Origin of the sequence: Pokkaliibacter sp. CJK22405 (genome assembly GCF_046614695.1) — a bacterium.
GTDB lineage: Bacteria > Pseudomonadota > Gammaproteobacteria > Pseudomonadales > Balneatricaceae > Pokkaliibacter.
Genome location: NZ_JBKKHQ010000011.1, coordinates 1 through 45,900 on the forward strand (window position 1 = coordinate 1; position 45,900 = coordinate 45,900).

Annotated in this window: 47 protein-coding genes and 3 tRNA genes; 30 read left to right on the plus strand and 20 right to left on the minus strand. The window is 51.5% G+C overall.

The window, feature by feature from the left end; translation table 11 throughout:
- Window positions 1–17 precede the first annotated feature (17 nt).
- The 4 genes from ACKC9G_RS06980 to flgA all read right to left on the minus strand — a co-directional run bounded on the left by ACKC9G_RS06980 (window position 18) and on the right by flgA (window position 1,922).
- Window positions 18–92, minus strand: a tRNA-Arg gene (locus tag ACKC9G_RS06980).
- A 92-nt stretch (window positions 93–184) separates the two neighbouring features.
- Window positions 185–652: a flagellar export chaperone FlgN gene (gene flgN / locus ACKC9G_RS06985; protein ID WP_411404221.1), complete on the minus strand. Its 468-nt coding sequence runs from the start codon at window positions 650–652 to the stop codon at window positions 185–187.
- Window positions 653–656: 4 nt separating this feature from the next.
- Window positions 657–959 carry a flagellar biosynthesis anti-sigma factor FlgM gene (gene flgM / locus ACKC9G_RS06990; RefSeq protein ID WP_411404222.1) on the minus strand — a complete coding sequence of 101 codons (303 nt, stop codon included), beginning with the start codon at window positions 957–959 and terminating at the stop codon, window positions 657–659.
- A gap of 255 nt (window positions 960–1,214) precedes the next feature.
- Window positions 1,215–1,922, minus strand: coding sequence for a flagellar basal body P-ring formation chaperone FlgA (gene flgA, locus ACKC9G_RS06995; RefSeq protein ID WP_411404223.1), 708 nt, complete (start codon window positions 1,920–1,922; stop codon window positions 1,215–1,217).
- Between the two features lie 96 nt (window positions 1,923–2,018).
- Between flgA and ACKC9G_RS07000 the strand changes: the two genes are divergently transcribed.
- From ACKC9G_RS07000 to ACKC9G_RS07045, 10 genes are all read left to right on the plus strand, one after another.
- Window positions 2,019–2,870: a CheR family methyltransferase gene (locus tag ACKC9G_RS07000; protein WP_411404224.1), complete on the plus strand. Its 852-nt coding sequence runs from the start codon at window positions 2,019–2,021 to the stop codon at window positions 2,868–2,870.
- A 229-nt stretch (window positions 2,871–3,099) separates the two neighbouring features.
- Window positions 3,100–3,504, plus strand: coding sequence for a flagellar basal body rod protein FlgB (flgB, locus tag ACKC9G_RS07005; RefSeq protein ID WP_411404225.1), 405 nt, complete (start codon window positions 3,100–3,102; stop codon window positions 3,502–3,504).
- Window position 3,505: 1 nt separating this feature from the next.
- Window positions 3,506–3,952, plus strand: coding sequence for a flagellar basal body rod protein FlgC (gene flgC, locus ACKC9G_RS07010; RefSeq protein ID WP_411404226.1), 447 nt, complete (start codon window positions 3,506–3,508; stop codon window positions 3,950–3,952).
- 13 nt (window positions 3,953–3,965) lie between these two features.
- Complete coding sequence (locus tag ACKC9G_RS07015) at window positions 3,966–4,622, plus strand: flagellar hook assembly protein FlgD (RefSeq protein WP_411404227.1); 657 nt, start codon at window positions 3,966–3,968, stop codon at window positions 4,620–4,622.
- Between the two features lie 10 nt (window positions 4,623–4,632).
- Window positions 4,633–6,108 carry a flagellar hook protein FlgE gene (locus ACKC9G_RS07020; protein ID WP_411404228.1) on the plus strand — a complete coding sequence of 492 codons (1,476 nt, stop codon included), beginning with the start codon at window positions 4,633–4,635 and terminating at the stop codon, window positions 6,106–6,108.
- A gap of 209 nt (window positions 6,109–6,317) precedes the next feature.
- On the plus strand, window positions 6,318–7,205 hold the full coding sequence (locus tag ACKC9G_RS07025; protein WP_411404229.1) for a helix-turn-helix domain-containing protein: 888 nt from the start codon (window positions 6,318–6,320) through the stop codon (window positions 7,203–7,205).
- 320 nt (window positions 7,206–7,525) lie between these two features.
- Complete coding sequence (locus ACKC9G_RS07030; RefSeq protein WP_411404230.1) at window positions 7,526–8,638, plus strand: extracellular solute-binding protein; 1,113 nt, start codon at window positions 7,526–7,528, stop codon at window positions 8,636–8,638.
- Between the two features lie 106 nt (window positions 8,639–8,744).
- On the plus strand, window positions 8,745–9,833 hold the full coding sequence (locus ACKC9G_RS07035) for an ABC transporter ATP-binding protein (protein ID WP_411404231.1): 1,089 nt from the start codon (window positions 8,745–8,747) through the stop codon (window positions 9,831–9,833).
- Complete coding sequence (locus ACKC9G_RS07040; protein ID WP_411404232.1) at window positions 9,826–10,713, plus strand: ABC transporter permease; 888 nt, start codon at window positions 9,826–9,828, stop codon at window positions 10,711–10,713. Before ACKC9G_RS07035 ends, ACKC9G_RS07040 begins: the two co-directional genes overlap by 8 nt.
- Window positions 10,710–11,528, plus strand: coding sequence for an ABC transporter permease (locus tag ACKC9G_RS07045; protein ID WP_411404233.1), 819 nt, complete (start codon window positions 10,710–10,712; stop codon window positions 11,526–11,528). The genes ACKC9G_RS07040 and ACKC9G_RS07045 overlap by 4 nt, the downstream gene beginning before the upstream one ends.
- A gap of 14 nt (window positions 11,529–11,542) precedes the next feature.
- Here the strand turns inward: ACKC9G_RS07045 and ACKC9G_RS07050 are convergent, their stop codons facing one another.
- Window positions 11,543–12,055, minus strand: a complete 513-nt coding sequence (locus tag ACKC9G_RS07050; protein WP_411404234.1) for a MarR family winged helix-turn-helix transcriptional regulator — start codon at window positions 12,053–12,055, stop codon at window positions 11,543–11,545.
- A gap of 132 nt (window positions 12,056–12,187) precedes the next feature.
- Between ACKC9G_RS07050 and ACKC9G_RS07055 the strand changes: the two genes are divergently transcribed.
- Both ACKC9G_RS07055 and ACKC9G_RS07060 read left to right on the plus strand, forming a co-directional pair.
- Window positions 12,188–12,508: a DMT family transporter gene (locus ACKC9G_RS07055; protein WP_411404235.1), complete on the plus strand. Its 321-nt coding sequence runs from the start codon at window positions 12,188–12,190 to the stop codon at window positions 12,506–12,508.
- A 183-nt stretch (window positions 12,509–12,691) separates the two neighbouring features.
- Window positions 12,692–13,306, plus strand: a complete 615-nt coding sequence (locus ACKC9G_RS07060) for a superoxide dismutase (RefSeq protein ID WP_411404236.1) — start codon at window positions 12,692–12,694, stop codon at window positions 13,304–13,306.
- A gap of 69 nt (window positions 13,307–13,375) precedes the next feature.
- Here the strand turns inward: ACKC9G_RS07060 and dcd are convergent, their stop codons facing one another.
- The 4 genes from dcd to ACKC9G_RS07080 all read right to left on the minus strand — a co-directional run bounded on the left by dcd (window position 13,376) and on the right by ACKC9G_RS07080 (window position 17,603).
- Complete coding sequence (gene dcd, locus ACKC9G_RS07065; RefSeq protein WP_411404237.1) at window positions 13,376–13,942, minus strand: dCTP deaminase; 567 nt, start codon at window positions 13,940–13,942, stop codon at window positions 13,376–13,378.
- A gap of 69 nt (window positions 13,943–14,011) precedes the next feature.
- Window positions 14,012–15,100, minus strand: coding sequence for an iron-sulfur cluster carrier protein ApbC (gene apbC, locus ACKC9G_RS07070; RefSeq protein WP_411404238.1), 1,089 nt, complete (start codon window positions 15,098–15,100; stop codon window positions 14,012–14,014).
- A 65-nt stretch (window positions 15,101–15,165) separates the two neighbouring features.
- A complete protein-coding gene (gene trmA / locus ACKC9G_RS07075; protein WP_411404239.1) occupies window positions 15,166–16,260 on the minus strand; it encodes a tRNA (uridine(54)-C5)-methyltransferase TrmA in 1,095 nt (364 codons plus the stop codon).
- A 122-nt stretch (window positions 16,261–16,382) separates the two neighbouring features.
- Entirely contained in the window at window positions 16,383–17,603 is a 1,221-nt protein-coding gene (locus tag ACKC9G_RS07080; protein WP_411404240.1) for an HDOD domain-containing protein, read from the minus strand.
- Window positions 17,604–17,779: 176 nt separating this feature from the next.
- On the opposite strand from ACKC9G_RS07080, the gene metG reads away from it, so the two are divergent.
- The 12 genes from metG to ACKC9G_RS07140 all read left to right on the plus strand — a co-directional run bounded on the left by metG (window position 17,780) and on the right by ACKC9G_RS07140 (window position 31,360).
- The gene (gene metG / locus ACKC9G_RS07085) at window positions 17,780–19,807 is read left to right on the plus strand and encodes a methionine--tRNA ligase (protein WP_411404241.1); all 2,028 of its coding nucleotides are present in this window, start codon (window positions 17,780–17,782) and stop codon (window positions 19,805–19,807) included.
- A gap of 361 nt (window positions 19,808–20,168) precedes the next feature.
- Window positions 20,169–20,750 carry an electron transport complex subunit RsxA gene (gene rsxA / locus ACKC9G_RS07090; protein WP_411404242.1) on the plus strand — a complete coding sequence of 194 codons (582 nt, stop codon included), beginning with the start codon at window positions 20,169–20,171 and terminating at the stop codon, window positions 20,748–20,750.
- 10 nt (window positions 20,751–20,760) lie between these two features.
- Window positions 20,761–21,345 carry an electron transport complex subunit RsxB gene (gene rsxB, locus ACKC9G_RS07095; protein ID WP_411404243.1) on the plus strand — a complete coding sequence of 195 codons (585 nt, stop codon included), beginning with the start codon at window positions 20,761–20,763 and terminating at the stop codon, window positions 21,343–21,345.
- The gene (rsxC, locus tag ACKC9G_RS07100) at window positions 21,342–23,942 is read left to right on the plus strand and encodes an electron transport complex subunit RsxC (RefSeq protein ID WP_411404244.1); all 2,601 of its coding nucleotides are present in this window, start codon (window positions 21,342–21,344) and stop codon (window positions 23,940–23,942) included. Before rsxB ends, rsxC begins: the two co-directional genes overlap by 4 nt.
- Before the next feature lie 6 nt (window positions 23,943–23,948).
- Window positions 23,949–24,983, plus strand: a complete 1,035-nt coding sequence (rsxD, locus tag ACKC9G_RS07105; RefSeq protein ID WP_411404245.1) for an electron transport complex subunit RsxD — start codon at window positions 23,949–23,951, stop codon at window positions 24,981–24,983.
- A gap of 5 nt (window positions 24,984–24,988) precedes the next feature.
- Window positions 24,989–25,630 (plus strand): electron transport complex subunit RsxG, encoded by a 642-nt coding sequence (gene rsxG, locus ACKC9G_RS07110; protein ID WP_411404246.1) that lies wholly within the window; start codon window positions 24,989–24,991, stop codon window positions 25,628–25,630.
- Entirely contained in the window at window positions 25,627–26,331 is a 705-nt protein-coding gene (locus tag ACKC9G_RS07115) for an electron transport complex subunit E (protein ID WP_411404247.1), read from the plus strand. The genes rsxG and ACKC9G_RS07115 overlap by 4 nt, the downstream gene beginning before the upstream one ends.
- A gap of 36 nt (window positions 26,332–26,367) precedes the next feature.
- Window positions 26,368–27,003, plus strand: coding sequence for an endonuclease III (nth, locus tag ACKC9G_RS07120; RefSeq protein WP_411404248.1), 636 nt, complete (start codon window positions 26,368–26,370; stop codon window positions 27,001–27,003).
- Between the two features lie 79 nt (window positions 27,004–27,082).
- Window positions 27,083–29,524 carry a YdbH domain-containing protein gene (locus tag ACKC9G_RS07125; RefSeq protein ID WP_411404249.1) on the plus strand — a complete coding sequence of 814 codons (2,442 nt, stop codon included), beginning with the start codon at window positions 27,083–27,085 and terminating at the stop codon, window positions 29,522–29,524.
- A gap of 50 nt (window positions 29,525–29,574) precedes the next feature.
- A complete protein-coding gene (locus ACKC9G_RS07130; RefSeq protein ID WP_411404250.1) occupies window positions 29,575–29,763 on the plus strand; it encodes a YnbE family lipoprotein in 189 nt (62 codons plus the stop codon).
- 15 nt (window positions 29,764–29,778) lie between these two features.
- On the plus strand, window positions 29,779–30,108 hold the full coding sequence (locus ACKC9G_RS07135) for a YdbL family protein (protein WP_411404251.1): 330 nt from the start codon (window positions 29,779–29,781) through the stop codon (window positions 30,106–30,108).
- Between the two features lie 40 nt (window positions 30,109–30,148).
- The gene (locus tag ACKC9G_RS07140) at window positions 30,149–31,360 is read left to right on the plus strand and encodes an MFS transporter (protein WP_411404252.1); all 1,212 of its coding nucleotides are present in this window, start codon (window positions 30,149–30,151) and stop codon (window positions 31,358–31,360) included.
- Between the two features lie 88 nt (window positions 31,361–31,448).
- Here ACKC9G_RS07140 and gloA read toward each other — a convergent pair whose 3' ends face one another.
- Window positions 31,449–31,856 carry a lactoylglutathione lyase gene (gene gloA, locus ACKC9G_RS07145; protein ID WP_411404253.1) on the minus strand — a complete coding sequence of 136 codons (408 nt, stop codon included), beginning with the start codon at window positions 31,854–31,856 and terminating at the stop codon, window positions 31,449–31,451.
- 76 nt (window positions 31,857–31,932) lie between these two features.
- The gene (locus tag ACKC9G_RS07150; RefSeq protein ID WP_411404254.1) at window positions 31,933–32,871 is read right to left on the minus strand and encodes a flagellar protein MotY; all 939 of its coding nucleotides are present in this window, start codon (window positions 32,869–32,871) and stop codon (window positions 31,933–31,935) included.
- A 190-nt stretch (window positions 32,872–33,061) separates the two neighbouring features.
- Here ACKC9G_RS07150 and rnt point away from each other — a divergent pair, with 190 nt between their 5' ends.
- Window positions 33,062–33,670, plus strand: a complete 609-nt coding sequence (gene rnt / locus ACKC9G_RS07155) for a ribonuclease T (RefSeq protein WP_411404265.1) — start codon at window positions 33,062–33,064, stop codon at window positions 33,668–33,670.
- A gap of 94 nt (window positions 33,671–33,764) precedes the next feature.
- On the opposite strand, the gene ACKC9G_RS07160 is transcribed toward rnt, so the two are convergent.
- Together ACKC9G_RS07160 and grxD are read right to left on the minus strand one after the other, a co-directional pair.
- Window positions 33,765–34,367: a peroxiredoxin gene (locus ACKC9G_RS07160; protein WP_411404255.1), complete on the minus strand. Its 603-nt coding sequence runs from the start codon at window positions 34,365–34,367 to the stop codon at window positions 33,765–33,767.
- A gap of 86 nt (window positions 34,368–34,453) precedes the next feature.
- The gene (gene grxD / locus ACKC9G_RS07165) at window positions 34,454–34,780 is read right to left on the minus strand and encodes a Grx4 family monothiol glutaredoxin (protein WP_411404256.1); all 327 of its coding nucleotides are present in this window, start codon (window positions 34,778–34,780) and stop codon (window positions 34,454–34,456) included.
- A 376-nt stretch (window positions 34,781–35,156) separates the two neighbouring features.
- Between grxD and argF the strand changes: the two genes are divergently transcribed.
- Both argF and ACKC9G_RS07175 read left to right on the plus strand, forming a co-directional pair.
- On the plus strand, window positions 35,157–36,059 hold the full coding sequence (gene argF, locus ACKC9G_RS07170) for an ornithine carbamoyltransferase (RefSeq protein ID WP_411404257.1): 903 nt from the start codon (window positions 35,157–35,159) through the stop codon (window positions 36,057–36,059).
- A 136-nt stretch (window positions 36,060–36,195) separates the two neighbouring features.
- Window positions 36,196–37,122 carry a LysR family transcriptional regulator gene (locus ACKC9G_RS07175; protein ID WP_411404258.1) on the plus strand — a complete coding sequence of 309 codons (927 nt, stop codon included), beginning with the start codon at window positions 36,196–36,198 and terminating at the stop codon, window positions 37,120–37,122.
- Window positions 37,123–37,162: 40 nt separating this feature from the next.
- Here the strand turns inward: ACKC9G_RS07175 and ACKC9G_RS07180 are convergent, their stop codons facing one another.
- Together ACKC9G_RS07180 and ACKC9G_RS07185 are read right to left on the minus strand one after the other, a co-directional pair.
- Complete coding sequence (locus tag ACKC9G_RS07180) at window positions 37,163–37,765, minus strand: hypothetical protein (RefSeq protein WP_411404267.1); 603 nt, start codon at window positions 37,763–37,765, stop codon at window positions 37,163–37,165.
- Window positions 37,695–38,426 carry a response regulator gene (locus tag ACKC9G_RS07185; protein ID WP_411404259.1) on the minus strand — a complete coding sequence of 244 codons (732 nt, stop codon included), beginning with the start codon at window positions 38,424–38,426 and terminating at the stop codon, window positions 37,695–37,697. Before ACKC9G_RS07185 ends, ACKC9G_RS07180 begins: the two co-directional genes overlap by 71 nt.
- 370 nt (window positions 38,427–38,796) lie before the next feature.
- Here ACKC9G_RS07185 and ACKC9G_RS07190 point away from each other — a divergent pair, with 370 nt between their 5' ends.
- Window positions 38,797–40,146 (plus strand): class II 3-deoxy-7-phosphoheptulonate synthase, encoded by a 1,350-nt coding sequence (locus ACKC9G_RS07190; RefSeq protein WP_411404260.1) that lies wholly within the window; start codon window positions 38,797–38,799, stop codon window positions 40,144–40,146.
- A gap of 77 nt (window positions 40,147–40,223) precedes the next feature.
- Here the strand turns inward: ACKC9G_RS07190 and ACKC9G_RS07195 are convergent, their stop codons facing one another.
- The 4 genes from ACKC9G_RS07195 to nrdA all read right to left on the minus strand — a co-directional run bounded on the left by ACKC9G_RS07195 (window position 40,224) and on the right by nrdA (window position 44,431).
- Window positions 40,224–40,625, minus strand: a complete 402-nt coding sequence (locus tag ACKC9G_RS07195) for a hypothetical protein (protein WP_411404261.1) — start codon at window positions 40,623–40,625, stop codon at window positions 40,224–40,226.
- A gap of 21 nt (window positions 40,626–40,646) precedes the next feature.
- Window positions 40,647–40,937 carry a class I ribonucleotide reductase maintenance protein YfaE gene (gene yfaE / locus ACKC9G_RS07200; protein ID WP_411404262.1) on the minus strand — a complete coding sequence of 97 codons (291 nt, stop codon included), beginning with the start codon at window positions 40,935–40,937 and terminating at the stop codon, window positions 40,647–40,649.
- Between the two features lie 3 nt (window positions 40,938–40,940).
- On the minus strand, window positions 40,941–42,071 hold the full coding sequence (gene nrdB, locus ACKC9G_RS07205) for a class Ia ribonucleoside-diphosphate reductase subunit beta (protein ID WP_411404263.1): 1,131 nt from the start codon (window positions 42,069–42,071) through the stop codon (window positions 40,941–40,943).
- A 95-nt stretch (window positions 42,072–42,166) separates the two neighbouring features.
- Entirely contained in the window at window positions 42,167–44,431 is a 2,265-nt protein-coding gene (gene nrdA, locus ACKC9G_RS07210) for a class 1a ribonucleoside-diphosphate reductase subunit alpha (RefSeq protein ID WP_411404266.1), read from the minus strand.
- 413 nt (window positions 44,432–44,844) lie between these two features.
- On the opposite strand from nrdA, the gene ACKC9G_RS07215 reads away from it, so the two are divergent.
- Both ACKC9G_RS07215 and ACKC9G_RS07220 read left to right on the plus strand, forming a co-directional pair.
- Window positions 44,845–44,928: transfer RNA gene (locus ACKC9G_RS07215), tRNA-Tyr, on the plus strand.
- 37 nt (window positions 44,929–44,965) lie between these two features.
- Window positions 44,966–45,049, plus strand: a tRNA-Tyr gene (locus tag ACKC9G_RS07220).
- Between the two features lie 101 nt (window positions 45,050–45,150).
- Here the strand turns inward: ACKC9G_RS07220 and ACKC9G_RS07225 are convergent.
- Window positions 45,151–45,693: a GNAT family N-acetyltransferase gene (locus ACKC9G_RS07225; RefSeq protein ID WP_411404264.1), complete on the minus strand. Its 543-nt coding sequence runs from the start codon at window positions 45,691–45,693 to the stop codon at window positions 45,151–45,153.
- Window positions 45,694–45,900: the final 207 nt, after the last annotated feature.

Sequence of the window (45,900 nt, forward strand, 5' to 3'; positions counted from 1 at the left end):
GAAGAATAAAAAAGCGATGGTCTCCCCACCAGGACTCGAACCTGGATCTGCCCCTTAGGAGGGGGCCGTTCTATCCCTTGAACTATGAGGAGATCAACGGAGCAACGTTATACCAAGGGAACGCTTGTCCCGCAACTCGCAGAGCCAATTCAGAAGAAATAATAAGTTGAGCCAAATCAGCGAGTTAAGCTTTGCCAATAACCTGATTGGCCGCGTGATGCGCTGCCTTGCCGGAATTATTATAAAGCTGCTGATTTTTTTGCTGCCCTTTCGCCAGATCCAGCGTCTGACGGGCAATCGTTAGGGAGCGACCAACAATCATTGAGTTGATGTCATTCGCCTGTTTGAAGTCTTTGAGGAGGGTGTCCATTTCAACCAGTGCGGCCGTCATGGCTTCAATCTGATCTTCCGGCGTTGCTGACAAATGGCCCTTACGATCCATTCCCAACCCGGACTGCTGCAGTTTCTCGGCCCGAAGCGTGACGTTGGCCTGTAGTTGCTGCAGCAGTTCATTCTTCTGATCTACACAGTCAGTAAAACCTTCAAGACTGCGCTTTTTAAGCAGCTCGCGTTCCTCAAGAGTTCGTTCAATCACCTGCACAAGAAGCTGGTTGGCGTTCTGTACGAGAGTTAAAAGATTCTCTTGAGACATAAGATCAACTCATCAGTGCGTCAAAATCCAGCATCTTACGAGCGGTGCTATTAGCGTCGACAGAGTAAGAGCCATCTGCAATGGCGGCTTTCACGCGATCAACCTTATCCTGATCGAAGTCTGACAACTGATGAACCTGATCTTCCAGACTCTGCAGTGACATAGCTTCGGAGCTCAGTTGCACCTTATCGCCACTGGCTGCTGTAGTACCAGTGTCGGAGGTCTTCTGCTGTTCAGTCGTCTGGGTTTTTACCCGGGAACTGCTTGCCGGCTGATTGATTCCCAGACCATTAATGTCGATGGGCATAATACTTTCCTTCAAAAATCACGCTTGGTGATTAAAGGTATCGGCGGGATTAAGGATTACTTTAGAACTTTTTTTGCTAATTTTAGCCTCGTTCTTCAAGTGGCAATTTCTGGCCACTGGCAACCTTCCCGCACATCAAAACAGCTTCATAATAACTGACTCAGCTTCTGTGATCAGCATTTAATCAGGTGAACTTGCCGATCACTCATTGTAATCAAGCAATTTACATGCCCAGCATGCGCAGAAAGTAAGTTATCAGTTGATCTCCACTTCCTGTGGCCCGATGACTCTTCCCTGAAGCTTACGCTTGGAAGAAGCATTCTCAACCGTAATACTCTCACCCACTTTACCGTCCTCTAACGCCACGCCACGAGTGCTTATTCTGGCGCTTCCGGACACGGCCGTAATAGTGATCAGGTCGCCTCGCTGAATGACAACCGGGGGCTCCAGCATACTGGGCGCCAGCACCGTATTCACGGAAAGATGACGAATTGCCGAGAGCCCAAGGACATCTTTGGTATCCAGAAAATACTGTCGCTGAAGACCCGAAACATCACGTTCCTCAAAGCGTAAATCCCCTTTGGTCACGGCCTGACCACGCTGCAACCGCCGGTTAAGAACAATCACTTGCTGGTACAGGTGGATCGTGACCGGGACATAAATAGACCAGGGTTTAGGGTTGAGGCAGCTGACTTTAATATGCACACGCCCCAGCCAGTCGTCGCTCTTGCCTTCGACCGTCAGCGGCTGTGCGCAGTCAGTAAACATCAGGCGCGGATCAATGGGATCGACATCCACATCAATACGTCCCTGAATAAAGCTGCCTTGCTGGGTCAGCTTTTGACCGATAAAGTTCATTACAGCCTGAGTGATCTGAGCGCTACGGACAGCGCCGTAGGAGGGCTGGATCAAAAAGCACAGTAAAAGCAGGCAGCAATACTTTTTCCATCGAGAACATTGCATGTAACTGTCGCTTATGTGTTTATAATTACTCAAATTCTCGCAGAACAGGGATAACACAGCAAACCTGTGCTGAAATCCCCTAAAAGAGGTCTCGGAATGAACCAGAGCTCCTATCAGGCGCCCGATATTTCTCTTCAGGATTTTTCCGCTTTCAAGGAATATCTTGAGAAGGCATGCGGCATTCTGCTCGGAGATAACAAGCAGTATCTGGTGAAAAGTCGACTCGGCCGCTTAATGGCCGAGCATAAATTTGAGACCTTGGGAGATCTGCTCAAACGTCTGCAGAGCAATGCCTTTTCTGGCCTGCGGCAGGAAGTCATCAATGCGATGACTACCAACGAAACCCTCTGGTTCCGGGATATTCACCCCTATACCATCATTCAGGATCGCATCTTCCCTGAGCTTGATGAGAGAAACCGGGGCGGCCAACTCAAGATTTGGTCAGCGGCCTGCTCTTCCGGACAGGAACCCTACTCTCTTAGCATGCTCGCGGAAGAAACGCGGCAGAAGCGTTTGGGCGCTTTGCGCGGCGACATCCGCATTACTGCAACCGATATTTCCACATCGATTCTGGATCAGGCCAAAGCCGGGCGCTATGAATCACTGGCTCTTGGACGAGGATTGTCGCCGGAGCGTCTTAAACGCTTCTTTAATCAATGCGGCGATGGCTCATGGGAAGTTAAACGCGAAATCAAACAGCGGATCGACTTTCGCACACTGAATCTTAAGGATAGCTATGCCAGCCTTGGCACCTTTGATCTGGTGCTTTGCCGTAATGTGCTCATCTACTTCTCTCCAGAGCTTAAAGCAGACATTCTTCGCCGAATTCACAAAACATTGAAACCAGGCGGATTCCTGATGGTCGGGGCCTCTGAAGCCGTGACCGGCCTGAATGATATCTATGAAATGATTCAATGCAGCCCCGGTATTATCTACCGCGCACGGTAAGCCATTGCCGTTCGCCCTTCTCTGATCTACACCTCATTGCCGCTTTCTTTGCCACTGCCCTCCAATGACTGGCTCACTCCTTTGGCTAATGCCGCGACTGAGCCCCTCAGATCCTGATAAATCAAGTAGTTAACCTACCTCCCTAATCGGGCCTTAAATAAGGTCTAAAAATGGCACACCCCTTGCTCTATACCTGTTAAGCAACGCAATGAAGCAACAGGTGAGTTCGATGGCAATCAGTTTTGATACTGCACTAGGGATACACGATGACGCACTGCTGTACCGCGCCAAACGTGCCGAAGTGCTGTCCAATAACCTTGCCAATGCCGACACTCCCAACTTCAAAGCGCGGGATCTCGACTTCTCAGCCTATCTGGCACAGGCAACTGAAGCGGCAAATCCTGTCGGTCTGCGGCAAACCAATGCCCATCACTTTGCCGCTGACGGCAATGATATGACAGATGAAAGCCTGCTTTACCGTGTACCAGTGCAGCCAGCGGTTGATGGAAATACTGTCGACCCCGAGATTGAGAAAGCCGCTTTCATGGAAAACGCCATGGATTATCAAGCCAGCTTTCTCTTTCTGAACCGCAAGTTTACCGGCCTGAGCAAGGCCCTGACCGGAGGACAGTAAGATGTCCCTGAATGATGTGTTCAAGATCGCCGGTTCTGGCATGAGTGCTCAGTCAGTTCGACTGAACACCACCGCCAGCAACATTGCTAACGCCGATAGCGTCAGCAGCAGCGTTGATCAGACTTACCGTGCGCGCCAGCCGGTGTTTGCGACCGCATTTAGTCAGGCCATGGAAGATCAGGGTTTCAACTACGACAACCCGCCAAGTGACGATGCAGGTCTTGGCGTTAAGGTGTTAGGCGTAGTCGAAAGTGAATCGCCATTACGGCAGGAATATGAACCAGGGAACCCCATGGCCAATGAAGACGGCTATGTGTTTTATCCCAATGTGAATGTTGTGGAAGAGATGGCCAACATGATGTCCGCGTCCCGGTCTTTCCAGACCAATGTGGAAGTCATGAACACCGCCAAATCAATGATGCAACGCGCACTGACACTCGGTCAGTGATGAGGATTAGAGCATGAGCACGAGCGGCATTGATGGTCTTGGGACCAGTTCATCAGTAACAAGCAGCACCAGCAGTACGACATCCGCGGCGTCACTTGATTCCGATATGTTCCTGCAGCTGATGATTGCACAGCTTAAAAACCAGGACCCCACCGACCCTGCAGATACTGCAGAGTACATGGGCCAGCTGGCGAACCTGTCCACCGTTGAACAGTTGACCAACCTTAATTCGGCAGTTTCCGATCTGGCGACTTCCCTGCAATCCAACCTGGCTCTGCAGGCCTCTTCCATGGTCGGCCGTACTGCCTACGTCGATAGTGACTCAGCTGAATTAGATTCAAGTGGCAGCATTAATGGCCTGCTTGATCTCGATAACTCGGCGGCAGATGTAACGGTAGGGGTCTATGATTCCACAGGAACACAGGTCGACTCCATCAGTCTGGGCAGCCTGAGCTCTGGCGAGCATTCCTTTACCTGGGAGCCAGCAGATGGCACCAGCACGGGCACGTATTACTTTGCGGCACAGGGGACCGTTGGCTCATCCAATACCTCCCTGACCACTTACATGGGGCAAAACGTAGATTCTGTCAGTATTGGCAGTAGCTCGGTCACCCTTAACCTTGCAAACGGCTCAACCGCGTCAATGTCAGACGTGAAGCAAATTTCGTGAGGACCTAACTATGTCATTTTCAACGGCAATCACAGGACTTAAAGCTGCTTCCACGGATCTGGATGTACGCGGTAACAACATCGCTAACGCCAGCACAACGGGTTTTAAATCCTCGCGTGCCGAGTTTGGTGATATTTATTCATCTTCGGTAGCTGGTGGCGGCTCAAGTCGCACCACCGGTAATGGTGTGTCTGTTCAGGATATCCAGCAGAACTTTGCTTCGGGTACGCTTGAAAATACCGACAACAACCTTGACCTGGCGATCGACGGCGATGGTTTCTTCTCTTTGAAGGACACCGACGGCACTGTTACCTACACCCGTAGCGGCGCGTTTGAGCTGATTCCTGAGTCTGGCACCAGCAATACTGCCAGTGTCACCAGCGTTCTTCGTTCAAACAGCGGTTCTGCGGTTCAGGGTCGTCTTTATAATGACGATGGTCAGCTGGTTGGTGGCACCACCGATATCACTATTGATGCAACCGACAAAGTGAGTGCACCTGAAGCCACCAGCGCTGTCACTGTCAGCGTCCAGATTGACTCGACTCTTGACCCTGATGATCTGCGCACTCCGTATGATCCCACGGACTCTTCCACTTACACCTATGGCACAACCCAAACGGTCTATGACAGTTTGGGTAACGAGCAAACCCTGGCCTATCAGTACGTGGAAGTCGCGGACCCCAACGATCCAAGCGCCACCAACGACACAACCTACTATGTTGTTCACGTACTGCGCGTTGAAGATGACGGTACCTACACCGAGCTGCCCGTTGGTTTACGCGATGGCACAACCACTGACTCCACCGTCTATGATCCAAGTACCTCGAATCTGATTTACGCCTTTAACCGTTCGTCCGGTACGCTTACAGGCATTGGTATCGGTTCGGTAACAGCGGGAACTACCGGTACCGCGCCAGTATTCACGGATGCCACCGGCCAGGGCCTGCAAAGCGCGACCTCGGCCTCTGCACCAACGGTCTATGTAGATAATGCTGACCCCACTATCCCTGCGGTAACAACCTATCCAGCTACTGACGATATCAACAACCTGTTGGCATTTAATGCCGCAGGTACGACTCAGTATTCGCAGGACTCCCAGGTGAACAACACCTTCAAGGACGGTCATGCGGCAGGTACGCTGACAGACGTGTCCTTTGATGAAAACGGCAATCTGGTGGCCAGCTATTCCAATGGCGAGAGCAAGAAAATTGCTCAGATTCAGCTGTATACCTTCGATAACCCCACGGGCCTTAAGCCTGTAGGTGATACCGAGTGGGCAGCTACCGCATCTTCAGGTACCCCAGTGGGTAATCCTCCCGGTGTGGGCTTGAACGGTAGTCTGGTATCGGGATCTCTTGAGTCGTCCAACGTGGACCTTTCGGAAGAACTGGTCGGGCTAATCATTGCCCAGCGTAACTACCAGGCCAACTCGAAAACACTGGATACCGAGAACAACGTCACCCAGACCATCCTGAACATCGGTTAATCAGGCACTATAGTGCCGTCTTAAACGAGTTCATTGACATACAAACGCCACCTTTGGGTGGCGTTTTCATTTTTCTGATACATATTTGCAGCCTTTGCCCCGCATAAGGTCTTTTTCTCATCAAAAAATTATAGTAAAAAGCTTATTGACCACTGGTTATATCATAATCAACTCATCTACACTCCAGTCCAACAATAACAAGGAGGTGAATGATGCCCATTACGCAAACACCCGAGTTCGAACTTAAAGACCCCAGTCTTGATACCATTCGCTGTGTCGAACACGGTCATCCCAGCCCGCTGATTCGCTGGCACGCCCATGATGATTTTGAGCTTCATTTTATTGCCGCGACTACCGGCAAGGTCTTTGTCGGGGATTATGTAGGCACTTTTACTCCTGGCCAGCTGATCCTGACCGGCCCACGTTTGCCCCATAACTGGATTTGTAGCAATGACACCCCTACGGTAGACATCCGTGACCGCGCTATTCAGTTTCCTGAGGACAGCATTCTTAAAGCCGGTGAACTATTACCAGAGTTCACTCAACTCACTCCCCTCCTTGAGCGCGCCCGTTCAGGCATTGAATTCATCCGCTATCCGGTCGAACTGGCACAACAGCGCTTTGAGGAAATCAGTCAGGCAAGTGGACTTAAGCGCTTACTGGGCTTTCTGAGCTGGCTGCAGGAACTGGCAGACTGGAATGACTATCGCCTGCTCTCTACCGTGCAAATGAATAACACTGCCAATGAAGGCATGCAGCAGAAGATCAATACGGTGGTGGATTACATTAATGAAAACTGTGAACAGCAAATCACGCTACACGAGGTTGCCTCATTGGTAGGCATGAGTGAAAGCAGCTTTTCACGTTTCTTTCGCAAGGCCACTGGCAATCGATTTGTCGAGTTTTTAAACCGGGTACGCATTAGTCGCGCCTGCATTATGCTGACCGAGTCTGATGAGCAAATTACCAAAATTTGCTACCAGGCAGGATTCAATAATATCGCCAACTTTAACCGTCGCTTTCAGGAGCTTAAAGGCGTCACACCCCGTGAATATCGCCGCCAGGCCCAACTTCGCACGGCAGCACGCGTAGCCTGATCTATACTTCTTCGAAGATGTAATAAACATCCGCTTTCCACCTTATTTACAGTGTCAGCAATACTTGCTGGCACTGACATTCCCATGCGCGGATGAAATACGCGCCCTCTAAAGTCTCTTTTCATTCGAAACAAAAAAAGCCGACAGCGCCCAGTAAAACCACAAAAAGCGACCAAAAATTTTCAAAAAACGACATCAAAAGCGCGAACGCTTCAACTTTGTGGGGAATTTTTTCACTTTGTCATACATTCTTAATGGTATTGCTTTGGAATCAGACTTCTATGCGATTTACCTGAAAATAACCCTAACAGGAGTAAGGTATGACAATCTCTCGTCGTCGCTTGATGAAAGGCGCGATTGCCACAGCTGCAGCTGCCAGCGTTCCCTTCTATATCAACCGCTCTTACGCTGCCTCCAAGGAACTGCGTATTTATGCCTGGGCGGGCTATATCACTGATGAAATGCTGGCCAACTTCAAGGAGAAGACCGGCATCAACGCCACCTTTACTCCTTACGGCACCAATGATGAGCTGATGAACTCCCTTCGAGCCACTGACGGCTCGGGCTTCGACATCATTATGCCGACGGTGGACCGCGTCCCGGGCTATGTAGATTTTGGTCTGGTACAGCCACTGGACACCAGCAAGATCAAATGGGATGGCTGTCTGGATAGCGCCATCAGCGGATCTGAAACCGGCGGCGTGGTAAAAGGACAGCGCTACTTTGCTCCTTCTGACTGGGGCACCGAGGCCATCACCTATAACACTGAAGAAACCAAGCTGGATCGCAGCAATATTAGTTACGGCGATCTGTGGAATCCTGATAATGGGCAAGGCGTGACCGTACGTGGTCACTCTGCACTGGTCGGTATTGGCCTGTGGCTTGAGAAAGCAGGCAAATTGCCTTTCCCCATGCTGGACTCCTACAAGAATGAAAAGGCGATGCGTGCCAACTTTGATGCCATTCTCAAAGTTGCCGTAGAGCACAAAAACATGATTGCCCAGTTCTGGTCGACAGAGAACGAAGCTCAGGGTGCCTTCCGTACCAACGGCGCCATTATTGGCCAGACGTGGGACAGCACCGCATTCAAACTTAAATCCGAGGGCGAGCCTATCGCTTACGCGGCGCCTAAAGAAGGCGCACTGGCCTGGATGGAAGGTTTTGTTATTCCCAAGAACGCCAATAACGTCGATAACGTTTATGACTTTATCAACTGGTACTACACCCCAGAAGCGGGCGCGATGTTCGTAAAATCCACGGGATATAACTCAACGGCCAAAGGTGCTTCTGCGTTGTTGCCAGAGGCTACCAAGCAGTTCTTCACTGATTCCTATACTGACGAAGACCTGAAAAACCTCTGGTGGTGGCCTATCCAGGATCCCTGGTATGTGGCACTTCGCAATGAATATCAGGATCGCTATCTCGCTTCCTGATAGAGGCTAAACGGGCATGCAGGGAGGCTAAACGCTCTTCATGCCCTCCTTCTTTGGCGCTCTGGCGCCCTCCTCTCTCCCTGACTCAGGATATCGAGACGTATCTATGGATAGTAGCGTTCATCTGGACAATGTAGTGATGCGTTTTGGGGACTTCACGGCAGTAACCCGTACGGATCTCAAAATTGAATCCGGAGAATTTTTCAGTTTCCTCGGCCCTTCCGGCTGCGGAAAAACCACATTGCTGAATATGGTCAGCGGCTTTCTCCAGCCAACCGAAGGCTGCGTGCGTATCGGTGGAATGGATATGACTCATGTCCCTGCCAATAAGCGCCCAACCTCCATGATTTTCCAGAATCTGGCGCTGTTCCCGTTAATGACGGTCGCTGAAAACATCGAGTTTGGTCTTGAAGTTCGCGGCATTAAGCGCGGTGAGCGCAAAAAAGTCTCTGACCGTCTTTTAAATCTTGTCGCATTACCTGAAAGTGCCAACAAAAAAGTCTCTGAACTCTCTGGTGGCCAGAAGCAGCGCATCGCTATTGCCCGAGCATTGGCTATCGAGCCACAGGTACTCCTGCTGGATGAGCCTCTTTCTGCTCTGGATCTTAAACTGCGCCAGCATATGCGTACCGAGCTGAAAGACATCCAGCGCAAAACCGGCATTACCTTTATCTACATCACCCACGATCAGGGCGAAGCGCTGACCATGTCAGACCGTGTTGGCGTGATGTCTGCCGGCAAGCTGCAGCAGGTCGGTGACCCAATGCGACTTTATCGCAAGCCCGAAACCCAATTCTGTGCTTCCTTTGTGGGTGAGAATAATAAGCTCACCGGCACAGTCAGCCATGTGGATGGCCACCTGGCCACCGTGGATTGTGGTTCGGCAGGTCATCTGCAAGGCACCATCGCTAAACCCGTGAGCGTTGGCGAGAATGTATGCCTCTTTATTCGTCCCGAGTTTTTGCGCCGTCATAAAGGTGGTGAGACTGGAGCGAACCAAATCAGCCTGCGCCTGAATGAGCTGAACTTTGAAGGCTCTTACATCATGGCCGATGGCCAACTGGCAAATACGGAGCAAAATATCCGGGTTCAACTCAATACGGACAGCTATCTGGATGACCTGACACCGGGCAGCAACATCACTTTTGGCTACCAGCCGCAAGAGGCGACAGTCATTGGAGGTGAGCATGTTTAATCAGCTGCGAGACCGCTTCGGCGCTCCCGTCGGCTTTGCGGTCATTGCGCTGGTCGCGATCTGGCTGATCGCGATGGTGATTCTGCCGCAGCTGCTGATGGTGGACTACTCGTTCCGTCCCAACCTGTTCCCCAGTGAAATTGGTGGACCAAAAGACACCTATTCTCTGGAAAACTACGTCACCCTCTTTCATAACAAGATTCACCTGAGCATTTTCGGCAAGACCATTTGGTCCAGCGTGATGGTGACATTCTTCACGCTGGTTGTGAGCTATCCGCTGGCTTTTTATCTCGCCCAAACGGCGACTCGCCAGCAAGCGGCACTGTGCCTTTTACTGTTGATTATTCCTTTCTGGATTAACGAGATTCTGCGCACCTACTCCTGGTACATCATTCTGGCGTACAAAGGCCCTCTGAATATGCTGCTGGAAGGTTTGGGCTTCATAGATCGACCGATTCGGTTTCTGTCCGGAGATGCTGGTGTCATGATCGGGATGGTGTACGCCTACATCCTCTTTATGATTTTCCCCCTCTACAACGCACTGGAAAGTCTCGATAACAACCAGATTCGTGCAGCACGAAACCTTGGCGCAGGCTGGATTCGTACTCATGCTCGCATCATCATTCCCCATGCGAAACCGGGCATTGCCACCGGCTGCATCATGACCTTCATGCTGGCAGCAGGTAGCTACGCCGTGCCGGCCCTTCTGGGATCGCCAGGTAGCCGCTGGTTCACGCAAATTATCTATAACTGGTTCTTCGAGGGAGGTAACTGGAACCAGGGCGCAGCCTATGCGTTCCTGTTACTGATTCTCTGTATCGGCTTCATCGGACTCATCATGAAAGTCTGTAAGGTTGGACTGGGAGATATTGCCAAATGACATCCCAAACTATCCTTAAATGGGGCATCCGTACCTATCTGGGCTTTTTCTTTATCTATCTTTTCCTGCCGCTGATCATCATGTCGGCAGCGACGTTCAACGACAGCCGCTTTCCGACTGTGGCACCGTGGAAAGGCGCCACGCTGAAATGGTTTCAGGCGCTCTGGGAAGACAACGGCATGTGGAATGCGCTGGCGAACAGCATCTGGGTCGCCATTGGCGTTCTCGTTGTGGCGCTACCTATCGGTATTGCCTGTGCGCTGTTCCTCAGCACTGTTGAGGGCAAGGGGAAAACCTTTATCTATTCGCTGATGATGTCGCCGCTGCTGACACCTGGTGTCATTATCGGTATCTCAACGCTGATTTTCTGGAAACGCCTGGATGTGACTGGCGGCATCGCGTTGACAGTAGTGGCACAGACTACCTTCATTGCCGCGTACATCATGTTGATGATTCTTGCTCGCATGCAGCGCTTTGACCGGACTTTGGAGCGCGCTGCGCTAAGTCTGGGAGCCAGCCATTGGCAGGTGTTCTATAAGGTTCTTCTCCCCTACCTGAAGCCTGCCATTATCTCGGCTGCGGTGATCGGTTTCCTGCAATCCTTCGAGAACTACAACACCACGCTGTTCGTCAAAGGCTATGACACAACCCTGACGGTCTATATCGCTTCCAAAGTACGCACCGGTCTGACACCAGCGGTGAATGCTCTGGGGCTGGTGATGATTTCCATCACTATCATTCTTGCGATTGCCTATGAAGTTAAACGCCGTCGGGAAGCTGCCGGCGCGGCAGCCCGTGCAGCGGATGCGGGTTAGAAAACCTTAGGCAATTAGGGTGTCGACTGGCTCAGCTCATCAATTTTCTGAGTCAGTCGATCCAGCATGGAATAAAGCTGTGCGTGCTCATCATGGGTGAGCACAGAACTGACTTGTTTCTCGAACTCACTGACGGCGCCCATCGCCGCTTCGATACACACCTTGCCTGCCGGTGTGAGCTTCACCAACTGACTGCGACCATCCTCCGGGTTCGCCAGCCTTTCAACCCACCCCTGCCCTTCCAGGCGTTTAAGTACCTTGGTTAAACCACCAGAGCTGATGAGCATAAAATACCCAAGTGCTTTCGGGCTCAAGGTGTACTGAGCATCGCTGGAGCGAAGCGCACATAACGCCTCAGAGTCAGCCACCTGCAATCCAAAGGGAGCAATGATGCTGGCATAGACCTCCAGCAGCCGGTCATGCGTCCGGTACAAGGACCATAAACCCGGTGCATTGGGGTGATTCAGTTGCGGCCAGTGTTCAGAAACCAGAGCGACTAACTGATCGACAGGAGCATGGGTTTTCATAGTGACAATCAACCGGACCAAGTAAGAAAAGAGAACGACTCAAAAAATTCATTTTCAACTATCTTGCCAGAAAGATAAACCCTCCGTAGACTATCTTTCCAGAAAGACAGTTTAACTTATACGAGGTGGATTATGAGTCCCTGGTTCTATCTTCTGGCTGCCGGAGCTTTCGAAGTTGGCTTTACCTACTTCCTCAAACAGTCTGAGAGTTTCAGCAAGCTCTGGCCCAGCCTGGCTTTTATTCTGCTGGGCTCCCTCAGCGTGTACCTGATGAGCAAAGCGCTGCATATCATCCCTCTGAGCACCGCCTATGCTGTGTGGTGTGGATTGGGGATTGCCGGTACAACGCTGACCGGGGTCATTTTGCTGGGCGAGTCACTAACTCTGATGAAAGCCATCTTCCTGACCACGCTCGGGATCTCGATCGTTGGCCTCAAGACAATGGCTCATTAAATAGCCAGACTCTAAGCCGCATTCTCCAAGGCAAAGGGAGTAACGGGCTGTTTCCAGAAAGAAAAAAACGTGACGGGTATTGATAATGACTCTTATTATCACCAGAGTAAGTAGTGAAGCATTCAAGCGTCTGATTGAATTACTTCCATTCAAACAACGCAAGATCAACTACAAGGAGTTGTTATGTCACACGCACTGCCCAAATTGCCCTATGCCTATGATGCGCTTGAGCCACATATTGATACCCGCACCATGGAGATCCATCACACCAAGCATCACCAAACCTATGTGAATGGCTTGAATTCTGCGCTGGAAGGCTTGCCTGAGTGGCAGGACAAACCCGTGGAAGCATTGCTTGCGGCATTTGACCGCCTACCTGAAGAAGTAAAAGGTGCAGTCCGTAATCACGGGGGCGGCCATGCAAATCACAGCCTGTTCTGGCAAGTAATGAGCCCTGAAGGTGGTGGGAAACCTGATGGGGAACTGGCATCAGCCATCGAGCGCGACTTTGGCTCCCTCGATAACCTGAAGGACGCTTTCAACAAAGCCGCAGCCTCACGTTTTGGTAGTGGCTGGGCATGGTTGGCGGTTAATGATGCCAACAAACTGGTCGTCACCAGTACGCCAAACCAAGACTCGGTCATTGTTGACGGCCTGACGCCTATTCTGGGTCTGGATGTTTGGGAGCATGCCTACTATCTGAACTACCAAAACCGCCGACCAGACTATATTTCGGCTTTCTGGAATGTCATTAGCTGGCCTGAAGTCAGCCGTCGCTTCACGGAAGCAACCAAGTAACGACTTGGTTAATCCATAAAAAAACGCCCTACTGGGCGTTTTTTTATTAGCGAGGCACACTATAGGGTTTTAAGTCCGCGGCACGACAACACCGGTCTGACCCTGGTATTTACCAGCACGATCCGCATAGCTGACATCACAGACTTCGTCAGACTCAAAGAAAAGCATTTGGGCAACACCTTCATTGGCGTAAATTTTTGCCGGTAATGGTGTTGTATTGGAGAACTCCAGCGTCACGTGCCCTTCCCACTCAGGCTCAAGAGGTGTCACATTGACGATGATGCCACAACGCGCATAAGTGCTCTTACCCAGACACACTGTCAGGATATTGCGAGGAATCCTGAAGTATTCCACCGTCCGCGCCAGCGCGAAGGAGTTAGGTGGAATGATGCAGACATCTGACTGCACATCAACAAAGCTCTTCGCATCAAAGTTTTTAGGGTCAACGATGGAGGAGTTGATGTTGGTGAAGATCTTGAACTCATTGGCACAGCGAACGTCATAGCCGTAACTGGACGTACCGTAGGAAATAATTTTTCCCTGATCTTTCTCACGCACCTGACCCGGCTCGAAGGGAGAGATCATGTCGTGGGAGTCCGCCATCCGACGAATCCATTTATCTGACTTAATAGCCATGTGTCCTCTCTGCACTAAGTGCGGCTTCATCACGAAGCACGAATAGATAGAAGTACCGGATAACGTCGCTCAGTCATCATCCATGGAAAATTCAGGCATTGCAGGCGCCTGTCGCTCCAGCAGAGCAACGGCTGTCGCCAAGGCTATCTGACGATAGTGACCCGCTTCACTGCTGTCCGGATCAGCCAGTACCGTCGGTTTGCCACCATCGGCCTGCAGACGGATATTCATGGCCAAGGGAAGCTGGCCGAGCAGCAGCGTATCATAGGCTTCAGCAATTCGCTGACCTCCACCCTGCCCGAAGATAGGTTCTTCATGGCCACATTGGCTGCATCGATGAAGGCTCATGTTCTCCACCACACCCAGGACCGGAATATCAACCTTACGGAACATTTCAATGCCCTTGCGCGCATCCAGCAGGGCAATATCTTGTGGCGTGGTCACAATCACCGCTCCGGCGACCGGCATTTTCTGCGCGAGAGTGAGCTGAATATCGCCGGTACCTGGCGGCATATCGACAATCAGATAATCCAGGTTATCCCAGCGGGTCTGCGTCATCAGCTGCTGCAAAGCACCACTTGCCATCGGGCCACGCCAGACCATGGGCTGCTGCTCATCAATCAGAAAGCCCATCGACATTGCCTGGAGGCCATGAGCCTCGACAGGTGCCATGGTTTTTTCATCAATCTGGCCGGGGCGAGTGCCACTGGCAACACCCAGCATCATGCCCTGGCTGGGGCCGTATATATCCGCATCCAGCATCCCCACGCGCGCGCCGAGCTGAGACAACGCCAGCGCCAGATTGACTGCCGTCGTTGACTTGCCGACACCGCCTTTACCGGAAGCCACGGCAATGACATTTTTTACACCTTCAAGTCCAGCGACCTGCGCCCGGGCTGTGGTAACAGGCACCGCCAGCTCAATGCCCAATACCAGTTCCAGACCACCGAGATGCGGAGTTAACAGATCACCGACATCCTGACGAATTTGCCCTTCCACACCCAGATAAGGGTACGGCAAAACCAGTGACACATGACAACGCAGGGGCTCCAGACGGATCTCACGAACCGCGTCCATTTCCAGCCAGTTCTGCCTGAGAACCGGATCCACGTAGCTGTGGAGGATGTCCAACAAGGTAGTGCGAAGCTCTGCGCTCATTTCTGGCGTCCTTTTGGATCGGAAGAGATTCAATATGCCCTGCATCACGGGGAGAGCCATAACGATTAGCCGGCGCGACGCTTAAGCATCACACCGCACTCTTTGTGATGGGTGTAGGGAAACTGGTCAAATAAGGCAAAGCGAACCACTTCATGGGTTTTGCCCAGTTCACCCAGGTTCTCATGCAGGGTATCCGGGTTACAGGAGATGTACAGAATATTGCTGTACTGCTGAATCAGGGCAATCGAGTCAGCATCAAGCCCGGCACGTGGAGGATCGACCAGAACGGTATCAAACTGATAATCCGCCAGCCCGAGCTCTGTAAAGCGGCGGCCACCCTGGCCGTTGTTAAGCATCGCGGCGCTGAACTCTTCTGAAGACAAGCGGCCAATTTTGACGTTATCGATACCATTGAGTTCAATATTGTATTGCGCAGCATAGACCGAACTTTTCGCAATTTCAGTACCCAGTACCCGATCAAAGTTCTGCGCCAGCGCCAGACTGAAATTGCCGTTGCCGCAGTATAGCTCCAGCAGGTCGCCACCCATGTCACGGCTGACATCAATAGCCCATTCCAGCATTTTCTCGGCGACACCGGCATTGGGCTGGGTAAAGCTGTTCTCGATCTGTTTGTACTGCAATTGGCGCCCGTTCACGTTCATGGTTTCGGTCACCCAGTCACGTTCGATCACGAACTTCTGCTTACGGCTGCGACCCACCAGATCAAAACCCAGAGAGTCACGCATGCCGCGCGCCAGCACTTCCCATTCCTCGGTAAGTGCCTTGTGATAAAGAAGAGAAATCAGCGCTTCGCCAGACTGAGTCGTCAGGAAGTCGACCTGAAAGAGTTTGTAGCGCAGCACCGGATGCTTTTTCACTTCGTCGATAACACGCGGCATCAACTCGTTGATCAGCTTGCTGGCCACCGGAAACTCATTGACCCGGTAGTGATCCCGATTACCACCTTTCTCAAACATGACGTAGTAGAGATCATCACCTTCATGCCATACCCGAAACTCGGCGCGCATACGGTAATGCTCTGGAGCAGAGGCAAAAACCTCAAGCTCAGGCGGATTAAACTCGGCAAACTGCTGCGTTAGCTCTGCCGCTTTCTCGGCCAGTAGCTCGTCATAACGTTCAGGCTGGGTGGGCTGTTGCAAGTCGAACCTCGTGAGACAAGACAATCAAGTACATGGGCAATCAAATGGGGCGGCATTCTAGCATGTTTCTACACCAAACACCGCCCCATTCGCTATGCACGAAACCAGCCTGGTTAATAAGATTAACGCCAGGTAATTCCCCAGTGGGCGCTATCCTCCTGCCACTGTTTCATCAGTTCACCAAAGCCTTGCGCTGTGACCTTGTCGGCATCGAACCGGGCTCTTAAGCCTGCCTCTTCGCTCAGTGACGGCAAGAGTGCATCCGCCAGATAGACCAGCCAGCACGGCTTGGCAGAAGCTTCATGCAATGAAGGGTCATGATGAGCCAGCACCATTTGAATAATAGGTGCTGGCAGATGCCACAAGCTCAGAAGATAAGCGCCGAGCTCAGCATGAGTTACACCGATAATCCGCCGCTCAGCCTCTGGCAAGTCGATGGATTCGGCGGCCATCAGATCAAAGACCTGACCGTACTGTTCAGGCATACGGGCAGCAAACAGCAGCATCCCCAGATCATGCAGCAGGCCACCCATCACCACCTGATCAGCACAGCGTGGCGACAAACCCGATTGCAACGCCATTACCCGGGCAAACTGCCCAACCGCGACAGAACGAAGTCGCACGGCATCAAAAGAAAACCGCTGCCAGTTATTTGGAGATAACTCATTCAGCGCGTGGTTGACCAGCAGAAGATCACTGACGTGTTCCATTCCCAATCGCACCAACGCATCCTGCACAGTTTCGATCGTGCGATTAGCACCCGCAAAACCGGAATTGACCATTTTCAACAGTCGTGAGGCAAGGCCGATATCCGACTCAATCTCACGGGCTACCTGTCCCATGCTGGCATCCGGGGATTGCACCAGCTGCTGAATGCGACGAATCACCGCGGGCATCATCGGCAAGCTGCCAATGCTACCGGCCACCTCACGCACACGCGGGCTGGAGATCATCTGTTGGAGCGCGCATGACTGGTTAATCGCATCAATCAGTACATCGATATCACAAGGCTTTGCCAGACATTGGTGGGAAAGCTCTGTGGCACGGACCAGATCCTCCACCTCGGCATAGCCGGTCAGTACGATTCGACCCATGGCCGGATAGCGGGTAACGATATGCTCAAGCAAGCGCACGCCATCCATGCCTGGCATCCGCATGTCGGTCACTATGACATCATAGGGAGCCTCGCGTTCCAGCAGCGCCAAAGCGACGGGACCGCTTTGTACGAAAGCGATTTCCCAGCCATCGCGTTTCTTGCGAAGCGCCCGACGCAGGCTGCTCAGAATCAGAGGGTCGTCATCGACCAGCAAAACGCGCTTTTTATTCGCTTCAATCACGCTCATAACCGCATTCCTGAGGGGCGGGAATCCGCCTAAAAAGATGCAAGGCCGCACGCCTATCGCTATAGTAGTTGAATTTTTCCGCCCATGTCAGGGAGATGCCCCAGGGATTCTGGCAATTGCTCTCCTCGCTGACCTGGCTTCACGCTTATCGAAAACGCCGAGAAATCGCTACTACTATGTCAGACACTCCTCGCCAGATTCTCGTAACCAGCGCCCTTCCCTATGCCAATGGCTCACTGCACCTTGGCCACTTGCTGGAGCAAATTCAAACGGATATCTGGACCCGTTTTCAGCGAATGCGTGGTCACCAGTGCATTTATGTTTGCGCTGACGATGCCCACGGCACCGCCATCATGCTCAAAGCCGAGCAGATGGGCATTACTCCTGAAGCACTGATCGATGATGTTAATCGCGAACACCGTGAAGACACGGCAGGCTTTCTGATCAATTTTGATAACTACTACTCCACGCATTCACCGGAAAACAAGCAGTATTCCGAGCTGATCTATAACCGCCTGAAAGCCGCTGGTCATATTGCCGAGCGCACGATTACGCAGGCGTATGATCCGGTGAAAGAACTGTTCCTGGCTGACCGTTTCATCAAAGGCACTTGCCCGAAATGCAAAGCGGAAGATCAGTACGGTGATAACTGTGAAGTCTGTGGTGCCACCTACACGCCCGCTGAGCTGATTAACCCACGCTCGGCGATTTCCGGTGCGACACCGGTGAATAAAGACTCCGTTCACTTCTTCTTTAAACTGTCCGACTTCGATGCCTTCCTGAAAGACTGGACGCGAAGCGGCACTTTGCAGGATGAAGTGGCGAACAAGCTCTCTGAATGGCTGGACTCTGGCCTGCAGGAATGGGACATCAGCCGTGATGCGCCCTACTTCGGTTTTGAGATTCCCGGCGAAAAAGACAAGTTCTTCTACGTCTGGCTGGATGCGCCTATCGGCTACATGGCGAGCTTCAAGCAGTACTGCGACCGTGAAGGCATCGAGTTTGATGCGTTCTGGAACAAGGATTCCAAAGCCGAGCTTTATCACTTTATCGGTAAAGACATCATCAGCTTCCACGCCCTGTTCTGGCCTGCCATGCTGAGCGCATCTCAGTTCCGCACCCCGACAGCGGTGAATGCCCACGGTTTCCTGACCGTGAATGGCAAGAAGATGTCCAAGTCCCGTGGCACCTTTATCAAGGCGCGCACCTATCTTGATCATCTGAGCCCTGAGTATCTTCGCTATTACTTTGCTGCCAAGCTGACTTCAACCGTCGATGACCTTGACCTGAACCTTGAGGACTTCGTACAGCGCGTGAACAGTGACCTGGTAGGCAAAGTCGTTAACATTGCCAGCCGCTGCGCCGGTTTCCTGACCAAGAAGTTTGATGGCAAGCTTGCAGACACCGATGCGGCGCCTGAGCTGACCCGCGAATTTATGGAAGCAGGCGAGCGCATCGCTACCGCTTACGAAAAGCGTGAATACAGCCGTGCCATGCGCGACATCATGGCGCTGGCCGACAAGGCTAACCAGTACATTGCGGATAAAGCCCCTTGGGTACTGGCCAAGGAAGAAGGTAAAGAAGCCGAGGTTCAGCAGGTTTGCACTGCTGGCATCAACCTCTTCCGTATTCTGGTGACTTACCTGAAGCCCGTTGTTCCTGAACTGGCAGAGAAAGCCGAAGCCTTCCTGCAGGATTCTCTGACCTGGGCCAGCAGCCAGTCATTGCTGCTCGGCACCTCTGTCGCACCATTCCAGGCGCTGATGTCCCGCGTTGAAATGGATAAGGTTAACGCCATGATTGATGCCTCCAAGGAAGAACAGGCGGCTGCAGCACCTGTTGTGCCTAAAGGGCCTCTGGATGAAACGCCACTGCTGCCTGAAATCGAGATTGGTGATTTCAGCAAGCTGGATTTGCGCGTAGCCCGCATCCTTAAAGCGGATCACGTTGAAGGCGCCGACAAGCTGCTGCAACTGACGCTGGATCTGGGTGGCGAGACGCGTAACGTCTTCTCCGGTATCAAGGCGGCTTATGACCCGAAAACACTGGAAGGCCGCCTGACAGTGATGGTGGCTAACCTCAAGCCTCGCAAAATGAAGTTCGGTATGTCAGAAGGCATGGTGCTTTCTGCAGGTACAGGCGGCAGCGATCTGTGGCTGCTCGAGCCGGATGAAGGCGCAGAGCCAGGCATGCCCGTGCGCTAAGTAACGGAAAAGGTAGAGATCAGAGTGGGCGTTAGGCCCACTCTTTCTTCCTTATCAACAATAACCATATGAACTATCAATAAATATATACAGAACTAAAAGAAATAACGTAGTTAGTTAAGTTCTAACTCAGAAGCGGCATTTTCGACCTGTCCTCATTAGAATGAGACAATATCTGGTACCACTGGGAACGCTCTCTTGAAACTCCTGTCTACAGATGCCAACAGAGATTAAAGCAGCCCCAGTAACTACAACTCGGCCAGAATGGCGAATAAACCAAGATGGCGATTTAAGTAGTACCTGCGGATCAACCCGTTCAGGCGTTTTCGGCCTGCACTCCACAATGAAGTGATATGTAACGATGTCTGATATCGCCCTGATTCTTGTCAGTACGATCCTGGTCAACAACTTCGTGTTGGTTCAGTTTCTTGGACTTTGCCCCTTCATGGGGGTCTCCAACAAGCTTGAGACAGCTATCGGCATGTCTCTGGCCACGACTTTTGTACTGACATTGTCATCACTGTGCAGTTACCTCACTTATGCCTTCATTCTGAAACCGCTGGGTATCGAATACCTGCAAACCATTGCCTTTATTCTGGTGATTGCGGTGGTCGTTCAGTTCACCGAGATGGTGGTGCATAAAACCAGCCCGGTGCTTTACAAAGTTCTGGGGATTTTCCTGCCGCTGATCACCACTAACTGCGCGGTGCTGGGCGTTGCGCTGCTCAATATCAAAAAGCAGAACAGCCTGGTGGACTCCGTCTTTTACGGTTTTGGCGCAGCAGTTGGCTTTTCACTGGTGCTCGTACTCTTTGCGGCAATGCGCGAGCGTATCGCTGTGGCGGATGTGCCAAGCCCTTTCAAAGGCGCAGCCATCAGCATGATTACCGCCGGGTTGATCTCTCTGGCATTCATGGGCTTTACCGGTCTGGTTCAGATCTGAGGACAGCACCATGACGTTGATTATTTATGCAGTAGTCGCCTTGCTGGGCTTGGCATTAGTCTTCGGCGCCATTCTGGGTTTTGCCGCTATCCGCTTCAAAGTTGAGGGAGACCCCATCGTCGATGAGATTGATGGTCTGTTACCTCAAACACAGTGCGGTCAGTGTGGCTATCCAGGCTGTCGCCCCTATGCCGAAGCGATTGCCGGCGGCGATGAAATCAATAAATGCCCTCCCGGTGGCCAGTCCACGATTGATGCGCTGGCCGATCTTCTGGGCGTTGAAGCGCCAACACTGGATGCCGCACACGGAGAGGAGAAACCCAAGTCCGTCGCCTTTATCCGGGAAGATGAGTGTATTGGCTGCACCAAGTGCATTCAGGCATGCCCGGTTGACGCCATTCTTGGTGCCGCAAAACAGATGCATACCGTGATCACCAGCGAGTGTACCGGATGCGATCTCTGCGTTGAGCCCTGCCCCGTAGATTGTATTGACATGATTCCCTTACAAAGCACCCTGGATAACTGGGTTTGGCCAGCTCCTGAGAAAGCAGAGAACCTGATTATGACCGACCGTGGCAGAGGACATGCAGCATGAGTGCTCTCAGCCGTGAAACAGGCACCCTTCCACTGAAGATTTATGACTTCGGCGGCGGCATTCATCCGCCCGAAAACAAGTCACAGTCAACCCAACAGCCCATCGCTAATCCGCCACTGCCGGGCAAAATCATCCTGCCGATGAAACAACACACCGGCGCCGCGGCAGAACCTATCGTCGCCGTGGGTGATAAAGTGCTTAAAGGTCAGATGGTGGCCGAGCCCTTTGGACGCGTCAGTGCCGCCGTCCATGCGCCGACGTCCGGTAAAGTGATTGCCATTGCTCAACACGCCGTGCCGCATCCTTCAGGAATGGCGGATCTGTGCATCCATATTGAGCCTGATGGTCTGGATGAGTGGACACAGCGCATTCCGCTGACGGACTACCTCAATGAAAGCCGGGAAACCGTGCTCAGCTTCCTGCGCAATGCCGGTATCGCCGGGCTTGGTGGCGCAGGCTTCCCCACGGACATCAAACTTACCACCCCAGACAGCAACCCTATTGATACGCTGATTCTGAATGGTGCCGAATGCGAGCCTTACATCACTGCGGATGACATGCTGATGCGTGAGCGGGCCGATGAAGTGCTGCGTGGGGGCGAAATTCTGGCCTGGCTGCTCGGCAAGCCCCGTATCATCGTAGGTATTGAGGACAACAAGCCTCAGGCTATCGCCGCACTGAAAGAAGCCGCGATGCGTTCAATTTACCCTGTGGAAGTCGCAGTAGTACCGACCAAGTATCCTTCCGGGGGTGCTAAACAGCTGACCTACCTGCTCACTGGCCGTGAAGTTCCAAGCGCAGGGCGTAGCCATGAAATTGGTGTGATTTGTGTGAATGTGGGCACCTCTGCTGCCATCTTCCGAGCGGTGACTCTAGGGGAGCCACTCATCAGCCGTGTGACTACGCTGACAGGGCAAGCCCTTTCGACACCTCAGAACGTTGAAGCGCTGATCGGCACGCCGGTTGAGTTCTTGCTCAACTTCGCAGGAGTCGACAGCAAACAGCTCAACAAGCTGATTATGGGCGGCCCGATGATGGGCTTTCCATTGCAGGAATACAGCACGCCAGTCACTAAACTGACCAACTGCCTGATTGCCTCAACGCCTGCTGAAATGCCAGCGACGCCGCCCTCTCAGGCCTGCATTCGTTGCGGTCTTTGTGAACAGGCCTGCCCTGAATACCTCCTGCCACAGCAGCTTTACTGGTTCGCCCGCAGCCAGGAATACGATAAGGCCGAACAGTTCAACCTCTTTGACTGCATTGAGTGCGGCGCTTGTGCCTACGTATGCCCAAGCAGCATTCCGCTGGTTCAGTATTACCGCAATGCCAAGGATGAGATTCGTCAGGAAGCGGCCGAGCACCAGAAAGCGGAGCATGCACGTATTCGCTTCGAAGCACGTCAGGCGCGTCTGCAACGCGAGATTGATGAGAAAGAAGCCAAGCGTAAAGCACGCGCAGAAGAAGCGGCTAAGGCCCAGGCAGCCAAAGCCGCTGGTGTTGCTGTTGCCCCATCTGCGACAGCCTCTGCGACTCCCGCCGTTGCTGCAGATGATATCAAGACACTGAAAACAGCTGCGGCGATTGCTCGCACCAAAGTTAAGAAAGCGGAAAAGGCATTGGCTGCGGCGCAGGAGTCCGGCGACGAAACACAAGCGCTCGAGCAGGAGCTTAATATCCTGCAGCAAGCTTCCGCTGACGCAGAGACTGCCCTACAAAAAGCAGAGCAATCGGCCGCGCCTGCAGCAAATGCTAATGCGGGCGTTGATGTCAAAGCCCTGAAAGTGGCAGCTGCCATCGCTCGCACCAAAGCGAAAAAGGCGGAAAAGGCACTGGTCGCCGCAACTGAAAATGGTGATGCCAACCTCTCTCAACTGGAAAGTGAATATCAGCAGCTGGCCAAAGCCGCTGAAGAGGCTGACCACGCACTGACAGAAGCCGAGAAAGCCCACGCGCCTGTCCCTGCTGCGGTCGATACCAAACAACTTAAAATTGATGCTGCCATTGCCCGCACAAAAGCCAAGAAAGCGGAAAAAGCCTTGGTCGCGGCGCGTGAAGCAGGTGAAGAAACCACCTTGCTACAGCAAGAGTTTGATCAGCTAAGCAAAGTATCACTGGAAGCCGATCATGCGCTGCAGGCTGCGGAAAAGTCCGCATCGACCTCAGAGTCTTCTGCCGGGCAGGATCTAAAAGCACTGAAGACTGCAGCTGCAGTAGCTCGAACCAAGCTTAAAAAGGCCGAACAGGCACTGCAAACCGCTGAGGCCAAAGGCATGGACGGCGAAAGCGTCGACACGCTACGCAGCACAGTCATGGATTTACAGGCGAAGTCGGCCACAGCAGAACAGGCATTGTCAGCGGCAGAGAGCGAAGCCTCAACAGCGACTGCGTCGGCTGAAAGTACACCTGCTCAGCCAGCGGATCTTAAAAAATTGAAGATTGATGCAGCCATGGCCAAAGCCGCCGCCAAGAAAGCGGAACGCGCCCATGAGCAAGTCCAGCAAGACGGTGGAGATACCACCGCCAGCCTTGCTGCCCTGGAATCTGCGCGTGCTCAGGCTGAGCAAGCGCAAGCCGCCCTGAATGCTGCCCAGAGTTAATCCCTCATGATCAATTCAACTTCACCCTTTACCCGCCAGCAACTCAGTACCGCACAAGTGATGCAGGCGGTAATGATTGCCATGGTGCCGGGTATCGCCACACTCATCTGGATGTTTGGCTGGGGCAGCCTGGTTCAGATCGCACTGGGCACGTTGACGGCTCTGCTCTGCGAAGGAATCATCATGTACCTTCGCAAGCGCCCGGTGAGTTTCTATCTCAAGGACTCCAGCGCGCTGGTTACTGCCTGGCTACTGGCCCTGTCGATCCCACCTTATGCGCCATGGTGGCTGATCGTGATCGGCACAGCGTTCTCGATCATCTTTGCCAAACAGATTTATGGCGGGCTTGGATACAATCCCTTTAACCCGGCAATGGTGGGCTATGCTCTGCTGCTTGTGGCCCTTCCGGTCCCAATGACCCAGTGGACAACCCCTGCCACGGCCATGACCAGCCCTGACTTTATGACCGGGCTTCACTATATCTTCGAAGGCAGCCTGCTTCTTCCGGATGCCATTACCTCAGCAACACCGCTCGATGTAGTGCGTCACAAGGGCGCGACCAGCATTGCGGAGCTGTGGCAACAGAATACCTCTCTGGTCAGTATCTGGCCTGCGTGGATCTGGCTTAGCCTTGCCTGGGTGCTGGGTGGACTTTATATGCTCTACCGCCGGATTATTACCTGGCACATCCCGGTTGCACTGGTTGCCTCACTGGCCATTACCTCGGGTGTCTACTATCTGATGAACCCCGGGCACCATGCCTCTCCGGTCTTCCATCTGATGGCGGGAGCAACCATGTTCGGTGCCTTTTTCATTGCTACCGATCCTGTCACCGCGGCGACCAGTAATAAAGGCAAGCTGATCTACGGTGCGGGTATTGGCGTTCTGCTGTTCGTGATTCGCACCTGGGGCAACTACCCGGATGCAATCGCCTTTAGCGTACTTCTGATGAATCTCGCGGCCCCGTTTCTCGACTACTACACTCAGCCACGCACCTACGGCCACCGCCGTGCCAAGCGTGGATTGCCGAAGAAGAGTTAATCACCATGCTTATTGACTCGATAAAACGTAACAGCCTTGGCCTTGGCCTCTTTGCCGTTCTTACGGCAGGCACGATTGCCGTCGTTCAGGCAACCACTTCTGAGCGCATCAATGAGAATAAAGTCGCCGCTGCGACCAAAGCCCTTGCCGAAATGGTGAGCGCTGATCAGCACGACGGCTCGTTTTTTGATCATGAGGTCGCCCTTCCTGCCGGGTCACTGAACAACAGTGGTATCCCCTATGCGTTCCAGTCCGTGAAAGACGGCAAAGTAAATGCGGTCTTCCTGCCCGTCATTACCCATCAGGGTTACAGTGGCGACATTCGCGTAATTATCGGTGTATGGGCAGATGGCACTCTGGCGGGAGCTCGCGTCGTTGAGCACAAGGAAACACCGGGACTGGGTGACAAGGTTGAAACCCGTAAATCCAACTGGATTATGGCCTTCACCGGAAAATCACTGGGCAATACCAATGGTGAGGAGTGGAAGGTCAAAAAAGACGGTGGCGAGTTTGACCAGTTTGCTGGTGCCACAATTACACCACGGGCAGTCGTCGGCGCTATTCATAACGGCCTGGAATACTTCGCTGCCAACAAGGATCAGTTATTGACCCTTGCCCCTAAGAAACCTGCGGGAGCCAAACCATGAGCCAGTATCGCGACATCAGCTATCAAGGTCTCTGGAAGAACAACCCGGCACTGGTACAGCTACTCGGGTTATGTCCACTACTTGCCGTCTCGGCCTCTGTGGTCAACGCCTTAGGGCTTGGTCTCGCCACAATGGCGGTACTCACCTCTTCCAATCTCGCGGTCTCCCTGATCCGCAATCAGGTGACCGATGCGATTCGTCTGCCGACTTTTGTCATGATCATCGCCTCACTCACCACCTGTGTTGAGCTGTTGATGCAGGGCTTCACCTATGAGCTCTATGAAGTTCTCGGCATCTTTATTCCACTCATTGTGACCAACTGCGTCATTCTTGGTCGTGCAGATGCCTTTGCCAGCAAGAACCCGGTTCTTCCCTCCGTGTGGGATGGTTTCACCATGAGTCTGGGCTTCACTGTGGTTTTGGTACTACTGGGAGCCATTCGCGAAATCATTGGCCAGGGCACCCTCTTTAACCAGATGGACCTGCTTTTTGGTCCCATCGCAGCGCACTGGAAAATTGTTGTTTTCCACGAATACCCAGGCTTTCTTTTTGCAGTGCTTCCACCCGGCGCTTTCGTGGCACTGGGGCTGTTGATTGCGCTAAAAAACCTGATTGATCAGCGCATTAAAGCTCGCGCCGCAAAACCTCAGCCTGTTGAAGCGGGTAGCCGCCGGGTGCGTGTTACCGGTAATATCAGCTGATCACGCATTTACAGGTATCAGTACAGGAAGGTCGGGGTGAACAACCAGAAACGTCAGATTATTTTTGAACGCCTTCGCGCGGAAAACCCCGAACCGAAAACAGAACTGAACTACACCACACCCTTTGAACTGCTGATTGCAGTAGTGCTCTCAGCGCAAGCGACGGACAAAGGGGTTAACAAGGCCACAGATAAGCTCTATCCCGTGGCCAACACCCCCGAAGCCATTCTGGCTCTTGGGCTTGAGGGTCTGAAGCAGTACATCAAGACTATCGGGCTCTACAACAGCAAAGCTGAAAACGTCATCAAAGCCTGCCGGATACTGGTCGACAAGCACGGTGGCGAAGTTCCGCAGGACCGAGAATCCCTCGAAGCACTCCCAGGCGTAGGCAGAAAGACCGCCAATGTCGTGCTGAATACCGCCTTTGGTCAGCCCACCATCGCTGTCGATACCCATATCTTCCGTGTCTCTAACCGAACAGGCATTGCACCGGGTAAAGATGTGGTAGAGGTGGAGAAAAAACTGCTGCGCATGGTGCCGAAAGAATTTCGACTGGATGCCCATCATTGGCTTATTCTTCATGGACGTTACATCTGTGTTGCCCGCAAGCCTCGGTGTGGCGCCTGCATTATTAGCGACCTCTGTGATTTCAAGGAAAAAACCGAAATCTGACGGGCTTCTCAGGCGCTTCATCATCCAGGACGTTGCAGGCATAATCGCAGGAAGTCTATTGCTCGACAGGGAGAGCTGAATGCAACGTTTAGGGTATGCAGCACTGGGTCTGATCTTTGTCCTTCTTGGTCTGTACCTGACACTGCCTACAACGCTGCCACCTTTACTTGATGCCTGGTTACAGCGGGCCATGCCGGGCTGGGAAATCAAAGGCATCAAGGTCAACCATCCTGACCTTCAGCACTGGTATCTTGACTATCTGGTGCTAGAGAATGGCGAAACGCGCCTGACCCTCAATGAAGTCGGCATCACCTACGCTCCGCCTACCCTGGCGCAGGGCTATGTGGAAGATGTGCACGTAGGCTCTTTGCAAGTCGAGTCCCTCAGTGACACTTCGGATAGTACCACCACGCTGGTTCCTCCCATTGCTCCCCGCGACTGGCTCAGCCAGCTACCAACCAATCACCTGCGCATCGATACGCTGGATGTCACTAATGACAAAGCCAGGCTGCAGGGAAAACTGAACCTGGATGCTGGTATTGGCGGTACTTTTGAAGGAGATATCAACCTCTCCAGCATGGAAGCGCCGCTGCATTTGGGTCTGACGCTGATTGATGGCGATAACGCAGAAGTGCAACTGACGGACCCTCAGCAGATCGGGAACAACGCCAACCTGGCACTGCACTGGCAGCCGGGTGATTCTGGTCAGCAACTCATCATCGATACCACCCTCAAGCTGCATTGGGTGATGCCTGAGCTGAATCCCGAGCCAATGGATGGGCAGTTGAATGCACAACTCACACTGACACCGAATAATCTGGCTATCGTCTTTGCGTCCCCATCGTCTCTCGAGTGGCCATTTGATACGTCTTCACTGGGCCTGGAGCTGCCTCCTCGCACCTATCTGAATGCCCAGATTAGCCCTAATACCGAGATTCAGTGGCAGCCAGGTCAGCCTTATCCGCGCCTCAATGGTGACATCAATGTCCAGGCACAACTCCCTAATCAGCAGGACACTCAATTCATTGCCAGTATTGATGAAGTCAGCGAGAAAGGGCTGGGCGGCACTCTGCTGGCATCCTTTCCCCAGTGGCAGCTTGGTTCCACCTGGCTTCAGGGAGTAAGAGCCGCTATTCCCTGGCAACTGAAAAGCACGCCCGATGGCTACCTGCTAAGCCTTGAGGACAGCGGCCAACTGAGTATGGACAAACTCTCCAGCGGGGCAATTACCAGCCAGGCCAGCAAGCTGAGCTGGTCTGAACCTCTTCAACTGCAATGGGGCCCCGGACAAAGTTTATCGATGGTTCCGGCGACACTGACTCTTGCCAACCAAGGCATTCATCTTGGCCAGATCGGCGTTGCAGAACACCACTGGCCATTGCGTCTGCGTCAGTTACGCTGGCAGCCTGACACTCCACTTTCACTCAACCTGACACTGCCTGACCAAAGCGTGCCGCTTACCCTGAAAGGAGGCACGACGCTGTCGACGACGCTTTCCGCTGACTACCTGAGCGTTAATGATCAGCAGTCCTATCACCTGAATCTGGCAACAGCGCAATCAACCGCTTCAGCTGCTGGCACTATCAATGGCAGTAGTCATCAAGGTAAATTGCGTGCGGATCTGGAGCTTAATGAGCTGAAGCCACTCCTTGGTCGCGCAGAACTTCATCAGCTCAATGGGCAGCTGAGCTGGGTCGGCGATTACAGCTTCGCCCCTGATCTTGCGCTGAATGGCCGAGGTCAGATCAAGTCATCCGGTGAATGGTCAGGATACCCCGCCTGGCAAGGCCTGACGGCTAACTACACTTATAAGGGCAATGTTGATGCAGGCACCCTGGGCTTTAATGCCCGCCTGCCCGCTTATGATCTGCTGGCGACCAGCAATGTGTATGCTCAGGGCAGCCTTAGCCTGCAACCTGAGCGCTATCATGTCGTGATTGAACAGCTAAGCGCTGATCTACTGCACGGTAGCGCGCGCCTGAATCCCATGGAGTTTGACTGGCCTGGCAGCATTACGGGAGAGCTGAACCTTAACCAGCTTTCCTTGCAGGCCATGCTGGCGACGCACCCTTCTTCGCCCGTTCAGGGAAGTGGCAGAGTAACGGGGCTTCTGCCGTTTCGTTACACCCCCGGCACAGGTCTTGCCATAAAGGCAGGAAATCTCAGTAGCACAGGCGACGGTGGCCAACTGAGTTATCAGGGTGAACTGGGTTTCGAGAAGCTGCAGCAAACCTATCCGCAGCTGGGATCGGTATCGACACTCTTGAAAGACTTCCGTTATGACAGCATGGATGCCAGCGTTGATTATCAACCGGATGGATCGTTAGTGCTGGGAACGCATCTTTCTGGAAGAAATCCTGATTTTGAAGATGGCCGGCTAGTGAACTTTAATATCAACATTGAAGAGAACCTTCTGCAGCTCTTACGATCTCTGCAGATGACAGGCAAACTGGATACCGTCCTGGGGGATCGCATTCGGGAGTCTCTGGGTGAATCCCCCCCCCCCTCCGCCAGCCAATGATGTTGCCAACTCACTTAGGCGCCCAGGATATAACTGACACAAGGATTGCCATGATGATCAGATTAGCTTTGCCATGTTTGCTACTACTTGCATTAACGGGCTGTAGCCCAAGTGTGCGAGTAGAGGCTCCGGAGAAGCCAATTACCATAAACCTTAACGTCAAGATCGAGCATGAAGTACTGGTTAAGCTGGATCGACAAATTGATACCCTGCTGGATCAGAACAGCGATCTGTTCTAAGGATGTGTGATGACGATGAAACGATTTTCTTTACTGGTAAGCGTTCTGGCCGGCCTGATGTTTTCTGCCATGGTCTGGGCTCTGGATATTGATAGCGCCAAATCTCAGGGGCTGGTCGGTGAAAGCAATCGCGGCTACCTTGTTGCCATGGTAAAAGGCAATAACGCGGTAGACTCACTGGTCAATGACATCAATGAAAAGCGCCGCCAGGTCTATCAGCGCAATGCTTCCGCAGCAGGCGTCACGCTGGATGTGATGGAAGTTCGCATTGGGCAGCGTCTCTACGATAAGGCCTCGGGTGGCGAGTATGTGCAAAATGCCAATGGTCAGTGGATCAAGAAATAACTCTTTCTGACGCGCACCTCTCGCCTGACAAGGACTTCTCATGAGTCGGCCCACTATCGTTACCCTGGTTATTTTCTGCGCGTACTTTATGTTGGGCCATGTCAGCCTGGTGTGGGGAGTGATCCTCCCCGCCATGTCGACAGAGCTGGCCATGAGCAAGGTATTTTCGGGCACCTTCTTCATGGTTTTCTCACTGGGAATGGTGGGTGGTGCTTTTCTCGGCGGAAAGTACATCACCCGCTTTCCGTTTCTGAGACTCTTCTCTGTACTTTCACTTATTTTGACCCTGCTTTTGAGCCTTATCTCAGTCGTCAATTCGGCGAACTGGTTATTGCTGGGTGGAGCACTGGCTGGCGTGTTTTCCTCCGTGATGTTTACCATCGGTCATACGCTGGTTGCGGCACTTCATGCCAAAAGGCGCGTTACGATGATGGGGCTGGGAGACTTCACCTTCAGTTTTGGCACCATGGTCGTTCCCGGACTCATAACCCTACTCTATGGACTGGACCTCGACTGGCGCTGGTCACTGCGAGTGATTGCCACCTTTCTCATTCTCCTGGCAATTGCCTCCTGGTGGGCGCAACAGTTCCTGCCAGACACGCTCATGGAAGGCAGTGGTGAGAGTGACGGTCAGCAAGGTGGTTTTATTGCTCTGCTTAAAATCCCACTCTTTCTTGCCATGGCAATGGCGATGCTTGGTTATGGAGCAATCGAGTGGGGTAACGGCAATTGGTTTGTGAGTTATGCCCAGGACGGACTGGGTTTTGATGGTGATACAGCTCGGCAGGCCTTTATGTATTTTACCGGCGGTATGGTGATAAGCCGACTAGGCTTCATCATCCTGTTACGTTGGGTCAATATCCGTCTGTTAATGACGTTGATGGCAATTCTGTGCGGCGTGGGTGGTTTTATGCTCAAGTTTTCCCAAAGCATCCACGGACTTGAGCTGGGTAATGGTTTATTAGGCCTGGGTCTTGGCGGACTGTTTCCCATGCTCCTGTCACAGGCGATGGGCGAAGCCCAGCACAAAGGTCCACTGCTCTCCGGGACCGCAGTCATTTCGGTTTCCTTCGGAGCTCAGGCTTTCTCCTTTCTTACCGGCTGGCTGGCACAGATGATTGGACTGGATAACGCTTTCTGGACCATGCCCGTTGGCGCCTTATGGCTGTGTGCAGCTGTCCTGACCTTCTGCTGGTTACTGGCACGCGCACGTCGTCAGCCCGAACCACTCATTAGCCCGACAGAAACCTGAAGACGTGATAACCACGCTCAAAATATCCAGGGATAAAAAAAGCCGCTCTTAAGAGCGGCTTTTTATTCAACTGCCTATGGCCAGGTGCTTAATTACCGAGGCCGCTACCAACACCCTTTTTCTCGATCAGCTCGATTTTGTAGCCATCGGGATCTTCAACAAAGGCAATCACTGTAGAGCCACCTTTTACAGGACCAGGCTCACGAGTCACTTTGCCACCCTGCTGTTTGATCTGCTCACAGGTGCCGTAAATATCGTCAGCCTCGATCGCAATGTGACCATAGGCGTTGCCAAGATCATAGGAGTCCACACCCCAGTTATAGGTCAACTCAATCACCGCGGTTTCGCTTTCGGGACCATAACCAAGAAAAGCCAGGGTGTATTTGTACTCGGCATTCTCTGACTCACGGATCAGATGCATACCCAGTACATTGGTGTAGAAGTCGATTGAGCGCTGCAGATTACCAACTCGCAGCATCGTATGCAGAATGCGCATCCTTGTTTCCTGTGTTGTCGATAGGGTTAACGATCCAACATAGGTAGGGGCACACCCGAAGAATTACAAGACAGTTTTATTGGGTCTGCGTCGCATCTTCCTCAGGAAACTCGCCATTACTGGAGTTGGCTTCCCGATCAAGACGAATCGTCACACGACGGTTACGGGCACGATGATCTGCAGTTTTATTATCCACGACCGGATAACGTTCGCCGTGGAATCGGGTAATTACCATACTTTCGGGAATCCCCTTCTTGACCAGATAGTCGCTCACGGCCTGAGCACGTTTTTTGGAGAGATCACGGTTCAGTAATCGGCGCCCTTGTGCATCAGCATGACCATCCACGTAAATCGACAGCACCGACTTATCGACGCTGATATAACGAGCAATCATGTCCAGACGATCTTTAGCATCATCCGACATATCCGTACCATCGGAGTTAAACAAAATGGCGGTACGTGCAATCTGACGGAAATTGACAGGGAGCAAACCTGCAATACAGGTTTGGTAGCGATTATAGGCATCCTGGAAATTGACCGAGGATACCTGTACACGCAAACTGTCCTGACTCTGGGAGAAAGAACGGGCATTGAAGGTCGGAAACTTACCCTGATGCAAAGATGCCAACATAATGCTGGCCTCTTTCGAATCTACTTTGACCCGCTTCTTACCTTCATCCAGGTTAACTAGTCCAATGCGGGTATTGCTAAATCCTGGTAGCCAGGCTGGCGACTCGGCCTGCAACACAGCCTGACCACTAAGCAATTCACGCTGGCTGGCCTCCAGATAGAAAAGCACTGACTCACCGGCTTCGCGCTCAAAGGTTGCGGTACCGAACGCAGGAATAGTCTGACTGAGTTTACAGGTAAAGGGAGAGGCTTCTAAATTCCAGGCCGTATTTTCCAGACCTGCAGAGAAAGTAACAGCGTGGCTCTGACTGGCGAAAAACGCCAACCCAAGCAGTAAGCATGAGCGTTTAGCCCACATTGCCGGATTGTTCGTCAGAGTTTTCATGCTTAAAACCACCTCACCTGGGCTTATTCTCATCAGCCAGCGTTGCTGCTGCCATTTAGTTATCGGCGACCTGATAAAAAACTTAACCAACGGTGTCGCTATTTGTTTGACTATCGGGGACTTGCTAGAATGCCTTCGCGCGCAATTGTTTCTAAGAAAAGGTACTAATGTGACCACTCCTGATGCTTTGATGGCAAACCGTTTCCGCGGCTATCTGCCTGTCGTTATTGATGTAGAGACCGCAGGCTTCAACCACAACACGGATGCGTTGCTAGAAATCTCAGCAGTAGTCATCGGCATGGACGAACAAGGCTGGCTCTATCCGATGGAAGCCGTCGAGTGCCACGTTAATCCTTTCGAAGGCGCTAACCTTGAACAAAGCGCCCTGGAGTTTACGGGAATCAACCCGAATGATCCTGATCGTATCGCAATGGCGATCAATGAGGTCGAAGCGCTGGACAGCATTTTTAAGCCCGTACGTAAGTCGATCAAGTCCTATGGCTGCAAAAGAGCTATTCTTGTCGGACATAATGCTTCTTTCGACCTGAATTTCCTGAATGCAGCCGTGGCTCGCTGCGATCACAAGCGTAACCCTTTCCATCCTTTCTCGAGTTTTGATACAGCAACGCTGGCAGGCCTTGCCTATGGTCAGACCGTTCTGGCCAAAGCCTGTGAAGCTGCATCAATTGATTTTGATGGGCGCGCCGCCCACAGTGCCCGCTACGACGCTGAAAAAACTGCCGAGCTTTTCTGCAGCATTGTGAATCAGTGGCGAACACTGGGTGGCTGGAATCTTTAAATAAAGTCTCGCTGAGAACAGAGCCCGCTCAGAACATCCTACAAAAACAAAAAAGCCCGGTATTAACCGGGCTTTTTTCGTCTTACGCCGAGAATTAAAGCTTGTCAGCGTTACCAGACAGGTAGCTTGCCACGCCTTCAGGGCTGGCCTGCATGCCTGCATCACCTTTCTTCCAGTTAGCTGGGCATACTTCGCCATGCTCTTCGTGGAACTGCAGAGCGTCAACCAGACGCAGCAGCTCTTCCATGTTGCGACCCAGAGGCAGGTCGTTAACGATCTGGGAGCGAACAACACCGTCCTTGTCGATCAGGAACGCACCACGGAAAGCAACACCATCAGCAGCTTCAACGTCGTAGGCACGGCAGATTTCGTGCTTGGTGTCAGCAACCAGCGTGTATTTCACCTGGCCAATGCCGCCTTTGTCGACGGGAGTATTACGCCATGCATTATGGGTAAACTGTGAATCGATAGAAACACCGATGACTTCAACACCACGCTCTGCAAACGCATCAGTACGATGGTCCAGTGCGATCAGCTCGGAAGGGCAAACGAAGGTGAAGTCCAGTGGATAGAAAAATACCAGACCATACTTACCTTTGATCGTTTCTTTCAGATTGAAAGTATCAACGATCTGACCATCACCCAGTACCGCTGCTGCAGTAAAGTCAGGGGCTTGTTTTCCAACGAGTACGCTCATGGTTCCGTTTCTCCATTACATGACAATACCCAGCAGTTCCAAACCACTGGGGGCAACAAATCCGGCGCCCTTAAGCACCGGTATCATCAAGCTTCTTTGGTCGCTGCAGCGCCGTCGAGCAGGCCCTGAAGCTCACCGCTCTGGGCCATTTCAGTCACGATATCACAACCACCAACCAGCTCACCTTTCACCCACAGTTGGGGGAAAGTCGGCCAGTTCGCGTATTTTGGCAGTTCAGAGCGAATTTCCGGATGCTCCAGAATATTCACGTAAGCGAATTTATGTCCGCAAGACATAACCGCTTCAACAGTGCGTGATGAGAAGCCGCACTGTGGGAACTGTGGCGTGCCTTTCATATAGAGAAGGATATCGTTCTCAGAAATCTGGTTTTTGATTGCCTCAATAACTTCCATGGTGACTACTCACTGCAAAATTGTGTGGGCGAAGTATAACAAGGCCGCTTTGCCTCGTCAGGCTTCATAAAATCTGTTTGTGGTGACGAATATCGGGGCGGGTAAGCGCTTTTCCAAGCATCCCTCTGCATGAGATCAATCTTAAGACTCATAACCTATTGATTAATCATGGAAGGCATGAGAAAACTACTCTTTCGGTTTTTTCACACCTCAGTGAAAAATGCTGAAACACGGGCAGTTTAACGCTTAAAAAGCTGCTTACAGGTTAAGACATGCCACTCCCGGCATGAATACACATCACTTACCGACATGAAGATACTGCCTTAATACTCAGGCGGACACCTGATTGGCCGTATACGGACTGTAAAGAGATATCATGAACATTCGCCATTTTCTGACCCTCAAGGATCTTTCTCCCCAAGAGCTGAAACAGCTTATCGCCCGTGCACAAGAACTCAAAGCCATGCACCGTCGACGAGAGATCTACGAGCCACTCAAAAATCGCGTTCTGGGCATGATTTTCGAAAAATCCTCCACCCGGACACGCGTTTCCTTTGAGGCAGGCATGATCCAGTTTGGTGGCGGTGCGATTTTTCTTTCACCGCGAGATACTCAACTGGGACGCGGCGAGCCTATCGAAGACACCTCACGTGTACTTTCAGGTATGGTCGATGCGGTCATGATCCGTACCTTTGACCATGCCGCTGTGGAGCGCTTTGCCGAGTACTCCTCTATTCCGGTAATCAATGGCCTGACGGATGATCACCATCCCTGCCAGTTGCTGGCAGATATGCAGACTTACGCTGAACTGCGCGGCGATATTCAGGGCAAGATTGCCTGCTGGGTAGGCGATGGTAACAACATGTGCCATTCCTATATTGAAGCAGCTGAGCTGTTGGACTTTACCCTGCACATTGCCTGTCCTGAAGGTTATGAGCCCAGTGCCGAGTTACTGGCTCAGGCTGGCGATCGCGTCAAAGTCTTTTATGATGCCAAGGCAGCCGTTGCTGGCTCACATCTGGTGAGCACTGACGTCTGGGCCTCCATGGGTCAGGAAGAAGAGGCACGACAACGCAAAGCGGCTTTTGCTGCCTTCCAGGTCACCCCTGCCCTGATGGATCTGGCTGATAAAGACGCTCTGTTCCTTCACTGTCTGCCTGCACATCGTGGTGAAGAAATCAGTGAAGACATGATTGATGACCCACGTGCAGATGTCTTCGTTCAGGCCGCTAATCGTCTGCATGCCCAGAAAGCCTTGCTTGAGTTTCTCCTCACCTGATTAGACCCCCACAGGAGGCATCTATTGGTGCCTCCTTTTCTGCTTAGCCTCCACTTCTCTAATTGCATGCTATGCTTTCACAATGACCGGTCTGATTCTTTTGGCCACCATGTCACAGTGAGAAGCAGAGAGTCTTATGATTGAACTTCGCCATCTTCGTACTCTGGTTGCCTTGCGAGAAACCGGCAGTCTCGTAGAAGCGGCCGAACGAGTCCATCTGACCCAGTCCGCTCTGTCACACCAAATCAAAGATCTGGAAGACCGGCTCAACTGTTCACTTTTTATTCGAAAAACCAAGCCTCTTATCTTCACCAGTGCCGGACAGCGCTTGCTAACGCTCGCTGATGAGATTCTGCCAATGGCACGCAATGCCGAGAGAGATATTGCAAGGCTGGCTGGTGGAGAAACGGGGCGCCTTCATATTGCCATTGAATGTCATAGCTGCTTTCAATGGCTAATGCCCACGATCGACCAGTACCGTGACAACTGGCCGGAAGTTGAACTCGACCTTTCCAGTGGTTTTAACTTTAGCCCCCTTCCCGCTCTTACTCGTGGAGAGCTGGATATGGTGATCACTTCAGATCCTGTCACTACTCCAAATCTGGCCTACATTCCGCTTTTTACTTATGAAGCCATGCTGGTGATGGGCAAGCGTCATCTGCTTGCACGCAAGAGCTATATCGAACCTCAGGACCTGGAAGCGGAAACCTTGATTTGCTATCCGGTAGATAAAGACAGGCTTGATATATTTTCGCGCTTTCTGGACCCGGCAGATATTGAACCGGTCGCTGTGCGTCAGGCCGAACTTACACTGATGATGATTCAGCTTGTGGCGAGTGGCCGCGGTGTATGCTCTCTGCCTAACTGGGCGGTGACAGAATATCTTGAAAGGGATTATGTGATCGCGCGCCCTCTTGGCAACAAGGGCCTATGGGCAACACTGTATGCAGCGGTTCGTGAAGAGCAAAAAGATGCTGAATATATTCAGGACTTTGTGCGATCGGCGCAGGAGTTTTCCTTTAAAAATCTGCAAGGCGTCAGGCCGTCCGAGCATGCCAGATGATAGCTTCGACAATGCTCATCGCCCCACATGCAACAGCGAATTAGCGGACAATAAATGTTTGTACTTGGCTGGTAGAAGTGGGTGTATAGAAAAAGCGGATACCTGATCCCTTAAGCTTCCAAAGATAGCTATATTCGCCGTTGAGTCCCTGACTCGACTCATCATAAGGGCCATACCGCTCCTCAATAAGCTTTAATAGACTCTCCTTGGTCGTCACTCCCGGATTGAAGTTATAGAGAATCTCTACCACACGCTCATCTTCATCAAAGATGACACGACAGTTTTCGACATCCGGATAAATCGACTTGATGTCATAAATATCAGCATCGGTGCGCTTATAAAGACGACGTCCACCGGCACGATAGATTGCCTGATAGATAAGATCACGATCTGCATCTGCCAACCGTAAACCAAACGCACGAGCCTCCTGATATGGCAGCACGTCCTGAGTAGAGAGATTAGAGGAAGGATTTGAGCCTGACGAAGCCGCAACAGAATATTTGGCGGGGATAAAAATCAGCACCAGTAACGAAATACCGAGCCATAAGGCTCGGTATGGGAGAAATCTACAATCAGGCATCTTTAACGAAGAGATAGCCACGACTGCGAACAGTTTTGATACGGCGAGGATGGATCGGATCATCACCGATCTTTGGACGAATACGCGAAATACGTACATCAATGGATCGGTCCTGACCGTCATAAGCAATCCCACGAAGAGCAGTAAAGATCTCTTCGCGCGTCAACACACGTCCTGCATTACTGGCAAGCAGCCAAAGTAAATCGAATTCCGCGCTAGTAAGATCAATACTTTCGCCGCTCAACCAAGCTTCGCGCTTACCGTTATCCAGTACCAGATTACCGAACTCATAATAGTTCTGCTCTGACTCAGGCATGCTCAGACCTGTTGCAGGTTTCTCTGGCACGCTATGCGCCCGACGCAACAAAGCCCGGATACGTGCCAGCAGAACGCGAGGACGAACAGGTTTGGTGACATAGTCATCCGCCCCCATCTCCAAGCCAAGCACCTGATCAAGATCATCGTTTCTTGAGGTCATCATCAGAATGGGACCGGTATAAACCGGACGAACCTGACGACATACACTTAATCCGTCCTCACCCGGCAGCATCAGGTCGAGAACAACCAGATCTGGGGATAAGGACTTAATCAGTTCAATCGCATTGGCACCGTTAGACTCAACGGTCACCATGAGGCCATTACTTTCCAGGTATTCTTTCGTCAGCGCCGCTAGACGCTCATCGTCCTCGACGATCAGGATATGACTGGTATCTTGAGTGTCCATTACTTATCCGTGATGCTATTTAATGAGATCGCTACGGAGGCGATGAAAAATATGGCCAAATCAGTACTGCTTTTACAGTGAATACAAAAAGCCGTTAAATCTCAGGTAATTATACCCAATACTGGTATAGACACAAAAAGCCACGTTACAACTTCTTTTTACAGTATTAGTGCTGTGTCACAGAAATGGGTGTTTTGGTCACAATCAGGTGCACAGCAACACCTCTTAGTAAACCTACCAACGCCGCTTCAACACTGCGATGCAGGATGATTAAAGCTTGCACTGCCCGGATGAGTCTGGAAGTATGTTGACACCGTGAGCTTACCGCTCACGTCCCTCCTTGAAGACTATAATTACAGGAATACCATCCATGACCTCCTGGACGCCTGAGAGCTGGCGTAATTTCCCCATTCGCCAGGTACCCACCTATCCTAACCCAGACCAGTTGAAGAGCGTAGAACAGCGCCTTGCCAGTTATCCTCCACTGGTATTTGCAGGCGAGGCTCGCGAGCTTCGTCGCCAGTTTCAGCAGGTCACAGAAGGTAAAGCCTTTTTACTCCAGGGAGGCGATTGCGCTGAAAGCTTTGCCGAGTTTAGCGCAAATAGTATCCGCGATACCTTTAAAGTCATGCTGCAGATGGCAGTAGTACTTACCTTTGCTGGTGGCTGCCCGGTCGTCAAGGTTGGTCGCATGGCTGGCCAATTCGCCAAACCCCGTTCAGCGGATACTGAAACCATCGATGGTATTGAGCTGCCAAGCTACCGTGGCGATATCATCAATAATATCGACTTTACCAGCGAGTCCCGCATTCCAGATCCCGAACGCATGGTACAGGCCTACAATCAGTCTGCCGCCACGCTCAACCTTCTGCGCGCCTTTGCTCAGGGCGGTATGGCGGATCTTCATAAAGTCCATCAGTGGAATCTGGACTTTGTTGAAAAAAGCCCACTGGGTGAGCGTTACCAGAATCTGGCAAGCCGTATTGATGAAACACTGGCGTTCATGGAAGCTTGTGGTATCAACAATGACACCACGCCACAGCTGAAAGAGACCACGCTCTACACCTCCCATGAAGCCTTATTGCTACCCTATGAGCAAGCGCTGACTCGTCAAGATAGTCTTACCGGCCAATGGTATGACTGTGCAGCTCACATGCTCTGGATCGGGGATCGAACCCGTCAGCCAGATGGCGCACATGTTGAATTCCTGCGCGGCGTTCATAACCCAATTGGCATCAAGGCTGGTCCAACAACAGATCCTGAAGACCTGCTGCGCCTGATTGATATTCTGAACCCCACGAACGACCCAGGCCGTCTGAATATCATTGTTCGCATGGGCGCAGGTAAAGTTGAAGAGCATATGCCACGCCTACTGCAGGCCATCAAACGTGAAGGCAAGCATGTACTCTGGTCCAGCGACCCGATGCACGGCAATACGATTAAAGCGAGCTCGGGCTATAAGACCCGCTCTGTAGCCTCTGTACTCTCAGAAGTGAAATCCTTCTTCCAGATACATAAGGCTGAAGGTACTTACGCGGGTGGAGTCCACTTCGAGATGACCGGCCGTAATGTCACTGAGTGCATTGGCGGCGCTTATGAGATCACCGAGGACCAACTGGGTGACCGCTACCACACTCACTGTGATCCGCGCCTGAATGCTGATCAGGTATTAGAGCTGGCATTCCTTATCGCTGACAGCCTTAAAGAAGCAAGGCGTTAATAGCACATCAAACAGGACTGGTACTTAACAAAAAGCCCCGAAGTTCGGGGCTTTTTTTTGGTCTTCACTCAGAGCATTCAGTTTTTTTGTCTCGCGGGCTGCTCCGTCAGCCGCCTTGCCAGCGCAGAGCTGACTTGCTTCCACGTGAGTTCGTCAGACGCCTTGACGATCACATGCTCACCACTCATCAGCACAACATCCACTCGTAAACTCTGATGATTATCGTGATTTAACTGACGATAGAGTGGCTCAAAATAGGCAATATCCTGATAGAGAATTTTACGCACATCGGAGGCTGTAATTAAAAACATCATCCGTTTTTCGTCATCCAACCCCAGAGAAGGCGAGGTCAAAAAACGCTCGTTTAAATTCATCCCAGCACTTTCCAGCGAATTCAGCTGCTTTTTCACCATGACGTGATAAGTCAAACCGGCGGCGAAAATTACTACGAAGAAGAGGAGGAAAAACTTCTTATCCATGACAACCCACACCCGCAGACACTACTCCTCAGGGAGGATTATCGACACATCACTCTGTGGAGTGCAGCAGCAACACAGGATTTCATCATCGGCCAATGGCACCAGACTTTCCTGATGCCAATTGACCAGCCCTTTTTCAAGCCTCACCCGACAACAGCCACAATACCCGCCACGACAGCTATGCAGCACAGGCACATCCTGCGCTTCGAGCGCCTCAAGCAAAGAATACTCATGACCTTCAAAGATGAATCCTGAGTCATTATTCACTCTGACTTCAACTGCCGTACCCAGTGCATAGGCTGCTCTACCCATGACTTACAGGTCGAAGTCGTCAAAGTCATCACTGTCGATACTGCTATCAATAGCACCGACAAGATAAGAGCTAATTTCAGATTCCTGTGGGGCAACCTGAACATTGTCACTACTCAACCAACTGTTAATCCAGGGCAAAGGATTGGAAGTCACATTAAAGAGTGGCTCAAGACCTAACGCACGCATGCGCACTGTCGTGATGTACTCCACATACTGGCTAAGAATATTGGCATTGAGACCAATCATGGACCCGTCCTTGAACAGATACTTCGCCCACTCTTTTTCCTGCTCTGCCGCCTGGCGGAAAATCTCAACGACTTCGTCTTTGCACTCACGAGCAATCTCAACCATTTCAGGATCATCACTGCCATTCGCCATCATCACCAGCATTTGCTGAGTGCCTGAAAGGTGTAGTGCTTCATCACGGGCAATGAACTTGATGATTTTCGCATTACCTTCCATCAACGCTCGTTCAGCAAAGGCAAAAGAGCAGGCAAAGCTGACATAGAAACGGATGGCTTCAAGGACGTTAACAGAAGCCAGAGTCAGATAAAGCTTCTTCTTCAGACAACGCAGATTGACCTGCTGCAACTGTCCAGCAACTTCGTATTCTCCCTCACCAGACAACATATAGTGACTGCTGCAGGCAATGAAATCGTCATAGTACTCAGTGACAGAAATCGCACGCTTAGTGATTTCCTCGTTCATCAGAATATCGTCAAATACCTTCCCCGGATCCGTCACAACGTTACGGATGATGTGGGTATAGCTTCGGCTGTGGATAGTCTCAGAGAAAGACCAGGTTTCAAGCCAGGTCTCAAGTTCAGGAAGCGAAACCACTGGCAGGAATGCCATGTTTGGTGAACGCCCCTGCACTGAATCAAGCAATGTCTGGTACTTTAGGTTACTCAAAAAGATGTGCTGTTCATGCGGAGGCAGCGACATAAAGTCCCGGCGATCTGTGGTGAGGTCAACCTCTTCAGGACGCCAGAAAAATGACAGCTGCTTTTCGATCAGGCGCTCAAAAATAGGATGTTTCTGCTGATCATAGCGCGCCACATTAACTGTCTCTCCGAAGAACATGGGCTGCTTAAGATGATCATAGATTTTGCGATTAAACGTTGAGTACGCCATAGAAATTTGCATCCGTTAAACAATCAAGAACACCCAGCATGACTGGGTGTTCTGCAACCTTGAGGGACCGGCGCCCTAAGACGCCGTGTCAGAGATTAAAGCTTGCAGGCACCGCCTTCACAGCCGCCGCTTTCACCCTGGTCATCCTTCGCGCCATCACGAGTATTGTGATAATAGAGAGTTTTGACACCGAACTTATAAGCAGTGAGCAGGTCCTTCAGCAACAGCTTCATAGGTACCTTCTCACCTTCAAAGCGAGAGGGGTCATAATTGGTGTTAGAAGAAATCGCCTGATCGACGAATTTCTGCATGATCCCCACCAACTGCAAATAACCATCGTTATTGGGGATTTTCCAAAGTAGCTCGTAATCGTCTTTCAGACGCTCATACTCAGGAACCACCTGCTTAAGAATCCCATCTTTACTAGCCTTCACGCTGACAAACCCACGAGGAGGCTCAATACCGTTGGTAGAGTTGGTAATCTGTGACGAAGTCTCGCAAGGCATAATCGCTGTAAGCGTAGAGTTACGCAGGCCATGCTCAACAATAGACTTTCTGAGGGCATCCCAATCCAGATGCAGCGGCTCATTACAGTAGCTGTCGACATCTTTCTTATAAGTGTCGATCGGCATCAGTCCCTCAGAATAGAAGGTGTCTTCAAAGCCCGGGCACTTACCCTGCTCAATGGCGAGCTTATTAGAGGCTTTCAGCAAATAGAACTGAATCGCTTCAAAGGTACGGTGAGTCAGGCCATTAGCGGAACCGTCAGAGTAACGCACACCATGCTTCGCAAGATAGTAAGCAAAGTTGGTCACACCTACACCCAGCGTACGACGCTTGAATGAGCCAAGCTCCGCTGCAGGCAATGGATAGTCCTGATAGGTCAACAGGCTGTCCAGTGCACGTACAATCAGATCAGCCAGACCTTCCAACTCATCCAGATTGTCCAACGCACCTAAGTTAAAAGCAGACAAAGTACAAAGAGCAATCTCACCTTCAGGATCGCGCACATCATAAAGCGGGTTTGTCGGCAGAGTGATCTCCATACAAAGATTACTCTGGCGTACAGGCGCCTTTTTAGGATTGAAAGCAGAACGCGTATTACAGTGATCAACGTTTTGCAGATAAATACGCCCAGTCTGAGCACGCTCTTGCGCAAACATGCTGAAAAGGTCGACTGCTTTGATCTGCTTCTTACGAATCGACTCGTCTTTCTCGTAGATATCGTACAGACGTTCAAACTCTTCCTGATCGTCAAAGAACGCCTTATATAATCCTGGAACATCAGAAGGGCTGAAAAGTGTAATGCTTTGACCTTTAATCAGGCGCTGATACATCAGGCGGTTAAACTGGAAGGCATGGTCAACATGACGCGCACGGTTCTCTTCAACCCCACGGTTATTTTTCAATACCAGCAGCGATTCGACTTCCAGGTGCCAAATGGGATAGAACACGGTAGCCGCACCACCACGAACACCGCCCTGCGAACAGGATTTAACCGCTGTCTGCATATGCTTGACGAAGGGAATCATGCCGGTGTGATAAGCCTCACCACCACGAATCGGGCTACCCAACGCACGAATGTTACCCATGTTCACGCCAATACCCGCACGCTGACTAACGTACTTGACGATGGCCCCCGCTGTTGCATTGATGGAGTCCAGAGAGTCAGCGCATTCGATTAATACACAGGAGCTGAACTGACGCGTGGGTGTACGAACACCTGCCATGATAGGAGTTGGCAGCGAGAGCTTGAACGTAGAGCATGCGTCGTAGAAGCGCTTAACATATTCAAGGCGCGTATCACGCGGATATTGTGAGAACAAGCAGGCAGCGACCAGCATATAAAGCTGCTGTGGGCTTTCATAGATAGCGCCTGTAACACGATTCTGGTTCAGGTATTTACCCTCCAGCTGTTTCACTGCCGCGTAGCTGAAGTTCATATCACGCCAGTGATCAAGATAACTATTCAGCTGATCAAACTCTTCAGGCGTGTAATCTTCCAGCAGGTGCTCGTCGTATCGACCTGCATCTACCATCGCAGAAACATGCCCAAACAGATGGGGCGGTTCAAACTGGCCAAACGCTTTCTTACGAAGGTGGAAAATAGCAAGACGGGCGGCGAGATACTGATAGTCTGGAGCATCCTCTGAGATCAGGTCGGCAGCAGACTTGATCAAGGTCTCATGGATAGCGTCAGTCCGGATACCATCAAAAAACTGGATATGAGCACGCAGCTCTACCTGAGAAACAGAAACATTGGATAAGTTCTCTGCAGCCCAAGCAATGACACGGTGAATTTTGTCCAGATCGATAGGTTCCTGGCGTCCATCGCGCTTGGTGACCATGATGCCTTGCATGTTCAAGTTGTCTGTCCTCTCTGTAAGTCATCAACCGACTTGTACAGCATATGTTGCTTAGGCCATCTAGTAGCCTGAAGGCGACATGAGCACAAGATGTAGTAGGAGTATAGGAATAAGTCACACAATATAGGAGGGAGCACCACTCACTTCAAGACTTGATTTTTTACTAAAGTCAGCGGCGCAGAACATCATCTTTGGGTAAAGTCCCAGCTGGTGCGGGGTGGCAAGAATACGCAAATCTGCCAACAAGTTTGTAATTTAATGTAAAAACAAAGCACAGTATTGTTTTTTAGCACTATTGGTAATCTAGACAGCACAGATTGTATTTACTGGCGCTTTAAAAATTAAAAAGCTTCGGAAAAGGTTTACAAACCGCCCAGATATCAATAGTATACGCGGCGTCTCGCTGTGGTGGGGTTCCCGAGCGGCCAAAGGGATCAGACTGTAAATCTGACGCGTAAGCTTCGGTGGTTCGAATCCACCCCCCACCACCACTGAGACAAAATGGCTAAAATACTATATTCCCCAGATGGTGGGGTTCCCGAGCGGCCAAAGGGATCAGACTGTAAATCTGACGCGTAAGCTTCGGTGGTTCGAATCCACCCCCCACCACCATCAAAAATACTCTCTTTATATTTCTTGATTAAGTAACTCCATTCAGAAGTCACTGACCAAAAATCATTCAAATATTTAATAACGCAATAACACTGCCCTCGTCACCAATTCGGATTAACAAGCGCAGTTAGTGTGTGATCCTCCCATCGACCATTAATTTCCAGATACGCTCTCGCTTTCCCTTCAATTTCAAAGCCTAGACTCTCAAGCACAGAAGCACTTCGGTTATTTTCCGGCATATAGTTTGCCATAATGCGGTGCATACGATATTCCTCAAACATAATAGGAATAAGAGCATTTAGAGCTTCTTTCATATAGCCCAGCCCCTGCTTTTCCTCATCTATTGCATAACCCAAATGGCAAGCCTGAAAAGCTCCTCTGACAATATTTGAGAAGTTACAAATACCGACTATGCGCACCGACCCTCCCTCATGAAGCGTCCAAGAAAGGCCTGTCCCAGTTTCAACCCTACGCTTGCGTAGTAAGAGCTCCTGTTTCCAAAACAACTCGGTGTAGTAGAAATCGTCCCTCTTGGGCTCCCAAGAACACAGGTGCCTTCTGTTGCGCCAGTAAAAATCCTGTAGAGCAGCAGCCTCTTGCTCTACAGGCAAGCAAAGGCGCAGGCGTTCAGTTAAAACTGCCACTACCCTCTCCTAATAACTTAACCAGGAAAATTCCCAACTCAAAATGCGCGCAGCCAAAGACTAATTAATCTTCACAAATCAGCTTTAAAAATGAAAAAAGGCCCTGCTGTAAACAGCAGGGCCTTTCTTGTTTATGGAGCTCATGAGCAGACTTGAACTGCCGACCTCACCCTTACCAAGGGTGTGCTCTACCAACTGAGCTACATG

Coding starts and splice junctions, on each gene's coding strand:
- ACKC9G_RS07025 (WP_411404229.1), top strand. CDS start 6,318: ATGATGCCCATTACGCAAACACCCGAGTTCGAACTTAAAGACCCCAGT.
- grxD (WP_411404256.1), bottom strand. CDS start 34,780: ATGGAAGTTATTGAGGCAATCAAAAACCAGATTTCTGAGAACGATATC.
- yfaE (WP_411404262.1), bottom strand. CDS start 40,937: ATGGGTAGAGCAGCCTATGCACTGGGTACGGCAGTTGAAGTCAGAGTG.
- ACKC9G_RS07045 (WP_411404233.1), top strand. CDS start 10,710: ATGACATCCCAAACTATCCTTAAATGGGGCATCCGTACCTATCTGGGC.
- ACKC9G_RS07190 (WP_411404260.1), top strand. CDS start 38,797: ATGACCTCCTGGACGCCTGAGAGCTGGCGTAATTTCCCCATTCGCCAG.
- flgB (WP_411404225.1), top strand. CDS start 3,100: ATGGCAATCAGTTTTGATACTGCACTAGGGATACACGATGACGCACTG.
- ACKC9G_RS07140 (WP_411404252.1), top strand. CDS start 30,149: ATGAGTCGGCCCACTATCGTTACCCTGGTTATTTTCTGCGCGTACTTT.
- rsxD (WP_411404245.1), top strand. CDS start 23,949: ATGATCAATTCAACTTCACCCTTTACCCGCCAGCAACTCAGTACCGCA.
- ACKC9G_RS07160 (WP_411404255.1), bottom strand. CDS start 34,367: ATGAGCGTACTCGTTGGAAAACAAGCCCCTGACTTTACTGCAGCAGCG.
- ACKC9G_RS07135 (WP_411404251.1), top strand. CDS start 29,779: ATGAAACGATTTTCTTTACTGGTAAGCGTTCTGGCCGGCCTGATGTTT.
- apbC (WP_411404238.1), bottom strand. CDS start 15,100: ATGAGCGCAGAGCTTCGCACTACCTTGTTGGACATCCTCCACAGCTAC.
- rnt (WP_411404265.1), top strand. CDS start 33,062: ATGGCAAACCGTTTCCGCGGCTATCTGCCTGTCGTTATTGATGTAGAG.
- ACKC9G_RS07015 (WP_411404227.1), top strand. CDS start 3,966: ATGAGCACGAGCGGCATTGATGGTCTTGGGACCAGTTCATCAGTAACA.
- ACKC9G_RS07125 (WP_411404249.1), top strand. CDS start 27,083: ATGCAACGTTTAGGGTATGCAGCACTGGGTCTGATCTTTGTCCTTCTT.
- dcd (WP_411404237.1), bottom strand. CDS start 13,942: ATGGCTATTAAGTCAGATAAATGGATTCGTCGGATGGCGGACTCCCAC.
- rsxC (WP_411404244.1), top strand. CDS start 21,342: ATGAGTGCTCTCAGCCGTGAAACAGGCACCCTTCCACTGAAGATTTAT.
- ACKC9G_RS07115 (WP_411404247.1), top strand. CDS start 25,627: ATGAGCCAGTATCGCGACATCAGCTATCAAGGTCTCTGGAAGAACAAC.
- ACKC9G_RS07080 (WP_411404240.1), bottom strand. CDS start 17,603: ATGAGCGTGATTGAAGCGAATAAAAAGCGCGTTTTGCTGGTCGATGAC.
- metG (WP_411404241.1), top strand. CDS start 17,780: ATGTCAGACACTCCTCGCCAGATTCTCGTAACCAGCGCCCTTCCCTAT.
- flgN (WP_411404221.1), bottom strand. CDS start 652: ATGTCTCAAGAGAATCTTTTAACTCTCGTACAGAACGCCAACCAGCTT.
- ACKC9G_RS07060 (WP_411404236.1), top strand. CDS start 12,692: ATGTCACACGCACTGCCCAAATTGCCCTATGCCTATGATGCGCTTGAG.
- ACKC9G_RS07020 (WP_411404228.1), top strand. CDS start 4,633: ATGTCATTTTCAACGGCAATCACAGGACTTAAAGCTGCTTCCACGGAT.
- ACKC9G_RS07050 (WP_411404234.1), bottom strand. CDS start 12,055: ATGAAAACCCATGCTCCTGTCGATCAGTTAGTCGCTCTGGTTTCTGAA.
- flgM (WP_411404222.1), bottom strand. CDS start 959: ATGCCCATCGACATTAATGGTCTGGGAATCAATCAGCCGGCAAGCAGT.
- rsxG (WP_411404246.1), top strand. CDS start 24,989: ATGCTTATTGACTCGATAAAACGTAACAGCCTTGGCCTTGGCCTCTTT.
- nrdB (WP_411404263.1), bottom strand. CDS start 42,071: ATGGCGTACTCAACGTTTAATCGCAAAATCTATGATCATCTTAAGCAG.
- flgC (WP_411404226.1), top strand. CDS start 3,506: ATGTCCCTGAATGATGTGTTCAAGATCGCCGGTTCTGGCATGAGTGCT.
- ACKC9G_RS07150 (WP_411404254.1), bottom strand. CDS start 32,871: ATGAAAACTCTGACGAACAATCCGGCAATGTGGGCTAAACGCTCATGC.
- argF (WP_411404257.1), top strand. CDS start 35,157: ATGAACATTCGCCATTTTCTGACCCTCAAGGATCTTTCTCCCCAAGAG.
- rsxB (WP_411404243.1), top strand. CDS start 20,761: ATGACGTTGATTATTTATGCAGTAGTCGCCTTGCTGGGCTTGGCATTA.
- nrdA (WP_411404266.1), bottom strand. CDS start 44,431: ATGCAAGGCATCATGGTCACCAAGCGCGATGGACGCCAGGAACCTATC.
- ACKC9G_RS07000 (WP_411404224.1), top strand. CDS start 2,019: ATGAACCAGAGCTCCTATCAGGCGCCCGATATTTCTCTTCAGGATTTT.
- flgA (WP_411404223.1), bottom strand. CDS start 1,922: ATGCAATGTTCTCGATGGAAAAAGTATTGCTGCCTGCTTTTACTGTGC.
- ACKC9G_RS07040 (WP_411404232.1), top strand. CDS start 9,826: ATGTTTAATCAGCTGCGAGACCGCTTCGGCGCTCCCGTCGGCTTTGCG.
- ACKC9G_RS07185 (WP_411404259.1), bottom strand. CDS start 38,426: ATGGACACTCAAGATACCAGTCATATCCTGATCGTCGAGGACGATGAG.
- ACKC9G_RS07195 (WP_411404261.1), bottom strand. CDS start 40,625: ATGGATAAGAAGTTTTTCCTCCTCTTCTTCGTAGTAATTTTCGCCGCC.
- ACKC9G_RS07130 (WP_411404250.1), top strand. CDS start 29,575: ATGATGATCAGATTAGCTTTGCCATGTTTGCTACTACTTGCATTAACG.
- rsxA (WP_411404242.1), top strand. CDS start 20,169: ATGTCTGATATCGCCCTGATTCTTGTCAGTACGATCCTGGTCAACAAC.
- gloA (WP_411404253.1), bottom strand. CDS start 31,856: ATGCGCATTCTGCATACGATGCTGCGAGTTGGTAATCTGCAGCGCTCA.
- ACKC9G_RS07030 (WP_411404230.1), top strand. CDS start 7,526: ATGACAATCTCTCGTCGTCGCTTGATGAAAGGCGCGATTGCCACAGCT.
- ACKC9G_RS07055 (WP_411404235.1), top strand. CDS start 12,188: ATGAGTCCCTGGTTCTATCTTCTGGCTGCCGGAGCTTTCGAAGTTGGC.
- ACKC9G_RS07035 (WP_411404231.1), top strand. CDS start 8,745: ATGGATAGTAGCGTTCATCTGGACAATGTAGTGATGCGTTTTGGGGAC.
- ACKC9G_RS07175 (WP_411404258.1), top strand. CDS start 36,196: ATGATTGAACTTCGCCATCTTCGTACTCTGGTTGCCTTGCGAGAAACC.
- ACKC9G_RS07180 (WP_411404267.1), bottom strand. CDS start 37,765: ATGATCCGATCCATCCTCGCCGTATCAAAACTGTTCGCAGTCGTGGCT.